Genomic DNA, 54,679 nt, shown 5'->3' on the forward strand with positions numbered 1-54,679 from the left:
GCCCCCGGCGGGGAGGACTCTACTTTTGGAACCCTTTCTGCGGAGCGCATTCCCGTGAGACAGCCAGCCAGCCCGACCCTACCCCTCGCCCTCTGCCTCCTGCTCTGCGCGAGCCCGGCGGGGGCCGATGACGTCACCGACCCGATCGACTCGGCCCGGAGCGCGTACAGCCAGGGGGAGTTGCGTCAGGCGGTGCAGGGTCTCCAGGACGCCATCGTGCGCATCCAGGAGAAACTCCAGGGGAACTACGGCGCGCTGATGCCCGAGCCGCTGGCGGGCTGGAGGGCCGAGGCAGCCGAGTCCCAGACCCTCGGCATGGCGATGCTGGGGGGCGGCACCCAGGTGTCGCGCCGCTACCTCAAGGAGGACACGGGGGAGTCGGTGAACGTGCAGATCATGGCTGACTCTCCGTTCCTGCCCATGATGGCGATGGTGCTCTCGAACCCCATGATGATTCAGTCCGACCCGAGCACCAAGCTGTACCGCCAGGGGGCGTACCGCGGGACCATCAAGCACGAGGCCGGCAGCGACCAGTGGGAGATCAGTCTGCTGGTCGCGAATCGGATCCTCGTGCAGGTCGAAGGCCAGGGCCTGAAGGGCCCAGAGCCGGTCGAGAGCTACCTGAAGGCGATCGACCTGCAGGCCGTGGAGAAGGCCTTCGCCTCGTAACCCGAGCGGACCCGGAACCACGGCACACCGAGCCGCACACCGACGGGGAGCCACGAAACGCCATGGAACACCTGCGCGTCCCATCGAAGGTCCGGATCATGACCGCCGTTCTTCACGCCGTTTTCGCCGTCCTGTTCCTCGGGCTGGCGCCGCAGGCGCTCGAAGCGGAGGAGCTCCCGAGCTTCCGCCGCGGCCTGTGGGAGTTCCAGCGCACCATGGACATGGGCGGCGGCGAGAAGACCCTCTCCTCCCGCCGCTGCACCGAGCCGGGGGAGGACATGCGGCGGCAGAACGGGACGTTCGCGAAGGCCGGCTGCAAGGTTTCGCCGGTCGATCGCAGGGGCAGCGTCTATAGCTTCGTCGCCGACTGCAGGGGGGCCGGTATGGGCAACGTGGTCTCCCAGAGCGTGATTACGGTGGAGAGCGACACCGCCTACACGGTCGAGGTCGAGGCCTCGGGGGACGTGGGCCCTGGCGGCGGGAAGCGCAAGGAGACGCTCAAGGCGCGGCGCGTCGGCGATTGCCCCTGACGGTGAGCCGGGGGACCTGCGCCGTCGCGAATCTCCCGGGATTGCGTCGAAGTCTTCCCACGGACCGCCCGTTCCTGCGGGCGTAGCGTTCGTTTCAGGGGCTGCCACCGACCGCGGGGACTGCGACTCCGGCGGTGAGTGACCGGTCACGCACGAGCTGACGGCTCAGGTACGAACTGACGGCTCAGGCACGAGCTGAGCGCTCGCGGCGAGCCCCCCTCACCGACGGATGGGGTGCCCATGGACGGGACGAGGCGCCGAAGGCGGGACGCCGGCGCGGCCTTGCTGCTGGTCGTGGCGGCGTGCGTCGTGATAGCCACGGCGATGCTGGCCGGAAGGCTCTCGGCCGGCGGGATCCGCCAGCTCCTGGACCGCCGGACGGCGGCCGCACTCGCCGAGGCCCGGGCGGCCCTCATCGGCTACGCGGCCTCCGACCCGAACCGTCCCGGCGAACTGCCCTGTCCGGACTTCGACGGCGACGGCCGGGTCACGGTGGCCCAGGACTACCGGGGCACGCGCTGCCGCACCCTCACGGGCTGGCTGCCCGCCTACACCCTGCGCCTGGAGGACCTTCGCGACGGTGCGGGCGAGCGGCTCTGGTACGCGGTGACCGAAGAGTACCGTGCCGGCGCCTCGGCGGCCCTCAGCAGTGAGACGCCGGGGCGGCTCACGCTCGATGGGCGCGACGACGTGGTCGCGGTCCTCTTCGCGCCCGGGGAGGCACTCGAGGGGCAGGCGAGGGGGAGCGGAGCGACCGCCGACCTCGCCATCGGCGACCACCTGGAGGGCGGGAGCGCGGCACCAGGGGCCCGGGACTTCGTGACGGGCGGGGCGGGGGACGTCCTTGCCGGCGGGGTGGCGACGAACGACCGGGCGCTCGCCATCACCCGGGCCGACCTCATGGCCGTGGTGGAGCAGCGGGTCCTCTCCGAGGTGGTCCTGGCGCTCGGGGAGTACGCCCGCTGGACGGACCGCGGAGACGGGGGCGCCTTCCCCTGGCCGCTCGTCCTCGGCACGGACCCGGGGACGGAGGGGGTCCCCGGGCGCCTGTCGCGCCAGGGGCGGCTTCCCTTCCACGCCCCCGGGGCCTGGTTCGCGACCGACTTCGTGGTCGACGCCTGGGAGATCTCCGGCGGGACGGTGCGCCTGGGGCGGGGCGGGGCCGGCACCCTCGACACCGGGGTGCTCGAGCGCGGTGGCGGGCAGCGCGTAACCTCCGACGCCGACGCCGACGCCGACGCCGACGCCGACGCCGACGCCGGGGCCGGGGCCGATGCCGGGCGCTGCGCCTGGTCGAACCTGCAGACCGTGGCCTGCCATGGCGAGGCCGTCGAGACCTGCGCCGGGCCGGGGGCGGCCTGCGTCCTGCCGCCCGGCGTCGCACGCCGGGTGTGGCAGTTCGACCTCGTCTTCACCGGAGCGGCCACAGTCCGCCCGCCGACGGCGGCTGGCCACGCCACCCGCGACGTGTCGGTCGTCTCCGGCGTGGTCGCGGCCGGGGAGGGACCCCTCGTGCGGGTGACCGACTACGACGCCGCGGGCGGAGAGTTGGGCTCGGGGGAGTTGTGGGCGGACACGGGAGGCTGCGTCGGGACCGTCCGGGTCTCCGGCATCCGGCTCTACCCGGCCCTGCCGGAGTGGTACGCGAAGAACGGCTGGGACCGCCAGGTCTTCCTGGCGCTGGCCGCCGGAGCCGCCCCGCGTGCGGCGCCCGGAGCAGCGGCCGAAGCAGCGCCCGGAGCGGGACCGGCGCCCGGAGAGGCACCGGCGCCGCGTGCCGCGGCCGGACGCCGGTGCCGGGCTGGCGTCGACTGCCTCACCCTGCGGGACCGGGCCGGGCAGCCGCTCCGGGACGACGTGCCCGCGCTCCTGCTGGCTGCCGGCCCACCTCTTCCTGGCCAGGAGCGCGACCCCGGGGCCAGCGGTGCGGCTGGCTGCACCCCGGGCGGCCTCTGCGCCTACCTGGAGGAGGACAACGCCAACGGGGACGACGCCTTCACCGTGGCGGCGCCGGGACCCCGTTTCAACGACCGGACCCGGCCCCTGGAAGGCGCGCCGTGACGCAGGGCCAGCACCTCCGGGAAGAAGGCTTCTCACTCATCGAGATGGCCGTCGTCGTGGTGATCATGAGCCTCCTCCTCGGGGGGCTCCTGGGACCGCTTGCGGCCCAGCAGGACGCCCAGAAGACTGCGGAGACCCGGCGTCTGCTCGAGGAGGTGCGGGAGGGCCTGCTCGGGTTCGCGGCGGTGCAAGGACGTCTGCCGTGCCCGGACCGCCTGGCGGACGGCGACGGTCTGGAGGACCCGCGGGAGGACGGCGCCGACCCGCCCGAGGACGGTTGCGGGGGAGGGGAGTACGGGGGGTGGGTGCCCTGGGTGACCCTCGGCGTCAGCCCGCGCGACGCCTGGGGCCGGCGGCTGCGCTACCGGGTGACGCGCGAGCTCACCCGCCGCGTGGGCGACCCGTCGGCGGCCGCCTGTGTGGCGGCCCCCCCTGGGGGAGCCGGCTCCGCTACCGCCTCCGCTTCCTCTTCTGTTGCGGCCTCTCACAACCCCTGTACGCTGGAGCTGGGCGACCCCGGTGACATCACGGTCCAGGGGCGGGACCTCGCGACCCGCGCCGAGCGCCTGGTGGCCCGGGAGCTGGCCGCCGTGGTCCTGTCGCTGGGACCCAATGGCCTCGGAGGGGTCGACGTTGCCGGCGCGCCTCTGCCCCCGCCCGCCGCAGGCGCGGAGGACGAGCTCCGCAACCTGGACCTCGACGCCACCTTCGTCGCCCGGGACCGCTCACCCACCGCCTCGGGATGCCGGGACAGCACTGCCGCGGCACCGCCCTGCGAGTTCGACGACCTGCTGCTCTGGGTGTCGCCCCACATCCTCTACAACCGCCTGGTGAGCGCCGGGCGGTTGCCTTGACCTTGCTCCTCGTCTGAAGGCCACTTGCCGAAGTCCCGTTTTGGGACTACCCTTCGGTCCATGCGAGTGATTGCCGTGTCTGCCCTTCGGGCCTTCTGGGAGCGTTATCCCGATGCCGAGCAGCCGCTGAGGGCTTGGTATGAGGAAGCCACGATTGCGACCTGGACCCAGCCCGCGGACATCAAGGCGCAGTACCGCAGCGCCGGCGTGCTGAAGAACCGTCGCGTGGTCTTCAACATCAAAGGCAATCACTACCGGCTGGTTGTGGCTGTTGCGTACAAATTGCAGATCGTCTACGTGAAGTTTATCGGCACTCACAAGGAGTACGACGCAGTGGACGCAGAAACCGTTGAAATGGCCTGACCGGCCACGGAGGAAAACATGGACATTCGCCCTATCCACACCGAGGCAGACTACAAGGCCACTCTCAAAGAGATTTCGGCGTTAATGGATTCCGACCCTGATCTGGGTACGCCGGAGGGTGATCGTCTGGACATCCTGGCCACGCTGGTGCAGGCCTACGAGGCCAAGCATGCCCCTGTGACTGCGCCTGACCCGGTGGAAGCCATCAAATTCCGGATGGACCAAAGCGGTCTGTCCATCAAGGATCTTGAGCCTATCATTGGCAAAAGCAACCGCGTCTACGAAGTCCTGAACCGCAAGCGTCCGCTGACGCTGGCTATGATCCGCAGACTGCATCAGAGCCTGGGCATCCCGGCCGATGTGCTGATTGCGGAGACTGTTACCGGGTAATCAGCCTGTCGCTCACCCCCCGCTCAGCTCGAAACACACCGCGCCCGGCTCGTTGCGGCTGAGCGTGAGGCGATAGCCGAGGCCCTCGGCCTGGCGGGCGGCCTGGAAGAGGCCGATGCCGAGGCCGGTCTTCGAGTCGACCGGCTCCCGGAAGAGCGAAGCGGCGATGGCCGGGGGCACGGGCGTGCCGGTGTCGCACACGGTGAGGCGCAGCTTCTCGCCGTCGTCCACGAGTGTCACCTGCACCCCGATGCGGGGCTGGGCCTGGCGCTTGACCCGGGCGTTCTCGATCAGGTTCTCGGTGACGCTGTCGAGGAAGTCGACCGACAGGTCCCGGTCGACCGCGACGTTCCCCGTGAAGCCAATACCGTCGGCGGCGTGCCGGTCGGCCAGCTCGCGCCACCAGGCCCGCAGGCTGCCGAGCTCGACCCCGCTCGAGGTGTCCCCCGGGGACTTGAGCTTGTCGAGGGCCAGCTGCAGGCGATGGGTCAGGTGCGGCAACTGCCGGCGCACCAGGGCGTGCGCCTCCTCGGCGCGCCGCGGGTCGGTCTCCTGGAGCACCGTGCCCATCGTGTAGAGCGACTGCAGGAGGTTCTTGATGTCGTGGGTGACGCGGGCGCCGGTCTCGTGGATCGCCTGCAGGTGGGCCTGGCGGGCGAGCGTGCGCTGGGCGCGCTTGGCGGCGTAGAAGAAACCGATGACCTGGCTGAGGAGCTTCGCGTGCAGGAGGAGTGCGGTGCCCGGGGAGCGCCGGGTGTAGAGCGTCACGCTCAGCTCCTCGCCCGGGATGGGGTTGGCGTAGCGCGTCTCGCGCCCCGCACGGCCCTCCCCGGCCGGGCTCGTCCACGCGCAGCCCTCGACCCAGGGGAGGTTCGCGAGCTGGCTCATCGCCGCCTCGAGGAAGGGCTCGGGCTCCGTGTGCTGGCGGGCGGCGCGCGCGAGGCCGGCGAGCCACTGCTCGAAGGGCGACCCCACGTTCAGCAGGTAGCGGGTCCAGAGCTGCCCGAGGCCGCTGAACCCCGGACCCGGGGTCAAAAGCCAGCTCATGGCGAAGAGGAAGGCAGCGATGCCGACGAGGGTCTGCAGCACCGCGACGGGGTACGACTCGCCCGTCCGGTACATGACCAGGAGCGCGCCGAGGGCGAGCACCGCGGTCAACGTGGCGGCGGTCAGGGCGTGGAAGAGGTCGACCGGCTGCTCGGCGGGGCGCTTCGGGACCGGGATCATCAGGAGCAGCACGGGCGTGAGCAGGAGCCCCACGTAGAACAGGCGCTCCACGTCCCCGGGCAGGGGCACCGAGAAGGCCTGGCTCGTCGTGCCGATGACGAGCTCGCCCACCAGCACGAAGAGCGTCACGCCGTAGGCGAGCCGCTCGCGCCGGTCGACGAAGACCCGCCCGCCGATGAGCCCGATCAGCACCAGGAGCCACAGGAAGACGAGCCAGCCGCTCATCCAGGCGACGAACGCGAAGGCGAAGACGATGAAGGCTGCCGCGGTCTTCGGGTCGAGCCGCTCGTCGCTCCTCCAGATCGGCTGCCAGAGCAGGAACAGCCCCAGGTGCGCCAGCATCAGGGAGCGAGAGACCGCGCTGCCGAAGCCGCCCCAGATGGCCCCGTGCAGCGGCGGCAGCATGGCGGCGAGGAGCCAGTGCTCGTCGAGCCGTGCGAGTCGTACGAAGGTCATTTCGATCAATGGCCTCGGGACAGTGACACCAGAAGTCAGCGACTTCGGGGGGCGGTGCTATAGTAGCCCGAGCACCACCAGAAGCGCCCCTCGCACGCGAGGCAAGCCCCCCGTGACCGCCGCCCGACAGGTCCGCGCCATCGCCGGCCTGACCCTCCTGGAAGCCCTGCGCGGCCGCCTGCTCTGGCTCGTGGTCCTGATCCTGCTGGCCGGCCTCGGGCTGGCCGAGCTCCTCGGCTCCCTCGCCATCACCGAGACGCGCCAGACCCAGGCCGCGCTCCTGGGGGCGGTGCTGCGACTTGCGGCGGTGCTGGTGACGAGCCTCTTCGTCATCACGAGCGTGGTGCGCGAGCAGAACGACAAGGTGCTCGAGCTCTACCTCTCGCTGCCCCTCCCGCGGGCGGCGTACCACCTCGGCAAGCTCGCGGGCTTCGCCGCCTGCGCGGGGGTGGCGGCGGCGCTCCTCGGCGCGCTGCTCCTGCTCTACGCCCCCCCGCAGCAGGTGCTGCTGTGGACCCTCTCGCTCTTCGCCGAGCTGCTCGTCGTGGTCGCGGCGAGCCTGCTCGCGTTGTACACGTTCAGCCAGGTGACGGTGGCGCTCTCGGTGGTGCTCGCCTTCTATTTCCTCGCGCGCGGCATCGGCGCGATCCAGCTGATGAGCCAGGGGCCGCTGGTGGACCCGGGGGCGCTCTCGAGCCGCGTCATCGGCGGGCTGGTGGACGGCATCGCCTTCCTGCTGCCGGACCTCTACCGGTTCACGCCGAGCGAGTGGCTCGCCTACGGCACGGGAAGCGTGGAGGCCCTGGTCCCCGTGCTGGCCCAGACCGCGGTCTACGTGACGCTCCTCACGGGGGCGGCGCTCTTCGATCTCTACCGGAAGAATTTCTGACCTTGGCGGCCGAACGCCCCCTGCGCGACGTGCCGCTCCTGGCGCTCCTCCTGCTCCTCGCGGGTCTCGCGGCGCAGGTGGCCTGGCACGCCGGGCGCCCCGGCCCGACGGCGCGGGCGGAGGCCCTCCCGGATCCGCCCGCCGGGGCGGTGCTGCGGGTCGCGAGCCTCGGCGAGCCGGTGGCGCTCGCCCGCGCCCTGATGCTCTGGCTGCAGGCCTTCGACAACCAGCCGGGGCTCAGCATCCCCTTCCGCGAGCTGGACTACGGGCGCGTGCGCGCCTGGCTCGGCCGGGTCCTGGACCTCGACCCTCGCGGCCAGTACCCGCTGCTCGCGGCGAGCCGGCTCTACGGCGAGGTGCCGGTGCCCGAGAAGCAGCGGCTGATGCTCGACTTCGTCCACGAGCAGTTTCTCGCCGACCCCGACCGGCGCTGGCCCTGGCTCGCGCACGCGGCCATCGTCGCGCGGCACCGGATGCAGGACCTGCCGCTCGCCCTGAAGTACGCCCGCGCCATCACCGAGCGGGCGACCGGCCCCTCGGTACCCCCCTGGGCGCGGGACATGACGGTGCTGGTGCTGGAGGAGATGGGAGAGCTCGAGGCGGCGCGGGTCCTGGTCGGCGGGCTCCTCGAGTCCGGCCGCCTGCAGGACCCCCACGAGGCCCGCTTCCTCGACGGAAAGCTGAGGGAGCTCGAGGCGAAGAGTGTCGAGAAATCGTCAGATCCGACGAGGAAGTGACAACCCCGTCACGGTTTTTTCATGGGCCGACGCGACCGGCTCCGCCCGCCCCGCCTCACACCGCCGGTCGCGTCGGGACCGAGGCGAACCCGTCCGGGGCGTCCGGGTCGAGCTCCCCTGACCACCCGGTCGGCCGCGGGCCCTGGGTGAAGACCCGCAGGTTGTTCAGGTACAGCCCGTAGAGCCGGTCCTCGGGGTGCTCGGCCCAGAGCCGCCCGAACCGCGTCACCGCCTCGTCCCAGCGCCGCGCGTAGAAGCTCGCGAGCGCCCGCTCGTGGTCGGCGAGCCAGCGGGTGACCTCGGGGGTCAGGGATTCCTGCTCCCCGACCGGCTGGTACAGGCGAAAGCCGTCCGTTTTGCCGCGCACCCGCAGGGTCCCCACCTCGCGATAGACGAGGTCGGGCGCACCGGCGCGGGTCGACTCGGTCACCAGGACGTCGGCGTGCGTCTCCCGGGTCAGGGCCTGCACCCGGGCGGCGACGTTCACCGGGTCGCCGACCACGGTGTAGGCGACGCGGTAGCGCGAGCCCATGTTGCCGACGCTCATGGTGCCGGAGTTGATCCCGATCCCCATCTCCACCGCGGGCGCGCCGCGGCGCGTGAGGTCCGCCCGCAGGCAGGCGAGCGCCTGCTGCATCTCCACCGCCGCCAGCACGGCGTGCTGCGCGTGGCTCGGGTCGCGCAGGGGCGCGCCCCAGAAGGCCATCAGCGCGTCGCCGATGTACTTGTCGATGGTCCCGCCGTGGCGGTGCACGACCTCGGTGAGCGGCGTGAAGACGTCGTTCAGGAGCTGGACCAGCTGGCGCGGCTCGAGCCGCTCGGCGATGGCGGTGAAGTCGCGGATGTCCGCGAAGAGCACCGTCATCTCCCGGGCCTCGCCGTCCATGGAGAAGCCCTCCGGGTCTTCGGCCAGGGCCTGCGCCACCTGGGCCGGCACGTACTGGCCGAAGCGGGCGGCGAGCTGCCGGCGGTCGCGGGTCTCGAAGACGTAGCTCGCCAGCACCGTCAGGGCGAAGATCACCAGGGCCGCGAGCAGCGCGTGCTCCATGGGCACCAGGGCCCCGGACTGGGGGCGCGTGAAGCCGAGGTACACGGCCGGTGCCACGGCGGCGAGGGTGAGGAGGGAGGCCTGCAGGGGCCGGAGTGCGGGCAGGCCCAGGGCGAGGATGAGCCCGCTGACCGCGAGGCTCACGAGCTCCGGGCTCCCGAGCGCCTCGGCGAGGGGGACCTGGTAGGCTGCGCGGGCGAGGAAGAGCGTGAGCGCCAGCAGCCCTGCGACCGCCTGCAGGGCGTAGCGGGTGCCGTCGATCTTGCGGCCGGTGCTGCGGCGCTGGCTGGCCATGGGGTCAGTTCACAGGGCTCTGCCCGGGGAGTCTAGCAGCAAGACCCGGGCCCGCCCCTTTCCACGACCCACGAACTACGACCCAGAACCCACGATCCAGAACCCACGGCGCGTGATGGCACGGATATCGCATCTTGAATCGCCACCGATTCACCGAAAACCGGTCGGTACGGACAACAACCCGGCGGGAGGAAACGCCATGACGCGCAGACAGCACGGCTTCACCCTGGTCGAGATCGCCATCGTCCTGGTGATCATCGGCCTGCTCCTCGGCGGCATCCTGAAGGGCCAGGAGCTCATCAACTCCGCCCGCGTGCGGAACATCGCCGACACCAACTCGGGGATCCAGGCGGCCTACTTCGGGTTCATCGACCGGTATCGGGCGGTGCCGGGGGATATGACTCAAGCTGCGGCTGAAGCGGCGATCGGACAGGATATGAACTCGGGGGGTAACAACAACGGCCGTTTAGACGCGGTGGGCGGAAGTGACTTGGTCGAGGCCGCTGCGCTCTGGGAGCACCTGTGGAAGGCTGGCTTCATTCAGGGCAGCTACGATGGTACGGCGACCGCCCTTACGGACTATCCGGGGGTGGCACCGAAGAATCCGTTCAACGGATCTATTATTTTGTACCGGACGTCAGATTATCGAGACAACAAGCCCGCCACGCCATCCGTTCGGTTGAACTTGATGTTGGGCCAGAACATCCCTGCGAGCATCGCGCGCGAGCTCGATGTGAAGGTCGACGACGCACGGCCGCTGACCGGGGTCCTGAGGCTCGCCCCAAAGACTGCTGCGACTTTCACGACTCTCGCTTCGGCTGACGACGACTGCATCGATTTCACGGCAGGTGCAAACCCAGGTGATCCGCCAAGTGCTTACGGGAATGAGTACGATATCAAGAAGGACCATCAGGACTGCCCAGTGGTGTTCTTGTACTAGCGTGGGAACAAACGCAAAAAAGGGGTCGAACTGAATATTCGACCCCTTCTCCTCCCGGTAATCCGGACAAGTAGCGCCGGACGCTCGCCCCGATTTCGCCCATGGCAGTCGGTCCATGACCGACGAGGTCCAAGACCTCATCCTCGAACCGCTCCGCGCTCTTCAAAACCGGGTCGGAAGCCTGCGGCATCGCGATGCGCAGCGAGCTCAGCGACGTCAGGAATCGGATCGGACGTCTCGAGTCAGCCATGATCGAAGTCCGACGCGACGAGGCCGGAACGGCGGAGATCGATCCTCCCCCGCATCCGTCAACCCCGAACCGACATCTCCCTACGGGAGGATGAGAAGGCTCGCCTCTTCGTCAGTGTCGAATGCCAGCAGATGCGCTCGATGCCGGAGTAGCATCGATAGGATCAGCGTCAGTTCCGGCATTTCCCACATGCAGCTTCACGCTACCGAAGAGGCCGCCAGCCGTCGCTCACGAGCGGCCGCGAAGGCCAGGGCAGCACGAATGTGCTCGGGGCGGAGGTCGGGGAAGTCTGCGAGGATCTCTGCCTCGGACATGCCACCCGCCAGGTATTCGAGGATGTCGTAGACGGTGATTCGCGTGCCACGAATGCACGGCTTACCCGAGCGAACCCCCGGCGAGATGGAAATGTAATCTTCCCAGACCACGCTCATACCCTAGTCGCGGTGCCGTCACGATGCAGGGCGGCCAATCTTCCCCCTGTCGGCCGCTTGCTGGCCCTGGAAACAGGTCTGATGGTAGACGCTGTCGTCGCTGTCGTTGCGGGGGAAGGCGAGGTCGCTCTCCGCCTGCTCGAGCCAGCGCGCCGCTGCAGCCTTCGGGTCGCGAAGTCTGTTGATGTCCCGCTTTCAGGCACCGCCCGGAAACGGCACGCTCATGCCCAAGACCCGCGCGGCCTTGTTGAGCCGGATGTCGAAAGACAGGAAGGCGACCGGCATCTGCGCGATCCGCATGGTTTCGTGGGCAGCGGCCAACTGCACGCTGTCGTAGGCGCGCAGCGCAAACGCGTCGGCGTATTCGCCGGCTTGCTCCACCACCGCTTGGGTGACCTCCAGAACCAGGAAGCTCGGCCAGTCCCGGGCCAGCGCCTGTTTCGCCATCTCGATGGCGGGGCGGTCGACTGGAGTCTCGCGGGCCCGGCGCGAGAACGCGGCGTGGGCCTCGGCCCACGCAAAGCGGCAGACGGCGACCGCCTCAGCGCCTGCCGCCAGCTCTGCCACGGCGTCGCTGTCCGGCTCGACGACGTAGAGCTTGACCAGGGCCGAGGTGTCGCAGTACCCGATCACCCCCGGTCCTCGATCACGATGGTGGAAACCGCGGGGCCGCTCGCTGCAAGCTCGATCCGGGCGCCGGCCGGTTTGCCGCCGCCCCACACGGCTGCCCCGGCCGCGACCAAGCTCGGGATCCCCCTCTCCGCCGCCGCTTGTACCCCGCTAACGCGCGCGACCACCTTGCGGTAGGCCGTGACCTCAATGACCTGCCCCGCGCGAGCCTGGGCGAGGTACCGCTACAAATGAGCTTTGAACTCGCGAATTGGAACGTGCATTGGTGACCCATACTGCGCTCGTGACCGCCATATTGTAGTCTCAAACGGCGGCTGACGGAGAAAAGGGGTCGAAAACCGCATCCTCGAACCGCTCGGCGCTCTCCAAACCCAGGTCGCAAGCCTGCGGCATCGCGATGCGCAGCGAGCTCAGCGACGTGTCGCCTACCTGGCGTCTCGGGGCAGGACGTCGCGGGTGATCCGATCCCCGGCGGCGAGCTCCGCGGTCCGAAGGTCGTACGCAGCCTGCAGATTGAGCCAGGACTGGGCGTCGGTGCCGAAGTGGCGTGCAAGCCGCAGGGCGGTGTCGCCGGTGATGCCGCGGCGCCCCCGCACGCTGTCGTTGACCCTCACATGATCAATGGGGCCAGAGATCATTGATCCGACTTCGCGGGCCCCATGCACGGCGGAGCCCCTCGGTCAGCCATGTCGCGTCCCGCTATCGACAAGCCGCAAGGCTTCCGCTGGCGGCACGATCGGAATCTCCCGGTATCGGTGCAGAGAGAGCAAGTCCTCATCTCCGGAAACGATCATGTCACTCTGGCCGAACACAGCCAGGGCGAGCACCGCATCGTCATCGGGGTCGCGCGACACTGGCCCCGGAAGGGGAGGCGTGTCGATTATCTCGGCCAGTTCTTGAAGGCTGGTCAGTACCTGCTGCGGGGAGATCCCCGATCGCGAGAGGATGAGGTCAAACTTCGGTCGCTGAAGTACATCAATGAGCTCGGTCAAGAGCGCCGAGCTGCACAAAAGAGTCAGCTGTCCATCGCGCACGCGCTCCAGAATCGTGTGGGGTGGCCCGCGCCATAACAAACCGGACAGCAAGACATTGGTGTCAAGGACGATCCGCACGGCGATCACGCTCCCGGCGCGACGCCTTGACCTCGGCGTTGATCTCCCCGATGGACATCGGTGCGATCCCCGCTGCCGCCACCCGCTCTGCTATCAATAGCAAGGAGTCCGCTGCCCGCCTGCCGCGGATCGCCTCATTGAGTAGCCGCTCGAGCGCTTCGGGTGTGAGCAGCCCAGCCTTGCGCGCAGCGTCTACGACCGCGTCGGGTAACTCCATCTGGATCTTCGTCACAACGGTGTCTCCGGTAAGGTAACGCGGTGAATCGGCCATGTATCGATGGTGTCCGATCTCATCGAGTAACCCCCCATGGTGACGACAATGTCATCTCCTTAACCTGCGGTCATACCCTAGTCGGAGCGCCGGCTCGGCGCAAGAACGGCGTGCCCTTGACGCGGCGGTGAGCCGGTGGCTCAGTCTCGCTCCGGTGGCCGCCGGGGGCTGAGCGAACCCCCGTTCTCCAGGGCGCGCGCGTGTGCCTTCCGCGCGGACGGGTGAACCGGTCTCTCGCTCGGTATAGGATTTGCCCTCATGGCCACTCCTACCTCTACCTCTACCCCCACGGCCACGGCAAGCCGCACCCCCGTCCGGGCTTCCGCGCCCGTTCCCGCCCCTGCCCCCGTTCCTGCCCTCGCCATCGAGTCGGTGGCCAAGTCCTTCGGACGGCAGCCGGTGCTGGAGCGCGTGACGCTCACGGTGAGCGCGGGGGAGTTCGTGGGGCTCGTGGGCCTGAACGGGGCGGGCAAGACGACCCTCATCAAGGGGCTCCTCGACTTCGCGGCGCTGGACGCGGGGACCATCTCGATCTTCGGCGTCGACCACCGGCGCACGCGGGCCCGCGAGCGCCTCGCGTTCCTGCCCGAGCGCTTCAACCCCCCCTACTTCCTCACCGGTCGGGACTTCCTCGCCCACATGGCGAAGCTCCACGGGCGGGGCCACGAGGAGGAAGAGGTGCTCGAGACCGTCGAGGGGCTCGACCTCGACCCCGCCGCGCTTGCGAGGCCGGTGCGCTCCTACTCCAAGGGCATGGCCCAGAAGCTCGGTCTCGCGGCGACGCTGCTGAGCGGGCGTGACCTCTACGTGCTGGACGAGCCCATGAGCGGTCTCGACCCGCGGGCCCGGGCGCTCTTCAAGCGCCGGCTGCTCGGCCTGCGCGAGCAGGGGCGGACCGTCTTCTTCAGCACCCATCTGCTCACCGACGTGGACGACCTCTGCGACCGCCTCGCGGTGCTGCACGAGGGCCGCGTGCGGTTCCTCGGCACGCCCCAGGAGTGCTGCCGGCGCTACGAGGCCTTTTCCCTGGAGCAGGCCTTCCTGCAGTGCATCGAAAAGGGGTCCATCGAAAAGGGGTCGAACTGAATGTTCAGGGCGAAAATTCAGTTCGACCCCTTTTCCCGCCCCTTTTCCCGCCCCGGATATTCAGTTCGACCCCTTTTCTAAAGTTTGCCCCCCCGGGCCCGCTAGATGAGCAACATCTGGAGGGCTTGGGCGATGCGGGTTGCGACGGGGCTGGGGGCAGAGAGCGAGCCGGCGGCAGAGGGTGGCGGGGTGCCGGGTCTCGGCTCCGACGCGCTCGCGCGGCTGCTCGAGGCGCTTCCCATCGGCGTGGGGCTACAGGACCCGGAGGGGCGCTTCTTCTGGGTCAACCCGGTCCTCGTGCGCCAGCTCGGCATGCCGGCCGAGCAGATCCTCGGGCACACCCTGGACACGCTGCCGCTCGAGCGCCTGATGCGCGACGACGGCCTGCACCTGTACCACGTCCCGCGGGTCGTGCAGGGGCGGTCCGAATGGCTGGTGGTGACGGGAGTCTGGCTGCCGGAGAACGGCAGCGGCGGGCTGCGCGTCTCGCTCTTCGAGGACGTCACCCAGACCGAGCGTTTCCGGCGCCAGGTGGACCGCCTGCAGCAGGCGCTGCACGGGCAGGTCTCCACCGACGAGCTGACCGGGCTCCTGAACCGGCGAGGCCTGATGAGCCAGCTCGAGGCCCAGGTCTCCCGCAGCCGGCGCTACCACAACGTGCTGTCGGTGCTCGTGATGCGCCTGCACTGCCTCGACGGCCGCGCAGAGGCCCCGAGCGAAGAGACGGTGACCACGGTGGCGCGCCTGCTGCGCGACCAGACCCGCTGGCCGGACATCATCGGCCGGTGGGACGAGCGGGACTTCGTGCTGGTGTTGCCGGAGACCTCAGCGGAGTCCGCGCAGCGGCTCACCGACAAGCTCCGCCACCACATCGCCGAGCTGCCCCCGGTGGACGGGGCCGAGGACAGGACCTGGGCCGTGGACTTCGGGATCTCCGAGTGGGAGAAGGGCGACAGCGCCCAGACCCTGGTGGACAAGGCGGCCGCTACGGCGGCTGGGCGTCAGTCTTCCAGGATCTCGTAGTCGTGAGACATCTCCGCGGTCTTCCCCAGCATCATCGAGGCCGAGCAGTACTTGTGCGCGGAGAGATCGACCGCGCGCTTGACGTGGGCCTCCGCGAGCCCCTTGCCGCGGATGCGGTAGTGGACGCGGATGCGGGTGAAGACTTTCGGGTGATCCGTGGCGCGCTCGGCGTCGACGAGGACCTCGCAGTCGGTTACCGGCTGGCGGGCCTTCTTTAGGATGAGGAGGACGTCGAACGCCGTGCAGCCGCCCATCCCCACCAGCAGCATCTCCATCGGGCGCATGCCGCGGTTGTTGCCGCCGTTGTCCACCGCGGCGTCCATCACTACGGCGTGGCCGCTGTCGGCCTCGCCCACGAAGGTGATGTCCTCGACCCACTTCACCCGCGCCTTCATCGGAAGCCTCCCATGAGCACTCCTGAATCCAGGTTACCACGGTTCGACAAGGGGACGCGCTTTGCCTATCCTTCGGGAGCGAGACCGTTACAGCGAGGCTTGCCCCCGGTGAGCTCCAAGCTCAATCTCCCGGCGTCGTTGCGGATGCGGCTGACGCCGGAATTCGAGAAATTCCTGGATCAGAGTCATCGCCGCATCTACCCGCCGAAGAGCGTCATCATCAACGCCGGTGACGTCTCGAACGACCTTTTCTATATCGTCCGCGGGTCGGTGAGCGTCCTCATCGAGGACGACAATGGCCGCGAGATGGTGCTCGCCTATCTGAACGAGGGCGATTTCTTCGGCGAGATCGGGCTCTTCGACGAGGAGCGCCGCAGGAGTGCGTGGGTGCGGGCGCGCACCCGCTGCGAGGTCGCGCAGATCAGCTACGAGAAGCTGCAGGAGCTCTTCAAGGGCTCCTGCGAGGTGCTCTTCCGGATCGCCTCGCAGCTCGCGCTGCGCCTGCGCAACACGAGCCGCAAGGTGGGCGACCTGGCCTTCCTCGACGTGTCGGGGCGCGTGGCCCGCGTGCTGCTCGAACTGTGCAAGCAGCCCGACGCCATGACCCACCCGGACGGCATGCAGATCCGCGTCACCCGCCAGGAGCTCGGCCGGATCGCCGGCTGCTCGCGGGAGATGGTCGGCCGCGTCCTGAAGGACCTCGAGGAGCGCAACCTCATCTGGGCCAAGGGCAAGACGCTCGTGGTCTACGGCACCCGGTAGGGCGAGCCGAAAAGCTTCTGGAGCTTCTCGCCGGGCTCCGGGGCGCGCATGAAGGCCTCGCCCACGAGGAAGGCGTGCACGCCGCCGACGCGCAGGTGGGCGACGTCCTCGCGGGTGTGCACACCGCTCTCCGTCACCAGCAGCCGGTCGGCCGGGACGAGCGCCCTCAGGCGCAGCGTCGTCTCGAGGTCCGTGCGGAAGGTGCGCAGGTCCCGGTTGTTGACGCCGATGAGGGGGGCGTCGACGGCGAGCGCCCGGTCCAGCTCCTCCTCGTCGTGCACCTCCACCAGCACGTCCATGTCCAGGTGCGCGGCGAGCCCGGCGAGCTCGCGCAGCTGCGCGTCGCCGAGCGCCGCGACGATGAGGAGCACGCAGTCGGCCCCGATGGCGCGGGCCTCGTACACCTGGTATTCGTCGACGACGAAGTCCTTGCGCAGGACCGGGAGGCCGCAGGCGGCCCGGGCCGCGACGAGGTGTTCGTCGGCGCCCTGGAAGAACTCGCGGTCGGTCAGCACCGAGAGGCACGCGGCGCCGCCCGCCTCGTAGCTGCGGGCGATCGCGGCCGGGTCGAAGTGCGCCCGGATCACGCCCGCGCTCGGCGAGGCCTTCTTGACCTCGGCGATGACGCCCGCGCGTCCGGCGCCGATGGCCTCGCGCAGCGCATGGGCGAAGGGGCGGACCGGCGCAGCCTGCTCGACGCGCCGGCCGAGCTCGCGCAGGGGGACCCGCTCGGCCCGCTCGGCGACCTCGCCGGCCTTGTGGGCGAGGATGCGGCGCAGGACGTCGGTGTGCTCAGCCACGGGTCTCAGCCAAGGGTGTCTGCCTCGGGCTTCAGCCGCGGGCCGCGGCCGGCTGCCACCGGCGCGTGAACGCGGCGAGCTCGTCGACCTTCGCGCGGGCGGCGCCGCTCGCGATGGTGGCGCGGGCGAGCTCGATGCCCTCCGCGATGGAGGCGGCGCGATTGGCCGTGTAGAGCGCGGTGCCGGCGTTGAGGACCACGATCTCGCGCGCCGGGCCTTCGCGGTTCTCGAGCGCATCCAGCACCATGGCGCGGGACTCCGCGGGGCTCGCGACCTTGAGCTGGCGGTTCGAGACCATGCGCAGCCCGAAGTCCTCGGGGTGGATCTCGTACTCGCGGATCTCTCCGTCCTTCAGCTCGCCGACCATCGTCGCGGCGCCGAGCGAGACCTCGTCCATCCCGTCCCGCCCCCACACCACCAGCACGTGATCGGCGCCGAGGCGCTGCATCACGCGCACCTGGATCCCGACCAGGTCCGGGTGGAACACGCCCATCAGGGTGTTCGGGGCCCCGGCGGGGTTGGTGAGGGGGCCGAGGATGTTGAAGATGGTGCGCACGCCCATCTCCCGGCGCACCGCGGCCACGTTCTTCATCGCGCTGTGGTGCAGCGGCGCGAACATGAAGCCGATGCCGAGCTCCTCGATGCAGGTGGCCACCTGCTCGGGGGTCAGCTGGATGTTGACGCCGAGGGCCTCGAGGGCGTCGGCGCTGCCGGAGGTGGAGGAGACGCTGCGGTTGCCGTGCTTGGCGACGCGGGCCCCGGCCGCGGCGACGACGAACATCGAGGCGGTGGAGATGTTGAACGTGTGCGAGCTGTCGCCGCCGGTGCCGACGATGTCCACGAGGTCGGAGTGCGGCGGTACCGGGACCCGCGTCACCAGGTCGCGCATCACCCGCGCGGCGGCGCTGATCTCGTCGATGGTCTCCTTCTTGACCCGCAGGCCGGTCAGGATGGCCGCGGTCATGACCGGCGAGAGCTCGCCGTTCATGATCTGGCGCATCAGCGAGAGCATCTCGTCATAGAAGATCTCGCGGTGGTCGATGGTGCGCTGCAGTGCCTCCTGGGGGGTGATCGCCATCGGGGCCTCCTCTCAGCGATGCGGCTCGAGAAAATTGCGCAGGATGTCGTGGCCGTGCTCGGTCAGGATCGATTCGGGGTGGAACTGCACGCCCTCGATCGGGAGCTCGCGGTGGCGCACGCCCATGATCTCGTCCACCGCGCCGGCGGTCTTCTCGGTCCAGGCGGTCACCTCGAGCACGGCGGGCGCGCTCGACTTCTGGATCACGAGGGAGTGGTAGCGCGTGGCGCGGAACGGGCTCTCGATGCCGCGAAAGACGCCGGCGCCGGTGTGGTGGATGGGCGAGGTCTTGCCGTGCATCAGCTCGCCGGCGTGCACGATGCGCCCGCCGAACACCTGCCCGATGCACTGGTGCCCGAGGCAGACTCCGAGCAGCGGCACGTGCGGGCCGAAGCGGCGGATCACGTCCATGGACACGCCGGCCTCGTTCGGGGTCGCGGGGCCGGGTGAGATCACGATGTGGTGCGGCGCCATCGCCTCGATCTCGGCGAGGGTCACCTCGTCGTTGCGCCGGACCACGACCTCCGCGCCGAGCTCACCCAGGTACTGGACCAGGTTGTAGGTGAAGGAGTCGTAGTTGTCGATCATCAGGAGCATGGGGTTCCCTCACTCCAGGCCGGCCTCCGCGGTGGCGACGGCGCGGAAGATCGCGCGGCCCTTGTTCAGGGTCTCTTCCCACTCCTGGGCGGGGACGGAGTCCGCGACGACGCCGGCACCCACCTGGATGTGCAACTGGCGGTTCTGGATGACGGCGGTGCGGATCGCGATGGCGGTGTCCATGTCGCCGCGCCAGCTCACGTAGCCGACCGCGCCCGCGTACACCCCGCGCTTGACGGGCTCCAGCTCGTCGATGATCTCCATGGACCGCACCTTGGGGGCGCCGCTCACCGTCCCGGCGGGGAAGGTGGCGCGCAGCACGTCGAGCGCGGTGAGCCCGGGCCTGAGGCGTCCCACCACGTTGGAGACGATGTGCATCACGTGGGAGTAGCGCTCGATGACCATGCGGTCGGTCACCTGGACGCTGCCCACGCGGGCGACGCGGCCCACGTCGTTGCGCCCGAGGTCGATCAGCATCAGGTGCTCGGCGAGCTCCTTGGGATCGGCGAGGAGCTCGCGCTCGAGCCGCCGGTCCTCTTCGTCCGTCGCCCCGCGCGGGCGGGTCCCCGCGATGGGCCGCACGGTGACGGTGTCGCCCTCGAGGCGCACCAGGATCTCGGGCGAGGACCCGACGATGTGGAACTCGCCCAGGTTGAGGAAGAACATGTAGGGCGAGGGGTTCAGCGAGCGCAGCGCCCGGTAGAGGTCGAGCGGGTCGGCCCGGTAGGGCACCGACAGGCGCTGGGAGAGCACTACCTGCATGCAGTCGCCGTCGACGATGTAGCGCTCGATGCGCTCCACCGCCGCCTCGAAGCCCGCGCGGGTGAAGCCGGAGACGAAGTCCGTCTCGGCGACCCGGCCGCTCGGGGCCGCGGGGGCGTAGGGGGTGGTGCGGGTGCGCAGCCCGTCCACCAGCTCGTCGAGGCGCCCCTGGGCCCGCTCCCAGGCGTCCGGGCGGGTCGCGTCGGCGTGCACGACCAGGAAGAGCTTGCCCTTCAGGTTGTCGAAGACCAGGACCTTCTCGGACTCCATGAGCAGGATGTCCGGCAGGCCGAGGGGGTCGGGACGGGTGCTCTCACCGAGGCGTGGCTCGATGTAGCGCACCGTGTCGTAGCCGAAGTAGCCCACCAGCCCACCGGTGAAGCGGGGCAGCTCCGGGAGGTCCGGGGCGCGGTAGCGGTTGCGGTAGGCGGCGATCCACGCGAGCGGGTCGGGGGTCTCGACCGACTCCAGCACCTGCCGGTCGCGCTCGAGCCGGACGTGGTGGCCGTGGACCCGGATCCGGGTGCGGCTCGGCAGCCCGATGATCGAGTAGCGGCCCCACTTCTCGCCGCCCTGCACCGACTCGAGCAGGTAGGAGTAGGGGGCTCCGGCGAGCTTCAGGTAGGTGCTGAGGGGGGTGTCGAGGTCGGCCAGCACCTCGCGGTACACCGGGACCCGGTTGTAGCCCTCGCGGCCAAGGGCGGCGAAGCGTTCGGGGGTCATCATGCCGCCGGCGCCTCGTCAGTCCAGCAGGTCGCGAAGCTCGTACAGGGAATCGATCACCGCGTCGGGCTCGGAGTCCCGGATGTCGAGCCCGTGGTTGTACCCGTAGCTGACGCACACGACGGCGAAGCCGGCCGCGCGCGCGGCCTTCACGTCGACCGAGGAGTCCCCGACCATGAGCGAGGCCTGCGGCGCGACGGCGAAGTACTGGGCGACGTAGAGCAGCGGCATCGGGTCGGGCTTCTGCTCGGGCAGCGTGTCGCCGCTCACCACGAGCGCGAAGTACGGGGCGATGCCGAGCTTCTCCAGCAGGGGCTCGGTGAACTGGGCCGGCTTGTTGGTGACGCAGCCGAGCTTGTAGCCCCGCTCCCGGAGCAGGTCCAGGGTCTCGCGCACACTCGGGTACAGCTGGCTGCGCTGGGTGGTGTTCTCCAGGTAGGCGGCGAGAAAGAGCGGCATGGCCCGCTCGAAGAGCTCCACCTCCGGCTCGCCCTCGAGGCTCCCGGTGAGGGCGCGCTTGACCAGGCGCTCCACGCCATTGCCCACCCAGGCGCGCACGCGGCTCTCGCCGCACGGGGGCAGACCGAGCTGCTCCATCATGCGGTCCACGGAGAACGCCAGGTCGGGAACGCTGTCGACCAGGGTGCCGTCGACGTCGATCAGCACCATGGCGGGGCGCCGGGGGATCCCGCGCAGGGCGGGTGCCGCGGTCGCGGAAGGGGCGACGGGGCCGTCTTCGCTCATGGGGTTCTCGCTGCTCCTCGTGGGGGCTCAGGTCCGGGCGCGGGCGAGCTCCGCCCGCATGGCCCCGACCGTGGCCCGGTAGTCCGGTGTGCCGAAGATGGCCGAGCCCGCGACGAAGGTGTCCGCGCCCGCCTCGGCGATCCGGCGGATGTTGTCGACCTTCACCCCGCCGTCGACCTCGAGGCGGATGGCGCGCCCGCTCTGCTCGATCATCCTGCGGGCCTCGCCGAGCTTCGCGAGCGTGGAATCGATGAACTTCTGGCCGCCGAAGCCGGGGTTCACGGACATCAGGAGGATCATGTCCACCTTGTCCATCACGTACTTCAGGTGATCCAGCGGGGTCGCGGGGTTGAAGACCAGCCCCGACTTGCAGCCCGACTCCCGCACCAGGGCGAGGGAGCGGTCGATGTGCTCGGTCGCCTCCGGGTGGAAGGTGATGTAGGTCGCGCCGGCCGCAGCGAAGTCCGGGATGATGCGGTCGACCGGCTTCACCATCAGGTGCACGTCGATGGGGGCGCTGACCCCGTGCTTGCGCAGGGCCGCGCACACGAGCGGCCCGATGGTCAGGTTCGGCACGTAGTGGTTGTCCATCACGTCGAAGTGGACGACGTCGGCACCCGCCGCCAGCACGCGGTCCACTTCCTCCCCGAGCCTCGCGAAGTCCGCCGACAGGATGGAAGGCGCGATCCAGAAGTCCGTCATGCTCACCGTCCCCTGCAGGCAGGAATCGGCCCGTTCACGCACGCCGAAGGCTCAAGGGTACCGGAACGGGTGGGCTTTTTCAGCCCCGCGGGGCGGGGGGCTCGCGCGGTGGGGGCTGGCGCGGCGGTGGCGTGGCCCGCGGGGCGACGCGCGTCAGCCGGGCGGGCTCTCCACCGGGATCGCGTGCTCGGACGGCTTGCCCACGTCGGCGCCCATCAGTTGGTGGATCTTGCGCACGTAGTGCCGGGTGATGCGCGGGGCGTACTTCTCGACCCCGACCCAGCGGCTCACGTCGCGGCCCGCGCTCTTCGCCTTGTCGTAGACCTGCCGGATGCGCCCCGGGCCGGCGTTGTAGCTCGCGAAGGTGAAGCGCAGCGCCTCCCCGTGGCCCACGCGGCCGTCCCAGTAGTCGTAGTTCTCGCGGTTGTAGGAGATGCCCGCGGCGATGTTCCAGCGGGCGTCGTGGATCGCGCCGAAGGAGGGGTTCTCGCGCTTGATCGAGGCGTACGTCCGCGGCAGGAGCTGCATGATCCCCGAGCCGCTCTTGCTGACCGCGTTCGGCTTCAGGCCCGACTCGACGACCCCCTGGGCCTTGAACCAGCGCCAGTCGAAGCCCGGCCCGAAGTAGCGCTTCGTCCACTTGCGGAACTCATCGTCGTAGCGGTCGGTCCACTCGTCCACGCGTGTCTGCGGCTCTAACGCGGACGCCGCCAGCACCAGCGCCGGTATCACCACCAGCGCGAGTGCCCATGGCACCCGCCGCAGCCACGGTCGCACCGTCCAGGCCTCAGTTCAGGCCCATGCCGATGACGAGCCCGAGGCCCGTCCCGATGCCGATCATTACCCCCATGAGCCAGAGGCCCACTGCCTGGTTGCCCTTGGCGAGCTCGTCTCCGATGTCGAAGGTCACGAGGTGATTGAAGATCTTACATCCGAGCCACATGAAGAACAGGGTCAGCAGCCCCCCCATCAGGGCATAGAGGAAATTCAGGAAGATGGGGTCGATCGTCGTGCTCATGTCGGTGCGGGTCCCGGGGAGAGTTAGCCCAGTTAAGGTTAGGTGTTCGCGGGGCTCAGCTCAAGGCGCCAGCGCGCCGATTGCCGACGGCTGCCAGATTTCCCGCAACATCCATCCGTTGCGGTGGGCGCGTCGCGCGGGTGGCGCAGGCCGGGCCGGGCCCGCGCGTTGGCGCCGGGGGCCGTTTGACCCATAATTCCGTTTATCGGAACGGGGCTCCGACTTATCGCCCCGCGAGCGGCGGTGTGGCATGGGCGACCGCAGACTTCAGGTGTTCCACACGGTGGCGCGGCTCCTCAGCTTCACCAAGGCGGCCGAGGCCCTGCACATGACCCAGCCTGCCGTGACCTTCCAGGTCCGGCAGCTCGAGGGGCATTTCGACACCCGCCTGTTCGACCGCACCCACAACCGCATCGGCCTGACCGAGGCGGGGCGGCGGGTGTACGAGTACGCGGAACGGATCTCCCGCCTCTACGAGGAGATGGACGGGGCGGTGCGGGAGCTCACCGGTGACGCTGGCGGGACCCTTCTCATCGGCGCGAGCAACACCATCGCCGAATACATGCTCCCGGCCCTGCTGGGCGACTTCAAGGCAAGCCACCCCGAGGTGGGCATCCGGCTCCGGGTCTCGAACACCGAGGCGGTGGTCGCGATGGTCGAGGGCAACGAGGTCGACCTCGGCGTCGTGGAGGCCCCGGTCCCGAACCGCGGCCTCGTGGTGGAGCTCTGCCGCGTCGACGAGCTGGTCGCGGTGACCGCGCCCGGGCACCCCCTCGCCGGCAAGGAGCGGGTCGCGGTGGCCGAGCTGCTGGAATACCCCTACATCGCCCGGGAGGAGGGCTCGGGCACGCGCGAGGTGGTGCAGGAGTACCTCGAGGCCGCGGGGGTGGCGTCCAGCGGGGTCGACACGGTCATGGAGCTCGGGAGCCCCGAGGCCGTGAAAGGCGCCGTGGAGGCGGGGATGGGGGTCGCGGTCCTCTCGCGCACGACCATCCAGAAGGAGCTGCGCCTGGGGACGCTGGTAGCCATCCCCCTTGACCCGCCGCTCGAGCGGCCGTTCTCGTTCGTGCACCAGAAGCAGAAGTTCCGCCTCCGGGCGATGGTGGAGCTGCTCAATTTCGCCAGCGCCTACTGCAGCACGCACCAGCGGGCGGGCTGAGGCCGGCGGGCCGGCCTGCCTCCGCTTGACCTTTATCAAGGCTGGCCCCGCGCGGGGGTGACTAGAGTCGCGTGCCGAAGCCGCCCCCCGGGCGCAGACCCCCAGGACACGCATGATCGTCGAGCCGGTCGAGGTGCAGGACTTCCTGCTCGCGGTGATTGCGGGCGCCCTCATCGTGCTGGCGGGCGCGGTCTACGCGCTTGTCTTCGCCATCTCGCGGATCCAGGGCCGCCCGGGCCTGATGCCGTTCGCCTACGCCGCCTACGCGACGCTCGTGGTGGCGGTGGTGTTCCTCGCGCGGGCAGCGCACTTCAGCGGGTTCTGGACGTTCATCGCCGTGCTGATGGTGGTGGGGTATCTGCTGGCTCCGCACGGGGTCTGGCGGCTGTGCGTGGGCACGCACCCCGAGGAAGTTCCCTGAGCGAAACAGGAGGAGGGCTACGTATGGCGGCAGCACCCTGGTGGGCGAGCGAAAACGCCTGGAAGAAGATCGCGATCTGGGTGACGGGGCTGAGCCTCGTCGTCCTGATCTTCCTCACCTTCGACTCGATGCAGCAGATCGCGGCCGGCGGCAAGAGAGTGCCCGGCTATGACGTCATCAACCAGCGCATCGATTACCGCTTCGACGACGTGCGCAAGTACCAGGTGCCGGTCATCGGCGCGCAGGCCCCGCTCTTCGGCAAGAAGGTCTCGGCCGAGGAGGCCGAGGCGCTGGTGACCCACGGCAAGAAGACGTTCCAGGGCCGCAATTGCATCAACTGCCACACGATCCTCGGCAACGGCGCCTACTACGCGCCCGACCTGACCAAGGCGTGGCTCGACCCGGCCTGGGGCGTCGAGGCGGCGCGCGAGTCGTTGATGATCGAGTTCCTGAAGAACCCGGACCAGAACGCCCGCACCTTCGGCACCGGCCGCAAGATGGCCCACCTGAAGGTGACCGACGAGGAGGCGAAGGCGCTCGTGGCGTACCTGAAATGGGTCTCGTCCATCGACACCAACGGCTTCCCGTACAACTTCAAGACGATCCAGCAGGGGGGTTGAACATGGCCGCGGCAGCAATCGGCGTGCTCGACACGAGCAGTCTGAACGGCGGGCAGAAGCTCGCCGTGAAGTACTACATGGTCGCCATCGTGCTGTTCGTGGCGCAGGTACTGTTCGGCATCCTGGCCGGACTCCAGTTCCTGTACCCGGACTTCCTCTATGGCGTGCTCGACTTCAACGTCAACCGCATGGTCCACATCAACGCGATGGTGGTGTGGATGCTGATGGGCTTCATCGGGTCGGTGTACTGGCTGCTCGAGGACGAGACGGGCAGCCCCGTGGTGGGCCTGAAGATCGGGGAGATCATCTTCTACGTGCTGACCGGGGCGGTCGCCGTCGTCGTGCTGGTGTACCTGTTCGTGCAGATTGGCCCCGGCAACGACATGACCCGCTGGTTCATCAACGAGGGCCGCGAGTACATCGAGGCCCCGCGCTGGGCCGACATCGGCATCGTCGTCGCGGTGCTCACGTTCTTCTTCAACGTGGTCGCCACGGTGATGAAGGGGCGTGCGACGGGCATCACCGGCGTGCTGATCGCGGACCTGCTGGCGTTGTTCGGCCTGTACCTCGCGGGCATGTTCTACACCACCAACGTGTCGATCGATCAGTACTGGTGGTGGTGGGTGATTCACCTCTGGGTGGAGGCCACCTGGGAGGTGCTGGTCGGCGTGATCATGGCCTGGGCGCTGATGACGGTGCTCGGCACGCGCCGCGTGGTGGTGCAGACCTGGCTCTACATCGAGGTCGCCCTGATGTTCGGCTCGGGGATCCTCGGGCTCGGGCACCACTACTTCTGGATCGGGACACCCGACTACTGGTTCTGGATCGGCGGCTTCTTCTCCGCGCTCGAGCCGATCCCCCTGGTGGCGATGGTGGTGCACGCGGTGTACGACTCCGGTGCGCACAAGATGCGCAACTCCAACCACCCGACGCTGGCGTGGGTCATCGCCCACGCCTTCGGCAACTTCTTCGGCGCCGGGGTCTGGGGCTTCATGCACACGCTGCCCCAGGTCAACCTCTACACCCACGGCACCCAGTGGACGACCTCCCACGGGCACCTGGCCTTCTTCGGCGCCTACGCCACCATCAACATCGCGATGTTCTACGTGGCGGCCCAGAAGCTGCGGGGCAACGTCTGGATGGGGGCGGGCATCGCGGGGGCCTGGCGCTGGAAGTGGGCGCTCTTCCTGCTGAATGCCGGCATGCTCACGATGACGGTGGCGTTGCTTGCCTCCGGTTACGAGCAGTCGTTCATCGAGCGCGCGATCGAGGGCGCGACCTGGTCGGGCTACTTCGCTGGCCAGTCCCACCCGTGGTTCGTGCAAGGCATGCAGTGGCGCATGTGGGGTGGCTGGGTGATGCTGCTCGGCCTCGCGCTGCTGCTCTGGGACCTCTTCACCATCGGTGCCGGCGAGAAGCGCAAGGCGTACTCGCCGAGCGAGGACGAGGCCGCGAGGACCGTGGCCTGACCCGAGACGGCCGGGGGGGCGCCTCGCGCCTCCCCGGGCCGGTTTCCCGGGCCGCCCCGGCGGCATCCAGGAAACCGGCAACCTTCAGGAATTTCCTCGGCCGGAAGCGCCAGGCCCTCCTGCCCTCTCACGGGACGGACCGAGCGCTTCCGGGGCGAGGATCCCGCCTCAGATCTGCAGGCGCTGACGCAGCCCCGGGCGGTCGAGCAGGACGATCTCCTGGCCCCGCACCTCGATCAGCCCCTCCTCGCGCAGGTTCGCCAGGATGCGCGACAGGGTCTCCGGTTTGATGGACAGCCGGCCTGCCAGCACGTGCTTGGGGAGGTCCAACTGCACCGTCTCCTGGGCGCGGGTGTCCTGGAGCAGATAGCTCACGACGCGGAAGGTGGCGTTGTGCAGGCAGAGCCCCTCGACCTCGCTCACCAGCTCGTGCAGGTGCGCACTCATGTTGGCCATCAGGCGCGAGCAGGTGTCGAAGGAGTGGCCCAGCGTCTCCCGGAAGGTCCCGCTGTCGATGGCGACGACCCCGGCGTCCCCGATCGCCTCGGCGCACACCGGGTAGGCGTTGCCGCGCATGAACATCACTGCCTCGGCGAAGCTCCGCCCGGGGCCCACGATGTCCACCACCTTCTCCTGGCCGGCGGGGGAGAGCCGGTAGAGCTTGATCCGGCCGAAGCGCACGATGAAGAAGCGGCTGGCCTTCTCGCCCTGCCGGAAGAGGACGTCTCCCCGTTTGAGCGGCTGGACCTCGGCCGTGGCCGCGACCTGTGCCAGGTCCTCCGGGGAAAGGGCGGAGAGCAGGTAGTGCCTCCCGAGCTCGAACGCCGTGGCCTGGGGCCCCTTCATGTCTCCCCCCACTCCCTCACCGCTCCGGCTCCGGGCGCCGGCTCGCGCAGAGTCTGGCATCCCGGGCCGCGGATCGCCACGCAGCCTGCCCCGGGCCATTGCGGCAGGCCAGGGGGTGGGCTTACCCTGCGCGCCGGTCCGGTAGTGCCCGGAGGCCCACCATGATCCCGCTCACGCTCACCGACCTGCCGAGTCCCCGCGAGGTGCTCTCCTCCGCGGTGGAGCGTCTCGGGCGCGCCACTGCCCCCGTGCACGGCCTGTTCGCCGTGCCGACGCTGAACCGCCTGCTGGAGCAGCCCCTGCGGGAGGGACGCCTCGATTTCCTGGAGGGCCGCGTGGTGGCCCTGCGGGTGCGGGACCTCGGGGTGGACCTGCGGGTCAGCCTGGCCGGGGGGCGGCTGGTGGAGTGTGCCTGTGGCGGCGAGCCCGGGCTCGTCCTCACCGGTGACGCCTACGACTTCCTCCTCCTCGCCGCCCGGCGGGAGGACCCGGACACCCTGTTCTTCCAGCGGCGCCTGGCGATGACCGGCGACGCGGCCCTCGGGCTGCGGGTGAAGAACCTTCTCGACGAGCTCGAGGGCGGGGCCTTGCCCCCGGCCCTTCAGGCGCTGGTGGGGCGGGCCTTCGAGCTCTGGGAGCGCAGGCCGGGCTCGCCGCGCCAGTAGCCGTCGGCGAGACCGAGGGGGGCGAGGGGAAGGAGCCGGGCGACGCCGGCCTCGGGGGTCTCCTCCCCGGCCAGCACCGCGGCGAAGGCCGCGACCGCCGCCTCGGTGTGGCGATGGACCGGGGCGATCCGCAGCGACTCCACGCCGAGCCGCTCCAGCTCCGGCACCTGGCCGAGCAACTGGTAGATCTGCGCGGACTGCACCTGAACCCCGTTCAGGACGAGGAACGGGCTGTCGTCCTGGGTCCGCAGGGCGAGCCCGTCGGGGTGCTCCAGGCACTTCAGCTGGCAGTCGTCCTTGGGCAGCCCGTGGGCGCGGGCGGTGAAGCAGCGGGCGGACTGGGCGAGGGGGAGCCGTCCGAAGGCGAAGACCTCGGTCTCGACCCCCGCCGGGCGGCTCGCCTGGAAATCGGCGAGGGTCGCCCCGGAGAGCTCGAAGGGCATCACCCAGCGCCGCAGCCCGAGCCCGGCGAGGAACGCGAGCGTCTGCCCGTTGTAGACGTTCATCCCGGGGCCTGCGACGAAGGGCTGGCCCCGGAGGGCGTAGAGCGCCGCCGCATCGTTCGCCTCCACCAGGAACTCGCCGTTGGCGCAGATCCGCTCGATGGCGCGCCAGTCGGCGTCGGCCTCGAGGATGGTGGCGGTCGAGAGCACGACCTCCTTGCCCGCGGAGGCGAGCCGGCGGGCCAGCTCCAGCCACTCGGCGAAGCGCAGGTGCCGGCGCTTCGGGCAGACGACCTCGCCGAGGTAGACCGTGTGGACAGGCCAGCGGGCCGCCGCCTCGTAGAACTCGAGCAGCGCCTCGCTCGGCCAGTAGTAGGGGACGGGACCGAGGGCGAGTCTCATCGCCATTGCCGGTCGTAGGCCCCGAGGGTGGTCTGGGTCCCCTCCGAGAGGGCGCGCAGCGCCGTCACCCAATCGGGCCGGGGACGGTAGGTCTGCGGCGAGCGCTTGCAGGCGTCCATCGCCTCGCGCCACACCCGGGTGACCCGGGCGACGTAGGCGGGGCTGCGCTGGCGACCCTCGATCTTGATCGCCGTGACCCCGATCTCCTGCAGGCGCGGCAGCAGGTCGAGGGTGTTCAGGCTGGTGGGCTCCTCGAGCGCGTAGTAGGGCGCCCCCCCGGAGTGGTAGCGGCCCTTGCAGATCACCGGGTAGCCGGCGTGCTCGCCGGCGCCGTAGCGGTCCACCAGCACGCCGCCGAGGCGCACCTCGAGGCCCGCGGGAGACTCGTCCCAGCGCACGAATTCCGCCGGCGAGCAGGCCCCGCAGGTGTTCGGGGACTGTCCGGTGCTGTACGACGACAGCATGCAGCGGCCCTCCGCCATGATGCAGAGGCTGCCGAAGCCGAAGACCTCGACCTGGGTGGGGCTCTTCTCCGCCACGGTCTGTACCTGCTCCACCGAGAGCACCCGGGGCAGCACCGCGCGGCGCACGCCGAAGTGCTCGTGGTAGAAGGCGAGCGCCGCGTGGCTGGTCGCCGAGGCCTGCACCGAGAGGTGCAGGGTCAGGTCGGGCCAGCGGCGCGACGCGTAGGCGAGGAGCCCCATGTCGGCGAGGATGAGGGCGTCGACGCCGAGCTCGGCCCCGCGGTCCACCGCCCCCTGCCAGCGCGCCCAGCCCGCGGGCTGGGGATAGGTGTTGATGGCGAGGAACACCCGCACCCCCCGCGAGTGGGCGTAGCGGATCCCCTCGTGGGCGTTGTCGGGGGTGAAGTTCAGGCCGGGGAAGTGGCGGGCGTTGGTGTCGTCCCGGAAGCCGAAGTAGACGGCGTCGGCGCCGTTGTCCACGGCGGCCTTCAGCGACGGGAGGTTGCCCGCGGGGCAGACGAGCTCCATCGGCCGGTCCGCCCTCACAGCACCGCGGAGGCGTGGTCGGCGAGGCGCGAGCGCTCGCCCCGCAGCAGTGTCACGTGCCCGCTGTGGGCCCAGTCCTTGAAGCGGTCCACGACGTAGGTGAGCCCCGAGGTGGTCTCGGTGAGGTAGGGGGTGTCGATCTGACCCACGTTGCCGAGGCACACGAGCTTGGTCCCGGGGCCGGCCCGCGTCACCAGGGTCTTCATCTGCTTGGAGGTCAGGTTCTGGGCCTCGTCGAGGATGAAGTAGCGGTTCAGGAAGGTCCGCCCGCGCATGAAGTTGAGGGAGCGGACCTTGACCCGCTGGGAGAGCAGGTCGGAGGTCGCCGCGCGGCCCCACTCGCCCCCCGCGGAGGTCTCGGTCAGGACCTCCAGGTTGTCCATGAGGGCCCCCATCCAGGGCGTCATCTTCTCCTCTTCGGTCCCCGGCAGGAACCCGATGTCCTCGCCGACGGGCACGGTCACGCGGGTCATGATGACCTCGCGGTAGCGCTTGTGGTCGAGGGTCTGGGAGAGCCCTGCGGCGAGGGCGAGAAGGGTCTTGCCGGTGCCCGCCGTCCCGAGCAGGGTGACGAAGTCGACCTCCGGGTCCATCAGCAGGTTGAGCGCGAAGCTCTGCTCGCGGTTGCGCGCCGTGATGCCCCACACCGCGTGGTGCGGGGACCGGTAGTCGGTCGCGAGCTCCAGGGTCGCGCCCTCGCCCTCGCGGCTGCGCACGAGCGCCTCAAAGTCCCGCGGCGAGCCCTGGTAGACGAACTGGTTCGGGTACCAGTCGCGGGTGATCGGGCCGGTGATCCGGTAGAAGGTGCGGATGCCCTCCTTCCAGGAGTCGACCGGCTTCGTGAACAGGTCCCAGAAATCGCCCGGCAGCTCCGCCGTGCCCCGGTAGAGCAGGTTGACGTCGTCGAGCACCTTGTCGCTGTAGTAGTCCTCGGCGGGGATGCCGAGCACGTGCGCCTTGATCCGCAGGTTGATGTCCTTGGACACCAGGATGACGGCGGCGTCCTGGCGCTCGGCCTGCAGGGCCCGCGCGGTGGCCAGGATGGAATTGTCGAGGCGGCTGCCCGGCAGGCTCTCGGGCAGGCCGTCCGGGTAGGTGCGGGTCTGGAAGAACAGGCGGCCGCGGGCGGGGGACGCGGCGCCCGCGTTCTCCGGCGCGGGCAGCTCGATGCCGTGCTCGATCCCGTGCCGGTCGGCGCCGTCCACGAGCTCGTCGAGGAAGCGGCTCGCCTGGCGGACGTTGCGCGCGACCTCCGAGACGCCCTTCTTGGCCCCGTCGAGCTCTTCGAGCACGACCATGGGCAGGTAGACGTCGTGCTCCTGGAAGCGAAAGATGGCCGCCGGGTCGTGCATCAGGACGTTCGTGTCGAGCACGAACACGCGCCGGCCCGAGGCGTGCTTGCGCCCCATCGCGCTACTTCACCGGCGCGAGCATCGCGTCGAGGTTGAGCGCGTCGCAGAAGTCCATGAACTCCCCGCGCAGGGCCGCGATGGAGTGGTCGCCGGGGACGGCGACCGTCATGTGCAGGGAGAACATCGGGGCCCCGGTGTGGGGCGCCTGGTAGACCGTGGTGTAGAGCTCTTCGACGTTGATGCTGCGCTCGGAGAAAAAGTTGGCGATGTCGTGGACGATCCCGGGGTGGTCCATCGCCACGACCTCGACCGCGTAGGGGACGACGTTGCCCACCCCCGTGCGGGATTCGGTGCGCCGGCTCGTGAGGGTGAGGCCGAGCTTCTCCTGGAGCTTGGGGAGCAGGTCCTCGATCTTCGCGATCGCGTTCCAGGTGCCCGAGAGCAGCATGATCAGGGCGAACTCGTTGCCGAGCACGGTCATGCGGCTGTCGGAGATGTTGCAGCCGGCGTCGAGCACCGACTGGGACAGCGCCTTGACCAGGCCCGGGTGGTCGTGTCCGAGCGCAGCCACCACGAGGTGGTTCTCGTTGGGTTTTCCGCGGCGGGTGATGGTCATCGGCTGGGGAATTCCGTCGGGCCGGTAATTGCCGGCGCACCAGGTTCGAGGGCGGTGATCGAAGGTGTGGAAGAGGGCGCTGAGAGTATACCGAAACCCCCCGGGCGACCAAGGGGAGAGCGCCGCGACCCGGGGTCTTCGGGGCGGATTTCTCCTTGTCTTGCCCCGAGCGGACCAAGTAGCATGATTGCCATGGCAACGCGAACTCCGGCCCCCTTCCGGGGCAGTATCGTGGCCCTCGTCACGCCGATGCGTGCCGACGGGGCAATCGATGACGAGAGCCTGGCGCGGCTCGTCGAGTTCCACGTGGAGAACGGCACCGACGGCATCGTGGTCGTCGGCACGACCGGCGAGTCCGCGACGCTCGACACCCCGGAGCACTGCGGGCTCATCCGCCGGGTGGTCGAGCTGGCGGCGGGCCGGGTCCCCGTGATCGCGGGCACCGGCGCGAACTCCACGACGGAGGCCATCGAGCTCACCCAGTGCGGCAAGGAGGCGGGGGCGGACGCCTGCCTGCTGGTGACCCCCTACTACAACAAGCCGACCCAGGAAGGGCTGTACCGGCACTTCCGGACCGTCGCCGAGGCCGTCGACATCCCCCAGATCCTCTACAACGTCCCGGGGCGCACCGCCTGCGACATGCTGCCGGTCACGGTCGCCCGGCTGGCGAGCGTGCCGGGCATCGTGGGGATCAAGGAGGCGACCGGCAAGGTGGAGCGGGTCACGGAGATCCTCGACCGTACCGGCGGCGCGATCTCGGTCTACAGCGGCGACGACGGCACGGCGCGCGAGGCGATCCTCGCCGGCGCCCGGGGCGACATCTCGGTGACGGCCAACGTGGCGCCGCGGCTGATGCACGAGATGTGCATGCTCGCCCTCGCGGGGGACCGCGAGGGGGCGCTCGAAGTGGACGAGCGGCTGATGCCGCTGCACAAGGCGCTGTTCGTGGAATCCAACCCGATCCCGGTCAAGTGGGCCCTGTACGAGATGGGCCTCATCCCCGAAGGGATTCGCCTCCCCCTCACCCCGCTCTCGGAGGGGCTCCGCCCCGTCATCCGCGAAGCCCTCACGAAGGCGGGCCTGCTGTGAGTGCACGAATCATGACGCGAAGCGCCGTCTTTCCCCGTCTCTCCATCGCGCTGGCCGCGCTGGCCCTCGCCACGCTGCCCGGGTGCGGCACCCAGGGAGGCGCCGGCGACATCGTCAAGGACCGGCAGCTCGAGTACAAGTCCGCGCAGAGCATGCCGCCCCTCGAGATCCCGCCGGACCTCAGCCGCTCGAGCATCGACGACCGGCTGGCGGTGCCGGACGCGGCCCCGCCCGGGGGTACGGCGCGCTACTCGGAGTACGCCGGCGAGCGCAGCGGCGCCGAGCGCATCGCGAAGGCGGGCGTCCTGCCCGACGTACCCGGGTTCCGGGTCATGCGCGACGGGGACAAGCGCTGGCTGGTGGCCGACGGCGAGCCGACCCGGTACTGGGAGCGGGTGCGGGCCTTCTGGCTCGAGAACGGCTTCACCCTGAAGATCGACAACCCGACGGCCGCCGTGATGGAGACGGACTGGGCGGAGAACCGCGCCAACATTGCCGACAGCTGGCTGCGCAAGCTCCTCGGCAAGGTGGGCGACTGGGCCCACTCCACTGCGACCCGCGACCTCTTCCGCACGCGCCTCGAGCGCGGCACGGGCGGCACCACGGAGATCTACGTCAGCCACCGGGGGGTGGAGGAGGTCGTGCGCAGCGGCGTCTCCGAGACCACCGTGTGGCAGCCCCGTCCTTCGGACCCGGAGCTCGAGGCCGAGATCCTGAGCCGGATGATGGTGTTCCTCGGGGTGAAGAAGGACCAGGCCGAGAAGGCCGTCGCCGCGAGCCAGACCCGCCCGTCCCAGGCCCGACTGGAGCGCGACGCGGGCGGCCCGCTGCTCGTGGTCGACAACTCCTTCGAGCAGGCCTGGCGGCGCACGGGCCTTGCCCTCGACCGCATCGGCTTCACCGTCGAGGACCGGGACCGCTCCCGCGGCCTGTACTACGTGCGCTACATGGACCCGGCGGAGGGCACGAAGAAGGAGCCCGGCTTCTTCTCCAAGCTCTTCGGTGCCGACGCGAAGGACGCGAAGGTCCAGTACGTCGTCTCCCTGAAGGGCGAGGGCTCGGCCACCCGTGTCGTCGTCGCCGACCCGAGCGGCGCCCGGGACGGCTCGAAGGCCGCAGAGAAGATCCTCACCCTGCTCCAGGACCAGTTGAAATAGCCCAGGACCAGTTGAAATAGCCGGAAGGGAGCGCTGACGTCACCCGGGGGGCGTCCCCCGGGGTGCCCCCGCGCGGGGCCTCGCAGGGGATCAGCCCTTGCGCCGGACGTGGCGGACCATGCGCTGGCGGTGGCGGACCTGGCGGGGAGTGAGCTCGTTGCGTCGCCCCGCAAAGGGGTTGGCGCCCGTGCGCAGCTCGATCCGCACCGGGGTGCCCTCCAGATCCAGGGCCTCCCGGAACCGACGCGTGAGATAGCGCCGGTAGCTCTCCGGGAGCTCGTCCGCCTGGTTGCCGTGGATGACGACCACCGGGGGCCGCTGGCCGCCCTGGTGCGCGTAGCGCAACTTGATCCGGCGCCCGCGCACGAGGGGCGGGGCGTGGGCCGCTACCGCGTCCTGCAGCAGGCGGGTCAGCACGGGCGTGGGCATCTTGCGGCTCCCGGCCTGGGCGGCTCGGTCCACGACCGCGAACAGCTCGCCGACCCCGCTGCCGTGCAGCGCCGAGATGAAGTGCGGGCGCGCGAAGTCCACGAAGGCCAGGCGGCGGTCCAGCTCGGCCTTGACGCGTGCCCGCTCGTCCGGGGCGAGCCCGTCCCACTTGTTGACGCCGAGGACCAGGGCGCGGCCCGCCTCGAGCACGTGGCCGAGGAGGTGCAGGTCCTGCTCGGCGATGCCCTCCCGGGCGTCGAGCAGGAGCACCACCACGTCGGCTGCCTCGATCGCCTGCAGCGTCTTGACCACGCTGAACTTCTCGATCCGCTCGGCGATCCGCGCCCGGCGCCGCACCCCCGCCGTGTCGATGAGGACGTAGGGGCGGCCGTCGCGCCGGAAGGGCACCTCGACGCTGTCCCGGGTGGTGCCCGGGGCATCGAAGGTGAGCTGGCGCTCCTCCCCGACCATCCGGTTGACGAGGGTCGATTTCCCCACGTTCGGGCGGCCCACCACCGCGACCCGGACGCCCTCGGCCTCGGGCCCGGCCTCCGCGGGCCCCGGGGGGAGGGCGGCCTCGACCGCCTCCACCAGCGCTGCGCTGCCGTGTCCGTGGGCGGCGGAGACCGGGATCGGGGTGCCGAGGCCGAGCGCGTGGAACTCCGCGACCGCGCTCTGGGGCTCGAGGCCCTCGGTCTTGTTCACCACCAGGAGGACGGGGCGGCCGTAGCGGCGCAGGCGCTCCGCGGTGTGCTCGTCGCCGGGGGTGCGGCCGGCCCGCCCGTCCACCATCAGCAGGACCAGGTCGGCCTCTTCGACGGCCTGCAGGGCCTGGCGCGTCACCAGGGGGTCGAGACCATCCTCGCTCTCGGTGAGTCCGCCGGTGTCGACCACGATCCAGGGTCGGGCGCCCACGCGGGCGCGGCCGTACTGACGGTCCCGCGTGAGGCCCGGCTCGTCGGCGACGAGGGCCTGGCGCGAGCGGGTCAGGTGATTGAACAGCGTCGACTTGCCCACGTTCGGCCGGCCGACGATGGCGACGACAGGGACCTGGCCTTCAGGCATGACGTGCCCTCGTTGGCGGGGGAGCGGCGATTCGGAGCGGGCCCGGGAGCGGGCCCATCAGTCTCCGGCCCGCAGCGCCTCCACGGTCCCGCTGCGCCCGTAGGCGTAGAGCACGCCGCCCGAGGCCTCCGGGGCCGAGTGGAAACCCGAGCTGTCGACCCGATAGCGGGCGACGAGCTCGCCGTCCTCGCGCCGCAGCCAGTGCAGATAGCCTTCCAGGTCGCCCACCACCACGTAGCGCGCGACCAGCACGGGCGCGGTCAGCCGGCGCCCCTTCATGCGCTCGTCCTTCCACACCACCTGGCCGTTGAAGCGGTCGAGCGCCCAGAGCACGCTGTCCTCGTCGGACACGAAGACGAGGCGGCTGTCCACCGCGAGCCCTGCGCTCGAGGAGAGGTCCTTCTGCCAGTAGGGCTTACCGCTGCCGGGCTCGAGCGCGGCCACCTGGCCCCGGTAGGCGACGGCGTAGACCGCGTCCTCGGCGAGGGCCGGGGCGGAGTCGATGTCCACCATCCGCTCCAGGTCCGAGCGCCCGCGGGGCGAGGCGATGCGCGTCTCCCAGACCTGGCGCCCGTCGCGGGCGGCCACGGCGACGAGGCGGCCACCGTCGAAGCCGTCGATGACGAGGTCACCGGCCACCACGGGGTCGCCGGTGCCGCGCAGGGAGAGCAGGGGAACGCCCTTGTCGAAGACCCACAGACGGCGCCCGCTCTGCACGTCCAGCCCGAAGAGGCGCCCGTCCACGGTGCGCACCGCCACGATCCCGCTCCCGACCGCGGGTGGGGAGAGGACCTCGCTGCTGACGCGGGTCTGCCAGCGCACCGACCCGGACTCCACGTCGAGGGCCAGCACCTGCCCGTCCGCCGTGCCCACGACCACCGTGCCGCCCCCCAGGGTGGGGCCGGCGGAGACCGGCGTGCGCGTGTCGGTCTCCCAGATCTCCTTGCCCGTCTCCGCGTCGAGCAGGGTCACGCGGCCCTTGGGGTCGGCGACCGCGACCCGTCCCCCGCGCACCGCGGCGCGCAGGTCCAGTACCTGCCCCTTGCTGCTCGCACCGGCGTCGTGGGACCACAGGGCGTGCACCGTGACCCGGGGCGTGAAGTCCACGAGCGGCGCGGGCCCCCCGGCCTCGTCGCCGCCGAACCACCCGAGGCTCGAACAGCCGCCGAGCAGGGTGGCGAGGGCGAGCAAGCCGAGGCGGCGGGTCACGACTGGCCCTCCCCGCTGGCCTCGGGCTGTCCGAGGTCGTCGAGCTTCATGCGCACCAGGGGCTGGGTGGGTGCGCCTTCGCCGAGGCCCTGCAGGGCCTCGAGGTACGCCCGGCGCGCGCCCGCCGTGTCGCCGCGGGTGGCGAGCACGTCGCCCCGGAGCTCCGCGAAGGCCGCCCGGAACGCGGCCGGTGCGTCGGCCGACGCGGCGGCGAGCGCCTCGTCGAGCTTGCCCTGGGCGAGCAGGACCCGCGCCTTCTGGAGCCTCGCGGCGGGCACGAGCTCGCCCAGGAAGGAGCCGTCGATGACGCGGTCCAGATGGCGGGCCGCGGCGTCCAGGTCACCCTGCCCGGCGGTCAGCCGGGCGAGGAGCAGGGAGGTGAGGCCGGCGTAGAGGCTGCGGGGGTGGTGCTCGACGAGCTGCTCCCCGAGCAGGACGGCGCTCTGGCGGTCACCCGCGGTGGCCTCGGCGAGCACGTTCTCGTAGCGCAGCGAGGCGGTGGCCGCCTCACGGTGCTCGTAGTCCTGCCAGGCGCGCCAGCCGAGCACGGCCGCGAGCCCCAGGCCGACCCCGAGCACGATGGATTTCCCGTTCTCCTTCCACCACTTGCGCAGGGCCTCTACCTGCTCCCGGTCGCTGTCGTAGATGTCGACCACGTTCGTCTCGCTCCTGTCCGGTCCCTTGCTGCCGCGGCGCCGTCGGGTGCGCCCCGGCCGTCCGTGCGGCGCGGGTCCGTACCCCGGCGGGTCGGCCTACCCCTGCGCCAGCCCCAAAACCCCCGCCAGGTAACCCCCCAACGCCGCAAGGGGCACCTGCTCCTGGGGCGCGTCCTGGCGCAGCCGCTTGACCGCCACCTCGCCGCGCGCCCGCTCCTCGTCGCCGAGGATCAGCGCGAGCTCCGCCCCGCTGCGGTCGGCCCGCTTGACCTGGGTCTTCAGGCTCCCGCCGCCGCAATTCACGACGAGACGCAGCCCCCTGAGCGCCTCGCGCAGGTCCTCCGCGAGCCGCAGCGCCTCGGTCGCCGCCCCCGCGGCCGCCACCACCAGGTAGGCGTGCGGGAGGTGGTGACGGGGCTGCGCGCCCGCCTCGAGCAGGGCGATGATGCGCTCGAGCCCGATGGCGAAGCCCGCGGCCGGGGTGCGCCGCCCGCCGAGCTGCTCCACCAGGCCGTCGTACCGGCCGCCCGCGCAGACGGTCCCCTGGGCGCCCAGGCGGTCGGTGGTCCACTCGTACACTGTCTTCTCGTAGTAGTCGAGACCCCGCACCAGACGGGGGTTGATCCGGTACGCGACGCCGGCTTGCTCGAGCATCTCGAGCAAGCCCTCGAAGTGGACCCGGGAGGCCTCGTCCAGGTACTCGGAGAGCTGCGGCGCCGCCTCGATGAGGGGCTGCATCTCCGGGGTCTTGCTGTCCAGCACCCGCAGCGGGTTGCCCTCGAGCCGGCGCCGGCCGTCCTCGTCGAGCTGGTCGAAGTGCGCCCTCAGGTAGTCCACCAGCACGGCCCGGTACGCGGCGCGGGCGGCCGGGGTGCCGAGGGAGTTCACCTCGAGCGTGAGACCCTCGATGCCGAGCCGGCGCCAGATGCGCGCGCCGATCAGGATCTGCTCCGCGTCCACGTCGGGGCCCTCGAGCCCGAAGGCCTCGACCCCGAACTGGTGGAACTGGCGGTAGCGGCCCTTCTGGGGGCGCTCGTGGCGGAACATCGGCCCCTGGTACCAGAGCCGCTGCTCGCTGCGCACCAGCCCGCTCTCGACCACGGCCCGTACGCAGCCTGCCGTCCCCTCCGGGCGCAGGGTGAGGCTGTCCCCGTTGCGGTCGGTGAAGGTGTACATCTCCTTCTCGACGATGTCGGTGACCTCGCCGATGGACCGCGCGAAGAGCTCGGTGCGCTCCACGATGGGGAGCCGGACCTCCTGGTAGCCGTACGCCGCGAGGACCTCGCGTGCGGTGTCTTCCAGGAGCCGCCAGTAGGGGGTGGCGTCCGGCAGGACGTCGTTCATCCCGCGGATGGACTGGATCAGGCGCTGCACGGGGTGGGCGACCTCGATACCGGGCAGGGGACCCGCGCTGGCTCAGCCGCCCACGGTGAAGCGGGCGATGTCGCGGGAGGTGTGGGGCGCATGGTCGAAGAGCGCGCCATTGTACTCGACCTGTGCATCCCGGGCGTATCCGAGGATCACCCGAAACGGCGGCGTCCCGCTCAGCGAGAGCACCTGGCCGCCCTTGGCCTGGTTGAAGAAGAGCCGCTTGCCGCCGCGCTCGTAGACCTCGACCCAGGAGTCGTGCTTGAAGCGCAGCACCAGGCGGTTCGGGCCACCTTCCGGGACGGCCGGAGGGGTGGACGCTGGCTCTGCGGCGGCGCTCGCCGCGGTGGTCCCGGGCGCTACGGGCCCGGGCGGCGCTGCGGGCGCGGCCGTGCCCGTGCCGGCCGGCGGGGTGGAGGCCGTGGCGGCGGCGGTGGCACCGGCCCTCACCGGCAGGGCGGGCGTGGGGGTGCCGGGGGCTGCGGTCGTGCCGGGGGCCAAGACCGGGCCCGCCGCGAGCGCAGGGGCGCCTGCCACGGCAGGGGTCGGGGCTACGGCCACCGCCGGGCTCGCCGCAGGTGTGGGCGGGGGCGCGGCCGCCCGCCCGGTCAACGCAGGGGCGGCCAGGACCGGGGGCGGGGTGGCGCCGGCCTGGTCGAGCGGCACCGGCTCCGGCGTGCGCTCGTAGCGCCACCACAGCACGCCGAGGGTGACCAGGGCGGCCACGATGACGTAGGTCATGAGCCGCACGGGCAGGTCGGAGCTACGGACCTCCTGGCGTCGGGACAGGTCGGCCACCAGCCCCGGAGGGGTGTGGCCCTCGCGGTCGTAAGCCTCCACGATGGGCTCGGGAGGCAGGCCGAGCAACCGGGAGTAGCTCCGCAGATAGCCCCGCACGAAGGTCGGCTCCGGCAGGGCACGGTAGTCGTCGCGCTCGAGGGCGTCCACGACGCGGCGGTCGAGCCGCAGGCGCACCGCCACGTCGTCCTGGCTGAGTCTCGCTGCCGTGCGCGCCTCGCGCAGACGGCGCCCCGGGCTCGCGGAGCCGTCCTCGGCCACGCCGGGGATGTCGAAGGGATGGACTGTCACTTGGTGCGTCCCAGGGAGACCTCACGGGCCTCGGCAGAGTCGGGGAAACGGGACCTCAGGAGCCCTGCGTAGTTCGCGGCGGCCCGGGTGTCGCCGAGCGCACGCTCGACGCGCACACCGAGGGCGAGGCTCTGGGCGCCCGGCTCGGTGGTGTCGTGATAGCGCTGCAGGAGGCCGCGCGCGGCGTCGGCCCGTCCCTGAGCCAGGCTCAGCTCCGCCAGGGCGAGCAGGGCGGGCGGGTAGGAAGGCCTCGCCGACAGGGCTTGGCGCAGGTACTCCTCCGCCCGGTCCGGTGCCCCGTGCCGGCTCAGGCAGAGCCCGGCGTTGGTGTAGGCGATCTCGGGTGTCTCGTAGCCGCGGTTGTCCGCCGCGTGCCGGAACTGCTCCTCGGCCTCGGGCACCCGGTCGAGCCGGCAGAGGAAGTTGCCGAAGTTGGTCGCGATGGACGCGTTCTCGGGGGCGAGCCGCAGGGCGTCCCGGAAGTGCGACTCGGCCGCCTCGTTCTCCCCGAGGCGGTCGTAGAGCACGGCAACGGCCAGGTGGGCGTCGGGCGAGCTGGGATCGGTCTTGACCGCCCGGCGCAGCTTGTCGAGGGCGATGTCGGTCTTGCCCTCCTGCAGATAGCCGATGCCGAGCTGCAGGTTGATCTGGGCGAGACGCGCGGCCCGTGTCTCCGGGTCCAGGGTCTGGCCTCCGGCGCAGCCCCCGAGCGCCGCCGCGGCGGCGAGCGCGAGAAGGATCCCTCTGGTCATTGGCCGCCACCCTCTGCGTAGACCGGATACGGGCAGGATAGCCGGGCCCGCCGCGGGCGCGCCAGCACCCGGCCCACCAGTTGCCCGCAGGCCGCGTCGATGTCCTCGCCGCGGGTCTTGCGGGTGATGGTCATCAGCCCCGCCTCGAGCAGCACCTCCCGGAAGCGGTCGACCACGGCGACCGGAGAGCGCGCATAGCCCGACTCCGGGAACGGGTTGAAGGGGATCAGGTTGACCTTGGCGGACCGGTCGCGCAGCAGCGCGGCGAGCTCACGGGCGTGCTCGAGCGAGTCGTTGACCCCCGCCAGCATGACGTATTCGAAGGTCACCACCGACTTCGGGGCATCCGCGACGTAGCGCCAGCAGGCCTCGAGGAGCTTGCCGATGGGGTACTTGCGGTTGATGGGGACCAGCTGGTCGCGCAGGGCGTCGTTCGGGGCGTGCAGGGACACCGCCAGGCTGACCGGGCACTCGACCCGCAGGCGCTCGATCGCCGGCACCACCCCCGCCGTGCTGACGGTCACCCGCCGCCGGCCGAGGCCGAAGGCGAGGTCGTCGAGCAGGAGCTGGAGGGCGGGCACGACCTGGTCGAGGTTGAGCAGCGGCTCGCCCATCCCCATCAGGACGACGTTGGTGAGCGGGCGCCCGGCGCCCCCCGCCGCCAGCTCGCGCCGGGCCTGCCAGACCTGGCCGACGATCTCGGCGGTGGTGAGGTCGCGGTTGAAGCCCCGGTAGCCGGTGGAGCAGAAGCTGCAGCCGAGGGCGCAGCCCACCTGGGAGGAGATGCAGAGGGTCCCGCGCTCCTCGTCGGGGATGTAGACGGTCTCGACGCAGTTGCCGTCGTCGAGACCCATCAGCCACTTCCAGGTCCCGTCCGCGGACTGCTGGCGGCCGGCCACCGGCGGCGGCTCCACCCGGGCGGTCTCCTGGAGCCGGGCGCGCAACGCCCGGCTCAGGTCGGTCATCGCCTCGAAATCGAGCTCGCCCCGGTGATAGACCCACTTCAGGACCTGGGTCGCGCGGAAGGGCTGTTCGCCGAGCCCGGCGAAGAACTCCCGCAGCGCCGCGGGGCTCAGGCCGAACAGGTTCACGCGGGACTCGGACACGGCCTCAGCGGGTCCGCTTGCAGACCTCTTCCGGGCGGAAGAAGTGCGCGATCTCGGTGGCGGCGGTCTCCGGCGCGTCCGACCCGTGCACCGCGTTCTCCTCCACGCTGGTCGCGTAGTCCGCCCGGATGGTGCCGGGCGCGGCCTTCGCGGGGTTGGTGGCGCCCATCACCTCGCGGTTGCGGGCGATGGCGTTCTCGCCCTCGAGCACCTGGACCATCACCGGCCCGGAGGTCATGAAGGCGACCAGGTCGGCGTAGAAGGGCCTCTCCCGGTGGACGGCGTAGAAGCCCTCGGCCTGCTCCCGGGTGAGGTGCAGCATCCGCGCCGCGACGACCCTCAGGCCCGCCTTCTCGAAGCGGGAATAGATCTCGCCGATCACGTTCTTCGCGACCGCATCGGGCTTCACGATGGACAGCGTGCGCTCAATCGCCATAGGTCTCGTTTCCTTGAAGGAGGACAGGGGCGGGGCCCCGCGCGGCCCGGCCCTTCAGCGTGGCCCGCCCGCGGGGCGGGCGGGCGCGGCTCGGCCCGGGCGGCGTCAGTACCGCCCGTGCTGCTTGGTGATGTAATTCGCCATCTCGACGTACTGGGCGTTCATCCGGCGCAGGATCTGGTGCACCGCCTGGACGATGGCCTGCATCAGCCGGTACACGATCCAGGGCTGGTCCTGCAGCAGGGCCTCGACTCGTTCCCGGTCGAAGCTGATGACCCCCGCCTCGCCCACCGCCCGCAGGCTCGCGCTGTGGGGGCGGCCCGTGACGAAGCCCATCTCGCCTGCCAGGTCGCCCGGGCGGAGAAGCGCGAGCGTGGTCCACTCGCCGCACCCGCAGTCCCGGGTCACCGCGATCATCCCTTCGGTGACGAGGTGGAAGGCGCGGTCGGTGTGGCCTTCGGCAATCAGGACCTCGTCCGCTGCCAGCCGGCGCGCCTCGCCGATCCCAGCCAGGGTCCGGCACTGCTCGTCGTCCAGCTGGGCCGCCAGGGAGGACCCCCGCAGCGTGTCGTAGACGGTCGACGGCTCCATCGCCCGCGCCTCGCCAGTCACCCGATCGAGCCAGTAAGTTTGGCGGGGAACGGCGGGGACTGCAACGACATCAGGACGGCATGTCGAAGGTGACCGCGGTCCGGCTCCGGCTCATCTCGTGGGGCCCGCAGGTGACGACCGCACCCCGGTCCTGGCGCCGCGCGACCTCCTTCACTGCGTCCCGGGCCACCAGGGTGGCGAGGCTCACGCCGTCCAGGAAGCGGTGGATGTGCTCGCTCAGCTCGCACCAGAGCTCGTGGGTGAGGCAGCGCTGGTCGGCCTGGCAGTTGCCGCGGCCGCCGCAGCGGGTGGCGTCCACCGACTCATCCACCGCCTCGATGACCTCGGCCACCGCGATCTCCTCGGCCGGGCGCCCCAACCGGTATCCGCCACCGGGGCCCCGCGTGCTCTCCACCAGACCCTTGCGTCGCAGTCGGGAGAAGAGCTGCTCCAGGTAGGAGAGCGAGATCGCCTGACGGCGGGAGATGTCGGCCAGGGTCACCGGCCCCTCTCCCCGGTGGAAGGCCAAGTCCAGCATGGCAGTGACGGCGTAGCGCCCTTTGGTGGTGAGCCTCATGTGGGGAACCCCGCGCGGATGCCTTCCGGCTCGATAGACCTGTCAGTCGTTGACCTGCGATAGGGCTACCATGGCATCACTGACATCCGCAGTCAACTATTGGCCGCGGGTTCTCCCTTGGGCTCCTCCTCCGCGTCCAGGGGGGCGCTGGCGGGCTCCACGCGGCAGGCCCCGAGCGCGGGCAGGTCCACGTCCGGCACCTCGGCCCCGAGACGGCGCAGGGTCTCGCACATGAGCTCGAGCTTGCGGTCGGTGGCGTGCAGGTGGTCCAGCATGCAATTGATGGCGTTGGCCACCGGGTCCGGCATGCTCTGGGTCACGCCGTAGGCGTCGAAGCCCATGCGCTGGGCCATCTGCTGGCGGTGGCCCGGCGGGGCCTCGCGCGCCTGCACCACGCGGCCCGGGATGCCCACCACGGTGGCGCCGGGCGGGACGTCCTTGACCACCACTGCGTTCGAGCCGATGCGCGCGCCGTCGCCCACCGTGATCGGCCCGAGCACCTTGGCGCCCGCCCCCACCACCACGTTGTTGCCGAGGGTGGGGTGGCGCTTGCCCTGCTGCCAGGTGGTGCCGCCCAGCGTCACGCCGTGGTAGAGCGTGCAGTCGTCGCCCACCTCGGCGGTCTCGCCGATCACCACCCCCATGCCGTGGTCGATGAAGCACCGGCGCCCGATGCGCGCCGCAGGGTGGATCTCGATGCCGGTCAGCACCCGCGCGATGGTGGAGAGCCAGCGCGCGAGCCAGCGCAGGTCGACGTTCCAGAGGAAATGGTTACCCCGGTGCAGCAGAACGGCGAGCACGCCCGGGTAGGTGGTCAGGACCTCGAACGAGTTGCGCGCCGCGGGGTCGCGGGCGAAGACGCTCTGCAGGTCGTCGAGGAATCGCTCGAACATGCGCACGAAGTATACGCGGCCTGCCTCGGCGAGGCGGGGCGGGGGTGCGGTGCCCTCGAAGGCGGGTGCGGGCATGGGGTAGAGTCTGCACATGGGAAACGAGTCCGCAAGCGACCTTCCTGGAAGCGCCATTCCTGCAGGCGCCATTCCTGCAGGCGCCATCCGGCGCCGCCCGTCCCTCGCGGCCCGCGTGGGCGAGGTGGTCATCGGCGGGGGCGCCCCCGTCGTGGTCCAGTCCATGACCAACACCGAGACCGCCGACGTGCCGGCGACCGTGGCCCAGGTGGCGGCGCTCGCCCGGGCCGGCTCGGAGCTGGTGCGGGTCACCGTGGACACCGCCGAGGCGGCTGCCGCGGTGCCCCGGATCCGCGAGGCCCTCGCGCGCCAGGGCGTGGCGGTCCCGCTCATCGGCGACTTCCACTTCAACGGCCACAAGCTGCTCACCGATCACCCGGCCTGCGCCGAGGCCCTGGCCAAGTACCGCATCAACCCCGGCAACGTGGGCCGCGGCGCCAAGCGTGACCTGCAGTTCGCGACGCTCGTCGAGCTGGCCTGCCGGCACGAGCGTCCGGTGCGGATCGGCGTCAACTGGGGCAGCCTCGACCCCGAGCTGGTGGCCCGGATGATGGACGAGAACGCGTCCCTTCCCGAGCCGGGGGGGGCGGCCGAGGTGATGCGCGCGGCGATGGTGCGCTCCGCGCTGGAGAGCGCGGCGCAGGCCGTGGAGCTCGGCCTGCCGCCCGAGCGCATCGTGCTCTCCTGCAAGATGAGCGCGGTCCAGGACCTGGTGGCGGTCTACCGGGACCTCGCCCGGCGCTGCGCGTACCCCCTGCACCTGGGCCTCACCGAGGCGGGCATGGGCGTGAAGGGGATCGTGGCCTCGACGGCGGCGCTCGCCGTGCTCCTGCAGGAGGGGATCGGCGACACCATCCGGGTCTCGCTGACGCCGGAGCCCGGGGGGGACCGGGCCGCCGAGGTGCGGGTCGCCCAGGAGGTGCTGCAGTCCATGGGCCTGCGCGCCTTCGCCCCGACCGTGGTCTCCTGCCCCGGGTGCGGGCGCACCGCGAGCACCTACTTCCAGGAGCTTGCCCGGGACATCGAGGCCTACCTGCGCCGCCAGCTGCCCGAGTGGCGCCGGGAGCTCCCCGGGGTGGAGCACCTGACCGTGGCCGTGATGGGCTGCGTGGTGAACGGGCCGGGTGAGAGCAAGCACGCCGACATCGGGATCAGCCTGCCCGGGACCGGGGAGCACCCGGTAGCCCCCGTGTACGTGGACGGGGAGCGGGCGGTGACGCTGCGCGGGGACCGGATCGCCGAGGAGTTCCAGGCGCTGGTCGAGGGCTACGTGCGCGAGCGCTACGGGCGGGGTGCCTCCCACGGCTGAGGGGACGGCGCCCGGTGGGCTCCAGGCGCGCCGCCTCGGGCGGGTGGGCTACGCGAGCGCCTGGGAGTCCATGCGCCGCTTCACCGGGGAGCGCGGACCGGCGACCCCCGACGAGGTCTGGCTGCTGGAGCACCCGCCGGTCTACACCCTCGGCCGGGCCGGGCGGGAAGAGCACGTGCGCGACCCGGGGGCAATCCCGGTGGTGCGCTCGGATCGCGGTGGGCAGGTGACCTATCACGGGCCGGGGCAGCTCGTGGCCTACGTGCTGGTGGACCTCGGCCGGCGGCGGCTCGGGGTGCGGCGCTTCGTGGAGCTCCTGGAAGAGGCGGTCCTGGGCACCCTGGCCGCGGGCGGCGTGGCCGGGGACCGGCGGGCGGGCGCCCCCGGCGTCTACGTCGAGGGGCGCAAGGTCGCCTCGCTCGGCCTGCGGGTGCGTCAGGGGCGGACCTACCACGGCCTCGCCCTGAACGTGGACCTGGACCTGGAGCCCTTCGCACGCATCGACCCCTGCGGGTACCGGGGGCTCGCCGTCACGCGCCTGCGGGACCTGGGCGTCCCCTGGGGGGTGGAGGAGGCCGGAGAGCGGCTCCTCGCGGCGCTCGGCCGGAGGCTGGGCGAGGAAAGCGGCGCCGCGTGCGCTACCATCCCCACCCCGGACGCGGGGTAGGAGCCTGGCCCGATGTCTCTCGGACCCTTGATGATCGACCTGGCGGGCACCGAGCTCAGCGCCGAGGAGCGTGAGCTGCTGCGCGACCCTCGGGTGGGCGGCGTGATCCTCTTCAGCCGCAACTTCGTGGACCCGGCGCAGCTCGCCGCGCTCGTCGCCGAGGTGCACGGGGTGCGCAGCCCCCCGCTCCTGGTGGCGGTCGACCACGAGGGCGGGCGGGTGCAGCGCTTCCGGGGCGGTTTCACGGCGCTGCCGGCCGCCGCGCGCTACGGCGAGGCCTACGACCACGCCCCCGCGAGGGCGCTGCAGGTCGCGGAGACCGGGGGCTGGCTGATGGCGGCCGAGCTCCGGGCGGTCGGGGTGGACCTCAGCTTCGCCCCCGTGCTGGACCTCAACCGCGGCGTGAGCCACGTCATCGGCGATCGCGCCTTCCACGCCCGCCCGGAGGCCGCCGCCGAGCTGGCCCGTGCCTTCATGCGGGGGATGCAGCGGGCCGGGATGGCCGCGGTGGGCAAGCACTTCCCCGGCCACGGCAGCGTCGCGGCGGACTCCCACGTGGCGCTGCCCGTGGACCCGCGCCCCCTCGCGGACATCCGGGCGGAGGACCTCCTCGTCTTCGAGCGCCTCGTCCACTACGGGCTGCCGGCCATCATGCCGGCCCACGTGGTGTTCCCCGCGGTGGACGATCGCCCCGCGGGGTTCTCCCGGACCTGGCTGCAGGAGATCCTGCGGGGGCAGCTCGGGTTCCAGGGGGCCATCGTGAGCGACGACCTGAGCATGGCCGGGGCGACCTTCGTGGCGAGCCGGGGGGCCCGGGCCCGGGCGGCCCTGGACGCGGGGTGCGACCTCCTGCTGCTCTGCAACGACCCCGGGGGGGTCGGCGAGGTGCTGAACGCGCTCGCCGGTTACCGCAACCCGGTGTCCCAGGCGCGCCTCGCCCGCCTGCACGGCCGCGGCCACGCGCTGCGGGGGGACCTCGAGGCGAGCGCCGGTTGGCGCGACGCCGCGACCCTCATCGCCCGCCTGGAGCGCGAGCCGGAGCTGGCGCTCGGGGACGACGGCCTGGCTTAGGAGACTTCCGGCCGTCGTTACAATCGCCCCGGAGAAAGGCTAATCTTCGCCCTGCGCGCGCAATTCCAAGGGGCAACGGCTACCTCCGTGACTGCCGCACCTTCCCACTCGCGCGCCGACGCCACCTCGCTGTTGCAGTGGGTGTGGCGCTCGTACTTTCGCACCGCGCTGATCCCGCTGCTGGTGGTCGAGGTGGCGTTCATCACCATCTATCTGGTGGCCAACCATCTCGCTACCCAGGAGAACATCGGTGCGGTCCGCGCCATCGCCAGCGACGAGCTGCGTCGCATCACCCAGCGCGAGGCGGTGGTGATTCAGCAGCAGTTGCGGGCCATCTCCCAGGTGACGGACCTGTTGCGCCGGCAGACCGCCACCATTCTGGCGACGCCCGCCTGGCTGGCGAGCGGGCCTACCATCCCTCCTACGTCCAGAAGATCGAGCGGCTGCGCGGGATGGAATGGCCGGGTCGCGCCGCGCTCATGGAACTGTACGCGCAGGCGTGGGACCACAAGTTCCATCCCGACTACGCCCGTTTTGCCCGCGAGGACACCGCCGCCTGGCAGGGCCGGGTGGTCGGGGCCTGGCTCGACACGCTCCGCTGGCTCGAGGGCGTGCGCACCGGGACGCCCGTGGACCGGTGGGATGCCTACTGCTCGCCTGGCCTTTCCAAGGGCCAGGGTGGGGGCGCTGGGGGTTGGTTGCGCAACCTGGCGATCACCGTGCGCGACTTCGGGCCGGCCGAGCCCTGGCGCCGCCCGCGCTGGTCGCTGCGCTACCCGCGGGAGCGCCTGATCTCGGCGCTGCCTCTGTTGCTGTCGCCGCCGCAGGCCAGGGCGACTCCGCCGCTCGCCGCGGCGCTGGCCCTTGCGGCCGGCACGCCGTGGCGCGACACGGCCGAGGCCTTCCTGCGCCTGTGGCGCCGGTACGCGTGAGGACGCCGCCGGCGGCGAGGCCGGCCCTGTCAGTGCAGCACGGAGGACAGCAACGAGCGGTAGCGCGACACCAGGGGGCCGGATCCGCCCAGGAGGTCGAACACCGTGACCATCGTCTTGCGCGCGGCGCCGCCGCGGAAGTGGCGGTCCTGCTGCAGGATGGAGTACAGCAGCTCGAGCGCCCCCTCGTAGTCGGAGGTCAGGATCCGGTGCGCGGCCAGGTGGTAGCGGGCCTCGAGATCGGAGGGCTGTGCGGCCACCTGGCGCTCGAGCGCGGCGCGGTCGGGCGCCTCCTGGACGAGGCGGGCGAGCGCGAGGCGGCTCTGCATCGCGGTCACGTCGGGGTCGAGCTGGCGGTTGGCGGGGAGCCCCCGCAGGACCTCCTCGGCCTCGGCGAACCGGCTGAGGTCCCCCAGGACCCCGGCGAGGTCCAGGGGCACGCGCGGGTTCTCGGGGTCCTGGGCGAGGGCCTCGCGCAGGAGCGCCACCGCCGTCTCGCCCTGTCCCTCGGCGTGCGCCGCGAGGGCCTGCTCGCGCTGGGTGTCGGACTCGCGGGCGACGTGGGCGGAGAGGAACTCGCGCACCGCCCCTGCGGGCAGGGCACCCATGAACTCATCCACCACCTGCCCGTCCCGGAAGAGCTTCACCGTCGGCAGGCTGCGCACCCCGTAGCGGGCCGCAAGCCCCTGTTCCACGTCGGTGTCGACCTTCGCCACGAGGAGCTTGCCCTGGTAGTCCTCGGCGAGCTTTTCCAGCACCGGCGCCAGCATCCGGCACGGCGCACACCAGGACGCCCAGAAGTCCACCAGCACCGGCACGCGGCGCGAGGTCTCGAGGACCCGTTCCTGGAAGGCCGCCTCGGTGACGTCGAACACGAAGGGAGATGGACTCATGGACACCGCCGCTCCTCGCGCGCGCCTCAGAGGGCGCAGCACTGCAAATCGAACTCCACGTCCTCGCTCACCTGGGTCGGGCGTGCCTCGGGGCCGCCGCTGGTGAGGAAACGTACCGTGAACCGATGGCGTCCCGCGCTGATCTCCGGGAACATGGGCGCGGTGGACGGGATGAAGACCCGGATCATCTGGTAGGGCACCGCCGGGTCGATGTTGCGCTGGAAGAACCCGGCCGCGGCCAGCTCCCGGCTGGGGCGGGCGCTCTGGCGGATGAGCCGCAGGCTGACCGTGATGGCCTCCCGTACCAGATCAAAGGCGCCGAGCCAGGCCTGGAGCTGGACCACCCGCTCCTCGGCCGGCCGCTCGAGCCAGTACTGGTAGGCCGGGATGTCGAAGCTGCAGGTCCCGGCGGGGATGGTGCTGCGCTGGCGCACGGCCGACAGCAGCTCGTTCTGGCGCAGCTCGGAGCCGGGGACGCTGTCCACCGCGCGCAGGGCGAGCAGGGGTTGCCGGACCTCGTCCAGCGCCCGGTCCAGCCGTTCCAGGTCCACCCCGCGGTTGCTGCGCAGGCCCTCGAGCTTCCCCACGTGGCGCTCAAGCTCCTTGATGAGCTCCGCCTTCAGGTCCGCGCGGGTGAGCAGGGCGAGGATGTCGAGCGTCGCCTCGAGGCTCGACCGGCTGTCCCAGGTGCTGGACCCCTCGAGCCGGTAGGACGCCCGATCGAAGAGGAACTCCAGGCGGAGCATCGCCCGGATCCGCTCGTTCAGCGGCTGCTCGTATGCCGTGTGGCGGGCTTTCTGCACCGACCGTTCCCCACGCTGCGCCGGGCCTCGCGTGCGGAGGCCCCGAACGAGCCGAGTGGCCCGAAATTCTCCCCTATCGTCCCTCCGGCCGCAAACTGGCCTGGGCCAGACGGCGGTAGCGGTGGTGCAGGGCCTCGACCTCGCGGCGCAGACGCGCCTCGGCGCCCGTGTTGCGCACCACGTCGTCGGCGGCGGCGAGGCGGACCGCCCGGGGGGCCTGGGTCCGTATGATCGCGCGGGCGGCCTCGGGCGTCACGCCGTCCCGGGCGCAGACCCGCTCCACCTGGAGCGGCTCGGGGGCGTCCACGACCAGCACCCGGTCCACCAGGTTGCGCTGGCCGCTCTCCACGAGCAGCGGGATGACGAGCAGGCAGTACTCCGCGTCCGCGTCCGCGGCCCGGGCGAGGGCCTCCATGCGGGCCCGGATGCGCGGGTGCAGGATGGCCTCCAGGCGCGTGCGGGCGGTGTCGTCGGCGAAGATGCGGGTGCGCAGGCGAGCCCGGTCGAGCCGGCCGTCCGGGCCGAGCACCCCCGGCCCGAAGGCGGCGGCGACCTCGGCGAGGGCCGGCGTGCCCGGCTCCACAACCTCGCGCGCCACAAGGTCCGCGTCGATCACGGGGACCCCGAGCGAGGCGAAGATCTCGGCGACCGTGCTCTTCCCCGACCCGATCCCTCCGGTCAGCCCGATGCGCAGGTGGCAGGCCAAGGCGAGGTTTCCCTCCTCAGGCCACCGCGCCGAGGTAGGCCTCCGCGAGGCGGCTGCCCCAGAGCAGCGCGGCCCAGCCCCCGAGCGCCAGGTAGGGGCCGAAGGGGATGGGGACGTTGCGGTCGTGGCCCCGGAACAGGATGAGCGCGACGCCCACCAGCGCCCCGCCGAGCGAGGCAAGCAGCACGATCACGGGCAGGGACTGCCAGCCGAGCCAGGCGCCCAGCATGCCGAGCAGCTTGAAGTCGCCGTACCCCATGCCCTCCTTGCCCGTGAGGAGCCGGAAGGCGTGGTAGACGGTCCAGAGGAGACCGTAGCCCGTGATGGCGCCGAGGACGCTCGCCTCGAGCGGCGCGAAGAGTCCGCCGAGGTTGAGCGCCACGCCGACCCAGAGCATCGGCACGGTGATGACGTCGGGGAGGATCTGCTCGTCCAGGTCGATGAAGGCGAGGGCGACGAGGGCCCAGGTGAGGACGAGGGCCGCCGCGGTCTGCGCGCTCGCCCCGAAGCGCCAGGCCACCGCGACGGAGAGGAGCGCCGTCAGCGCCTCGACCAGGGGGTAGCGCAGGGGGATGCGGGTCTTGCAGGCGCGGCAACGCCCGCGGAGCCAGAGGAAGCTCAGGATCGGCACGTTCTCCCAGGCAGAGATGGGGTGCCCGCAGTGGGGGCAGCGCGAGCGAGGGACGACCAGGTCGAAGCGCTCGGCCGCCGGCGCGGGGACGGCATCCTCTCCCGCGAGCGCGGCACACTCCGCCTGCCAGGAGCGTTTCAGCATCACCGGCAGGCGGTGGATGACCACGTTGAGGAAGCTCCCGACCACGAGGCCGAGGAGCCCGGTGACGGTGTAGAGCGCCGCCGGCTCGCCCGCCAGCCAGGAGAGGGCCTCGTTCAATCGGGTTCGCCTCTGCGCCTCTGCGCCTCTGCGGTGAATTCCCGGCCGCCGCCTCAGATCACCTCGCCCATCTTGAAGATGGGGAGGTACATGGCGACGACCAGCCCGCCGATGACGACGCCGAGGACCGCCATGATGATCGGCTCCATCAGGCTCGAGAGCGCGTCGACCAGATTGTCGACCTCCGCCTCGTAGAAGTCCGCGACCTTGGCGAGCATCTGGTCGAGCGAGCCCGACTCCTCGCCGATGGACACCATCTGCACGACCATGTTCGGGAAGAGTCCGCTCTCGCGCATCGTCGCCTGCAGCTGCGTGCCCGTGGCGATGTCGTCGCGCATCTTCAGGATCGCCCGCTCGTAGACGACGTTGCCCGAGGCGTGGGCGACGGACTCCATCGCCTCGACGAGCGGCACGCCGGCCGCGAACATCGTGCTCAGCGTGCGCGCGAATCGCGCGATGGTCCCCTTCATCTGGAGCTCGCCGAAAAGCGGCACCTTCAGGGACAGCCGGTCCAGCAGGTCGCGCAGGCCGCGCGAGCGCTTGCGGCCCTCGATGAATGCGAACACCCCGATGCCGACGGCCCCGAAGATGGCCCACCAGTACTCGACGAAGAAGTCCGAGATATGGATGACCATCTGGGTCATCGCCGGCAGGTCGCCGCCGAAGCTCGTGAACAGGGAGGCAAACTGCGGGATCACGAAGATCATCAGGATCGCCGTGATCACGAAGGCCACCACCATGATGGCGGCCGGGTAGAACATGGCCTTCTTGATGCGCGCCTTCAGCGCCTCCGTCTTCTCCTTGTACGTGGCGATCTTGTGCATCAACTCCTCGAGGATACCGGCGTGCTCGCCGGCCCGCACGAGGTTGACGTAGAGGTCGTCGAACTGCAGCGGGCGCTTCGCGAGCGCGTCGGCGAGGTTATTGCCGGACTCCACGTCGGACTTCACCCCGAGGATCAGCTCCTGCATCGAGGGGTTCTCGTGCCCCCGGCCCACGATCTCGAAGGACTGCACCAGCGGCACGCCCGCCGAGAGCATGGTCGCGAGCTGGCGGCTGAAGATGGCGATGTCCTTCGGGGTGATCTTCTTCTTGCCCGCGAGAGAGAGCAGCGAGCGGGGCTTGCGGCGGACCTTGATGGGGTTGACGCCCTGGCGACGCAGCAGCGCCTTCACGAGGGCGTCGCTGCTGCCGGACATCTCGCCCTTCACGCGTTTGCCCGCGCGGTCCGTCCCCTCCCACAGGAACATGTCCTGCTTCATTGCCGTTTGGGCCATGGCTCGCTACTCCAGGGTCACGCGATTGATTTCTTCGAGGCTGGTGATGCCGTTCCGCACCTTCAGGAGCCCGGACTGGCGGATGTCCCGGATGCCCTCGCGGCGCGCCTGATCCGCGAGCTCCATGGCGTTACGGTTCTCCATGATGAGCCGGCGCATGCCCTCCGAGACCGGCATCACCTGATAGATGCCCACGCGCCCCTTGTAGCCCTCGTTGCAGCGGTCGCAGCCGACCGCGCGGAAGACGGTCATCCCGCTCTCCACGTCCTCCGGCGAGAAGCCTTCGGCGAGGAGCCCGTCGCGGGGGATGTCCACCGGCGCCTTGCAGTGGGGACAGAGCCGCCGGGCGAGCCGCTGGCCGATGATCACGTTGACCGCCGTCGCCACCGCGAAGGGCTGCACGCCCATGTCCACCAGGCGCGTGAGGGTCTGGGGGGCGTCGTTGGTGTGCAGGGTGGAGAGTACCAGGTGGCCGGTCTGCGCGGCCTTGACCGCGATGGACCCGGTCTCGAAGTCGCGGATCTCGCCGACCAGGATGATGTCCGGGTCCTGGCGCAGGAAGGCCTTCAGGGCCTTGGCGAAGGTCATCCCGGTGCGCTCGTCCATCTGCACCTGGTTCACCCCGGGCAGGTTGATCTCGACCGGGTCCTCGACCGTGGAGATGTTGCGGTCGGCGGTGTTGAGGATCCCCACCCCGGTGTAGAGCGACACGGTCTTGCCGCTGCCGGTCGGGCCGGTGACCAGGAACATCCCGTAGGGCTTCATGATCTGCTCGAGGAAGATCTTCTTCTGGTCCTCCTCGTAGCCGAGCATGTCGATGCCGAGGAAGGCGCTCGACGGGTCCAGGATACGCATGACCACCTTCTCTCCCCACAGGGTGGGGCAGGTGCTCACGCGGAAGTCGATGGCCTTGTTGCGGGAGAGCTTCAGCTTGATGCGCCCGTCCTGGGGGACGCGCCGCTCGGAGACGTCCAGGCGCGCCATGACCTTGATGCGCGCCGCCATCTTCCCGGCCAGCGCGATCGGCGGCTTGCTCGTCTCGTGGAGCACGCCGTCCATGCGCAGGCGCACCCGGTAGTACTTCTCGTAGGGCTCGAAGTGGATGTCGGACGCACCCCGGCGGATGGCGTCCAGCATCGTCTTGTTGACGAACTTGACGACCGGGGCGTCGTCGACCTCGGCCGAGGAGACGTCCTCCTCGCGGTGGTCCTCGCCGACCTCCAGCCCCTCGAGGTCGCCGAAGTCCTCGCCGGCGGTGAGGTCCTGGAGGCTCGTGTCGTTCGCCTCCATCGCCCGCTCGATGGCCCGGGAGAGCTTGTCCTCCTCGACCAGGATCGGCTCCGTGGTGATCCCCACGTGGAACTTGATCTCGTCGAGGGCCTGGATGTTGGTGGGGTCGGAGACCGCGAGGTACAGGCGGTTCGCCCGCCGGAAGATGGGCAGCGCGTGGTGGCGGGTGATGAGCTTCTCGTCGACCAGGCGCATCACGTCGGGGTCGGGGTCGATGGCCTGGATGTCCACCAGCGGCACCCCGAACTCCTGGGAGGCCGAGTGGGCGATGTCCTGGGCGCTCGCGAGCTTGTGGGACACCACGTAGGCGACGAAGGGCATCTTCTGCCGTGCGGCCTCATCGGTGGCGGAGACCGCCTCGGGCTCGCCGATGAGCCCGTCCTGCACCAGCCTGCGGGCGAGTCCGCCGAGGTGAAGCCGGGACGTGAAAACGGCCATGTTCTGGGGTGCCTGCCGGTGAGTAAGCTCTGGCTAATGGTAGTTGAGCGGTCCGGCGCCGCCA

Annotated in this window: 61 protein-coding genes; 23 read left to right on the forward strand and 38 right to left on the reverse strand. The window is 70.9% G+C overall.

Annotated elements, in window-relative coordinates; translation table 11 throughout:
* The first annotated feature begins 54 nt into the window (after positions 1-54).
* From KA217_05060 to KA217_05085, 6 genes are all read left to right on the forward strand, one after another.
* Positions 55-669: a hypothetical protein gene (locus KA217_05060; protein MBP7711819.1), complete on the forward strand. Its 615-nt coding sequence runs from the start codon at positions 55-57 to the stop codon at positions 667-669.
* Between the two features lie 62 nt (positions 670-731).
* Positions 732-1,199, forward strand: coding sequence for a DUF3617 family protein (locus KA217_05065; GenBank protein MBP7711820.1), 468 nt, complete (start codon positions 732-734; stop codon positions 1,197-1,199).
* A gap of 240 nt (positions 1,200-1,439) precedes the next feature.
* Positions 1,440-3,260 (forward strand): hypothetical protein, encoded by a 1,821-nt coding sequence (locus KA217_05070; protein MBP7711821.1) that lies wholly within the window; start codon positions 1,440-1,442, stop codon positions 3,258-3,260.
* Positions 3,257-4,114, forward strand: a complete 858-nt coding sequence (locus KA217_05075; protein MBP7711822.1) for a prepilin-type N-terminal cleavage/methylation domain-containing protein — start codon at positions 3,257-3,259, stop codon at positions 4,112-4,114. The genes KA217_05070 and KA217_05075 overlap by 4 nt, the downstream gene beginning before the upstream one ends.
* A gap of 60 nt (positions 4,115-4,174) precedes the next feature.
* Positions 4,175-4,477: a type II toxin-antitoxin system HigB family toxin gene (locus tag KA217_05080; GenBank protein ID MBP7711823.1), complete on the forward strand. Its 303-nt coding sequence runs from the start codon at positions 4,175-4,177 to the stop codon at positions 4,475-4,477.
* A gap of 18 nt (positions 4,478-4,495) precedes the next feature.
* On the forward strand, positions 4,496-4,867 hold the full coding sequence (locus KA217_05085; protein ID MBP7711824.1) for a transcriptional regulator: 372 nt from the start codon (positions 4,496-4,498) through the stop codon (positions 4,865-4,867).
* A gap of 12 nt (positions 4,868-4,879) precedes the next feature.
* Here the strand turns inward: KA217_05085 and KA217_05090 are convergent, their stop codons facing one another.
* Positions 4,880-6,550 (reverse strand): HAMP domain-containing histidine kinase, encoded by a 1,671-nt coding sequence (locus KA217_05090; GenBank protein ID MBP7711825.1) that lies wholly within the window; start codon positions 6,548-6,550, stop codon positions 4,880-4,882.
* Between the two features lie 112 nt (positions 6,551-6,662).
* Between KA217_05090 and KA217_05095 the strand changes: the two genes are divergently transcribed.
* Together KA217_05095 and KA217_05100 are read left to right on the forward strand one after the other, a co-directional pair.
* On the forward strand, positions 6,663-7,439 hold the full coding sequence (locus KA217_05095; GenBank protein MBP7711826.1) for an ABC transporter permease: 777 nt from the start codon (positions 6,663-6,665) through the stop codon (positions 7,437-7,439).
* A gap of 2 nt (positions 7,440-7,441) precedes the next feature.
* The gene (locus KA217_05100; protein MBP7711827.1) at positions 7,442-8,176 is read left to right on the forward strand and encodes a hypothetical protein; all 735 of its coding nucleotides are present in this window, start codon (positions 7,442-7,444) and stop codon (positions 8,174-8,176) included.
* A gap of 55 nt (positions 8,177-8,231) precedes the next feature.
* Here KA217_05100 and KA217_05105 read toward each other — a convergent pair whose 3' ends face one another.
* A complete protein-coding gene (locus KA217_05105; GenBank protein ID MBP7711828.1) occupies positions 8,232-9,518 on the reverse strand; it encodes an adenylate/guanylate cyclase domain-containing protein in 1,287 nt (428 codons plus the stop codon).
* A gap of 199 nt (positions 9,519-9,717) precedes the next feature.
* Here KA217_05105 and KA217_05110 point away from each other — a divergent pair, with 199 nt between their 5' ends.
* Positions 9,718-10,458, forward strand: a complete 741-nt coding sequence (locus tag KA217_05110; protein MBP7711829.1) for a prepilin-type N-terminal cleavage/methylation domain-containing protein — start codon at positions 9,718-9,720, stop codon at positions 10,456-10,458.
* Positions 10,459-10,905: 447 nt separating this feature from the next.
* On the opposite strand, the gene KA217_05115 is transcribed toward KA217_05110, so the two are convergent.
* From KA217_05115 to KA217_05135, 5 genes are all read right to left on the reverse strand, one after another.
* Positions 10,906-11,133: a DUF433 domain-containing protein gene (locus tag KA217_05115; GenBank protein ID MBP7711830.1), complete on the reverse strand. Its 228-nt coding sequence runs from the start codon at positions 11,131-11,133 to the stop codon at positions 10,906-10,908.
* Between the two features lie 201 nt (positions 11,134-11,334).
* The gene (locus KA217_05120) at positions 11,335-11,772 is read right to left on the reverse strand and encodes a type II toxin-antitoxin system VapC family toxin (GenBank protein MBP7711831.1); all 438 of its coding nucleotides are present in this window, start codon (positions 11,770-11,772) and stop codon (positions 11,335-11,337) included.
* A gap of 422 nt (positions 11,773-12,194) precedes the next feature.
* Positions 12,195-12,407 (reverse strand): HigA family addiction module antidote protein, encoded by a 213-nt coding sequence (locus KA217_05125; GenBank protein MBP7711832.1) that lies wholly within the window; start codon positions 12,405-12,407, stop codon positions 12,195-12,197.
* A gap of 42 nt (positions 12,408-12,449) precedes the next feature.
* Positions 12,450-12,881 carry a putative toxin-antitoxin system toxin component, PIN family gene (locus KA217_05130; GenBank protein ID MBP7711833.1) on the reverse strand — a complete coding sequence of 144 codons (432 nt, stop codon included), beginning with the start codon at positions 12,879-12,881 and terminating at the stop codon, positions 12,450-12,452.
* Positions 12,865-13,113: a hypothetical protein gene (locus KA217_05135; GenBank protein ID MBP7711834.1), complete on the reverse strand. Its 249-nt coding sequence runs from the start codon at positions 13,111-13,113 to the stop codon at positions 12,865-12,867. The genes KA217_05130 and KA217_05135 overlap by 17 nt, the downstream gene beginning before the upstream one ends.
* 297 nt (positions 13,114-13,410) lie before the next feature.
* Here KA217_05135 and KA217_05140 point away from each other — a divergent pair, with 297 nt between their 5' ends.
* Both KA217_05140 and KA217_05145 read left to right on the forward strand, forming a co-directional pair.
* Positions 13,411-14,238 carry an ATP-binding cassette domain-containing protein gene (locus KA217_05140; protein ID MBP7711835.1) on the forward strand — a complete coding sequence of 276 codons (828 nt, stop codon included), beginning with the start codon at positions 13,411-13,413 and terminating at the stop codon, positions 14,236-14,238.
* 105 nt (positions 14,239-14,343) lie between these two features.
* Positions 14,344-15,261, forward strand: coding sequence for a sensor domain-containing diguanylate cyclase (locus KA217_05145; protein MBP7711836.1), 918 nt, complete (start codon positions 14,344-14,346; stop codon positions 15,259-15,261).
* Here KA217_05145 and KA217_05150 read toward each other — a convergent pair.
* Positions 15,240-15,656, reverse strand: coding sequence for an OsmC family protein (locus tag KA217_05150; protein MBP7711837.1), 417 nt, complete (start codon positions 15,654-15,656; stop codon positions 15,240-15,242). The two genes, KA217_05145 and KA217_05150, sit on opposite strands and share 22 nt — an antisense overlap.
* A 144-nt stretch (positions 15,657-15,800) precedes the next feature.
* On the opposite strand from KA217_05150, the gene crp reads away from it, so the two are divergent.
* Complete coding sequence (gene crp / locus KA217_05155; protein ID MBP7711838.1) at positions 15,801-16,418, forward strand: cAMP-activated global transcriptional regulator CRP; 618 nt, start codon at positions 15,801-15,803, stop codon at positions 16,416-16,418.
* Here the strand turns inward: crp and trpC are convergent.
* The 8 genes from trpC to KA217_05195 all read right to left on the reverse strand — a co-directional run bounded on the left by trpC (position 16,403) and on the right by KA217_05195 (position 22,842).
* Positions 16,403-17,218 carry an indole-3-glycerol phosphate synthase TrpC gene (gene trpC / locus KA217_05160; GenBank protein MBP7711839.1) on the reverse strand — a complete coding sequence of 272 codons (816 nt, stop codon included), beginning with the start codon at positions 17,216-17,218 and terminating at the stop codon, positions 16,403-16,405. The genes crp and trpC overlap by 16 nt on opposite strands.
* 31 nt (positions 17,219-17,249) lie before the next feature.
* Positions 17,250-18,296, reverse strand: a complete 1,047-nt coding sequence (gene trpD / locus KA217_05165) for an anthranilate phosphoribosyltransferase (GenBank protein MBP7711840.1) — start codon at positions 18,294-18,296, stop codon at positions 17,250-17,252.
* A gap of 12 nt (positions 18,297-18,308) precedes the next feature.
* Positions 18,309-18,893: an aminodeoxychorismate/anthranilate synthase component II gene (locus tag KA217_05170; GenBank protein ID MBP7711841.1), complete on the reverse strand. Its 585-nt coding sequence runs from the start codon at positions 18,891-18,893 to the stop codon at positions 18,309-18,311.
* Positions 18,894-18,902: 9 nt separating this feature from the next.
* Positions 18,903-20,378, reverse strand: a complete 1,476-nt coding sequence (locus KA217_05175) for an anthranilate synthase component I (protein ID MBP7711842.1) — start codon at positions 20,376-20,378, stop codon at positions 18,903-18,905.
* Positions 20,379-20,396: 18 nt separating this feature from the next.
* Entirely contained in the window at positions 20,397-21,065 is a 669-nt protein-coding gene (locus KA217_05180) for a phosphoglycolate phosphatase (GenBank protein MBP7711843.1), read from the reverse strand.
* Between the two features lie 84 nt (positions 21,066-21,149).
* Positions 21,150-21,824: a ribulose-phosphate 3-epimerase gene (gene rpe / locus KA217_05185; protein MBP7711844.1), complete on the reverse strand. Its 675-nt coding sequence runs from the start codon at positions 21,822-21,824 to the stop codon at positions 21,150-21,152.
* 153 nt (positions 21,825-21,977) lie between these two features.
* Positions 21,978-22,562: a transglycosylase SLT domain-containing protein gene (locus KA217_05190; protein MBP7711845.1), complete on the reverse strand. Its 585-nt coding sequence runs from the start codon at positions 22,560-22,562 to the stop codon at positions 21,978-21,980.
* A gap of 49 nt (positions 22,563-22,611) precedes the next feature.
* Positions 22,612-22,842, reverse strand: coding sequence for a DUF350 domain-containing protein (locus tag KA217_05195; protein ID MBP7711846.1), 231 nt, complete (start codon positions 22,840-22,842; stop codon positions 22,612-22,614).
* Positions 22,843-23,092: 250 nt separating this feature from the next.
* On the opposite strand from KA217_05195, the gene KA217_05200 reads away from it, so the two are divergent.
* From KA217_05200 to KA217_05215, 4 genes are all read left to right on the forward strand, one after another.
* Positions 23,093-24,001, forward strand: coding sequence for a LysR family transcriptional regulator (locus KA217_05200; protein MBP7711847.1), 909 nt, complete (start codon positions 23,093-23,095; stop codon positions 23,999-24,001).
* Between the two features lie 112 nt (positions 24,002-24,113).
* The gene (locus tag KA217_05205; GenBank protein ID MBP7711848.1) at positions 24,114-24,422 is read left to right on the forward strand and encodes a hypothetical protein; all 309 of its coding nucleotides are present in this window, start codon (positions 24,114-24,116) and stop codon (positions 24,420-24,422) included.
* A gap of 23 nt (positions 24,423-24,445) precedes the next feature.
* Complete coding sequence (locus KA217_05210) at positions 24,446-25,042, forward strand: cytochrome c (protein ID MBP7711849.1); 597 nt, start codon at positions 24,446-24,448, stop codon at positions 25,040-25,042.
* A gap of 2 nt (positions 25,043-25,044) precedes the next feature.
* A complete protein-coding gene (locus KA217_05215) occupies positions 25,045-26,511 on the forward strand; it encodes a cbb3-type cytochrome c oxidase subunit I (GenBank protein MBP7711850.1) in 1,467 nt (488 codons plus the stop codon).
* A gap of 168 nt (positions 26,512-26,679) precedes the next feature.
* On the opposite strand, the gene KA217_05220 is transcribed toward KA217_05215, so the two are convergent.
* Positions 26,680-27,357, reverse strand: a complete 678-nt coding sequence (locus KA217_05220) for a Crp/Fnr family transcriptional regulator (GenBank protein MBP7711851.1) — start codon at positions 27,355-27,357, stop codon at positions 26,680-26,682.
* 161 nt (positions 27,358-27,518) lie between these two features.
* Between KA217_05220 and KA217_05225 the strand changes: the two genes are divergently transcribed.
* A complete protein-coding gene (locus KA217_05225; protein MBP7711852.1) occupies positions 27,519-28,022 on the forward strand; it encodes an SCP2 sterol-binding domain-containing protein in 504 nt (167 codons plus the stop codon).
* On the opposite strand, the gene KA217_05230 is transcribed toward KA217_05225, so the two are convergent.
* From KA217_05230 to KA217_05245, 4 genes are read right to left on the reverse strand one after another with little or no spacing between them, the layout of a single operon-like run.
* Positions 27,959-28,867, reverse strand: a complete 909-nt coding sequence (locus KA217_05230; GenBank protein ID MBP7711853.1) for a U32 family peptidase — start codon at positions 28,865-28,867, stop codon at positions 27,959-27,961. The two genes, KA217_05225 and KA217_05230, sit on opposite strands and share 64 nt — an antisense overlap.
* Positions 28,864-29,859, reverse strand: coding sequence for a U32 family peptidase (locus KA217_05235; GenBank protein MBP7711854.1), 996 nt, complete (start codon positions 29,857-29,859; stop codon positions 28,864-28,866). The genes KA217_05230 and KA217_05235 overlap by 4 nt, the downstream gene beginning before the upstream one ends.
* A 14-nt stretch (positions 29,860-29,873) precedes the next feature.
* Entirely contained in the window at positions 29,874-31,286 is a 1,413-nt protein-coding gene (locus KA217_05240) for a PhoH family protein (GenBank protein ID MBP7711855.1), read from the reverse strand.
* 4 nt (positions 31,287-31,290) lie between these two features.
* Positions 31,291-31,845, reverse strand: a complete 555-nt coding sequence (locus KA217_05245) for a glycine cleavage system protein R (GenBank protein ID MBP7711856.1) — start codon at positions 31,843-31,845, stop codon at positions 31,291-31,293.
* 192 nt (positions 31,846-32,037) lie between these two features.
* On the opposite strand from KA217_05245, the gene KA217_05250 reads away from it, so the two are divergent.
* Together KA217_05250 and bamC are read left to right on the forward strand one after the other, a co-directional pair.
* Positions 32,038-32,934, forward strand: coding sequence for a 4-hydroxy-tetrahydrodipicolinate synthase (locus KA217_05250; protein MBP7711857.1), 897 nt, complete (start codon positions 32,038-32,040; stop codon positions 32,932-32,934).
* Between the two features lie 11 nt (positions 32,935-32,945).
* On the forward strand, positions 32,946-34,091 hold the full coding sequence (bamC, locus tag KA217_05255) for an outer membrane protein assembly factor BamC (GenBank protein MBP7711858.1): 1,146 nt from the start codon (positions 32,946-32,948) through the stop codon (positions 34,089-34,091).
* Positions 34,092-34,181: 90 nt separating this feature from the next.
* Here the strand turns inward: bamC and der are convergent, their stop codons facing one another.
* The 11 genes from der to cysE all read right to left on the reverse strand — a co-directional run bounded on the left by der (position 34,182) and on the right by cysE (position 44,262).
* The gene (gene der / locus KA217_05260) at positions 34,182-35,585 is read right to left on the reverse strand and encodes a ribosome biogenesis GTPase Der (GenBank protein ID MBP7711859.1); all 1,404 of its coding nucleotides are present in this window, start codon (positions 35,583-35,585) and stop codon (positions 34,182-34,184) included.
* Positions 35,586-35,642: 57 nt separating this feature from the next.
* Positions 35,643-36,794, reverse strand: coding sequence for an outer membrane protein assembly factor BamB (gene bamB / locus KA217_05265; GenBank protein MBP7711860.1), 1,152 nt, complete (start codon positions 36,792-36,794; stop codon positions 35,643-35,645).
* The gene (locus tag KA217_05270) at positions 36,791-37,450 is read right to left on the reverse strand and encodes a tetratricopeptide repeat protein (protein MBP7711861.1); all 660 of its coding nucleotides are present in this window, start codon (positions 37,448-37,450) and stop codon (positions 36,791-36,793) included. Before KA217_05270 ends, bamB begins: the two co-directional genes overlap by 4 nt.
* 96 nt (positions 37,451-37,546) lie before the next feature.
* Positions 37,547-38,824, reverse strand: a complete 1,278-nt coding sequence (hisS, locus tag KA217_05275) for a histidine--tRNA ligase (GenBank protein MBP7711862.1) — start codon at positions 38,822-38,824, stop codon at positions 37,547-37,549.
* 42 nt (positions 38,825-38,866) lie between these two features.
* Positions 38,867-39,907 carry a helix-turn-helix domain-containing protein gene (locus KA217_05280; GenBank protein MBP7711863.1) on the reverse strand — a complete coding sequence of 347 codons (1,041 nt, stop codon included), beginning with the start codon at positions 39,905-39,907 and terminating at the stop codon, positions 38,867-38,869.
* Complete coding sequence (pilW, locus tag KA217_05285) at positions 39,904-40,659, reverse strand: type IV pilus biogenesis/stability protein PilW (protein MBP7711864.1); 756 nt, start codon at positions 40,657-40,659, stop codon at positions 39,904-39,906. Before pilW ends, KA217_05280 begins: the two co-directional genes overlap by 4 nt.
* Positions 40,656-41,765 carry a 23S rRNA (adenine(2503)-C(2))-methyltransferase RlmN gene (rlmN, locus tag KA217_05290; protein ID MBP7711865.1) on the reverse strand — a complete coding sequence of 370 codons (1,110 nt, stop codon included), beginning with the start codon at positions 41,763-41,765 and terminating at the stop codon, positions 40,656-40,658. Before rlmN ends, pilW begins: the two co-directional genes overlap by 4 nt.
* Before the next feature lie 4 nt (positions 41,766-41,769).
* The gene (gene ndk / locus KA217_05295; protein MBP7711866.1) at positions 41,770-42,201 is read right to left on the reverse strand and encodes a nucleoside-diphosphate kinase; all 432 of its coding nucleotides are present in this window, start codon (positions 42,199-42,201) and stop codon (positions 41,770-41,772) included.
* Between the two features lie 105 nt (positions 42,202-42,306).
* Complete coding sequence (locus tag KA217_05300) at positions 42,307-42,792, reverse strand: cyclic nucleotide-binding domain-containing protein (GenBank protein MBP7711867.1); 486 nt, start codon at positions 42,790-42,792, stop codon at positions 42,307-42,309.
* A gap of 70 nt (positions 42,793-42,862) precedes the next feature.
* A complete protein-coding gene (iscR, locus tag KA217_05305) occupies positions 42,863-43,369 on the reverse strand; it encodes a Fe-S cluster assembly transcriptional regulator IscR (protein MBP7711868.1) in 507 nt (168 codons plus the stop codon).
* A gap of 92 nt (positions 43,370-43,461) precedes the next feature.
* Positions 43,462-44,262 carry a serine O-acetyltransferase gene (cysE, locus tag KA217_05310; GenBank protein ID MBP7711869.1) on the reverse strand — a complete coding sequence of 267 codons (801 nt, stop codon included), beginning with the start codon at positions 44,260-44,262 and terminating at the stop codon, positions 43,462-43,464.
* Positions 44,263-44,353: 91 nt separating this feature from the next.
* On the opposite strand from cysE, the gene ispG reads away from it, so the two are divergent.
* From ispG to KA217_05330, 4 genes are all read left to right on the forward strand, one after another.
* Complete coding sequence (ispG, locus tag KA217_05315; protein MBP7711870.1) at positions 44,354-45,646, forward strand: flavodoxin-dependent (E)-4-hydroxy-3-methylbut-2-enyl-diphosphate synthase; 1,293 nt, start codon at positions 44,354-44,356, stop codon at positions 45,644-45,646.
* Entirely contained in the window at positions 45,630-46,313 is a 684-nt protein-coding gene (gene lipB / locus KA217_05320) for a lipoyl(octanoyl) transferase LipB (protein MBP7711871.1), read from the forward strand. Before ispG ends, lipB begins: the two co-directional genes overlap by 17 nt.
* 12 nt (positions 46,314-46,325) lie before the next feature.
* Complete coding sequence (gene nagZ, locus KA217_05325) at positions 46,326-47,384, forward strand: beta-N-acetylhexosaminidase (GenBank protein ID MBP7711872.1); 1,059 nt, start codon at positions 46,326-46,328, stop codon at positions 47,382-47,384.
* A 452-nt stretch (positions 47,385-47,836) separates the two neighbouring features.
* On the forward strand, positions 47,837-48,316 hold the full coding sequence (locus KA217_05330; protein MBP7711873.1) for a hypothetical protein: 480 nt from the start codon (positions 47,837-47,839) through the stop codon (positions 48,314-48,316).
* Positions 48,317-48,345: 29 nt separating this feature from the next.
* Here KA217_05330 and trxA read toward each other — a convergent pair whose 3' ends face one another.
* From trxA to pilB, 6 genes are all read right to left on the reverse strand, one after another.
* The gene (gene trxA / locus KA217_05335; GenBank protein ID MBP7711874.1) at positions 48,346-49,209 is read right to left on the reverse strand and encodes a thioredoxin; all 864 of its coding nucleotides are present in this window, start codon (positions 49,207-49,209) and stop codon (positions 48,346-48,348) included.
* Positions 49,210-49,235: 26 nt separating this feature from the next.
* Entirely contained in the window at positions 49,236-50,012 is a 777-nt protein-coding gene (gene zapD, locus KA217_05340) for a cell division protein ZapD (protein MBP7711875.1), read from the reverse strand.
* 73 nt (positions 50,013-50,085) lie between these two features.
* A complete protein-coding gene (locus KA217_05345; GenBank protein ID MBP7711876.1) occupies positions 50,086-50,718 on the reverse strand; it encodes a dephospho-CoA kinase in 633 nt (210 codons plus the stop codon).
* Positions 50,719-50,734: 16 nt separating this feature from the next.
* On the reverse strand, positions 50,735-51,610 hold the full coding sequence (locus KA217_05350) for a prepilin peptidase (GenBank protein MBP7711877.1): 876 nt from the start codon (positions 51,608-51,610) through the stop codon (positions 50,735-50,737).
* Between the two features lie 53 nt (positions 51,611-51,663).
* Entirely contained in the window at positions 51,664-52,887 is a 1,224-nt protein-coding gene (locus KA217_05355; GenBank protein ID MBP7711878.1) for a type II secretion system F family protein, read from the reverse strand.
* A gap of 6 nt (positions 52,888-52,893) precedes the next feature.
* Positions 52,894-54,615 carry a type IV-A pilus assembly ATPase PilB gene (pilB, locus tag KA217_05360; protein ID MBP7711879.1) on the reverse strand — a complete coding sequence of 574 codons (1,722 nt, stop codon included), beginning with the start codon at positions 54,613-54,615 and terminating at the stop codon, positions 52,894-52,896.
* Between the last annotated feature and the right edge of the window lie 64 nt (positions 54,616-54,679).

The sequence above is a fragment of the Gammaproteobacteria bacterium genome, from assembly GCA_017999615.1.
GTDB lineage: Bacteria > Pseudomonadota > Gammaproteobacteria > JAABTG01 > JAABTG01 > JAGNLM01.

Bases quoted from the DNA above. Each gene is read 5' to 3' on its own strand.
- ndk (MBP7711866.1), bottom strand. From the start codon at position 42,201: ATGGCGATTGAGCGCACGCTGTCCATCGTGAAGCCCGATGCGGTCGCG.
- iscR (MBP7711868.1), bottom strand. From the start codon at position 43,369: ATGAGGCTCACCACCAAAGGGCGCTACGCCGTCACTGCCATGCTGGAC.
- KA217_05065 (MBP7711820.1), top strand. From the start codon at position 732: ATGGAACACCTGCGCGTCCCATCGAAGGTCCGGATCATGACCGCCGTT.
- KA217_05355 (MBP7711878.1), bottom strand. From the start codon at position 52,887: ATGGCCCAAACGGCAATGAAGCAGGACATGTTCCTGTGGGAGGGGACG.
- KA217_05145 (MBP7711836.1), top strand. From the start codon at position 14,344: ATGAGCAACATCTGGAGGGCTTGGGCGATGCGGGTTGCGACGGGGCTG.
- crp (MBP7711838.1), top strand. From the start codon at position 15,801: ATGCGGCTGACGCCGGAATTCGAGAAATTCCTGGATCAGAGTCATCGC.
- KA217_05205 (MBP7711848.1), top strand. From the start codon at position 24,114: ATGATCGTCGAGCCGGTCGAGGTGCAGGACTTCCTGCTCGCGGTGATT.
- KA217_05210 (MBP7711849.1), top strand. From the start codon at position 24,446: ATGGCGGCAGCACCCTGGTGGGCGAGCGAAAACGCCTGGAAGAAGATC.
- KA217_05225 (MBP7711852.1), top strand. From the start codon at position 27,519: ATGATCCCGCTCACGCTCACCGACCTGCCGAGTCCCCGCGAGGTGCTC.
- KA217_05170 (MBP7711841.1), bottom strand. From the start codon at position 18,893: ATGCTCCTGATGATCGACAACTACGACTCCTTCACCTACAACCTGGTC.
- nagZ (MBP7711872.1), top strand. From the start codon at position 46,326: ATGTCTCTCGGACCCTTGATGATCGACCTGGCGGGCACCGAGCTCAGC.
- KA217_05250 (MBP7711857.1), top strand. From the start codon at position 32,038: ATGGCAACGCGAACTCCGGCCCCCTTCCGGGGCAGTATCGTGGCCCTC.
- KA217_05070 (MBP7711821.1), top strand. From the start codon at position 1,440: ATGGACGGGACGAGGCGCCGAAGGCGGGACGCCGGCGCGGCCTTGCTG.
- KA217_05110 (MBP7711829.1), top strand. From the start codon at position 9,718: ATGACGCGCAGACAGCACGGCTTCACCCTGGTCGAGATCGCCATCGTC.
- KA217_05240 (MBP7711855.1), bottom strand. From the start codon at position 31,286: ATGGGGCGCAAGCACGCCTCGGGCCGGCGCGTGTTCGTGCTCGACACG.
- KA217_05200 (MBP7711847.1), top strand. From the start codon at position 23,093: ATGGGCGACCGCAGACTTCAGGTGTTCCACACGGTGGCGCGGCTCCTC.
- trpD (MBP7711840.1), bottom strand. From the start codon at position 18,296: ATGGCGATCACCCCCCAGGAGGCACTGCAGCGCACCATCGACCACCGC.
- trxA (MBP7711874.1), bottom strand. From the start codon at position 49,209: ATGAGTCCATCTCCCTTCGTGTTCGACGTCACCGAGGCGGCCTTCCAG.
- KA217_05175 (MBP7711842.1), bottom strand. From the start codon at position 20,378: ATGACCCCCGAACGCTTCGCCGCCCTTGGCCGCGAGGGCTACAACCGG.
- KA217_05105 (MBP7711828.1), bottom strand. From the start codon at position 9,518: ATGGCCAGCCAGCGCCGCAGCACCGGCCGCAAGATCGACGGCACCCGC.
- KA217_05235 (MBP7711854.1), bottom strand. From the start codon at position 29,859: ATGGAGCTCGTCTGCCCCGCGGGCAACCTCCCGTCGCTGAAGGCCGCC.
- KA217_05150 (MBP7711837.1), bottom strand. From the start codon at position 15,656: ATGAAGGCGCGGGTGAAGTGGGTCGAGGACATCACCTTCGTGGGCGAG.
- pilB (MBP7711879.1), bottom strand. From the start codon at position 54,615: ATGGCCGTTTTCACGTCCCGGCTTCACCTCGGCGGACTCGCCCGCAGG.
- der (MBP7711859.1), bottom strand. From the start codon at position 35,585: ATGCCTGAAGGCCAGGTCCCTGTCGTCGCCATCGTCGGCCGGCCGAAC.
- KA217_05140 (MBP7711835.1), top strand. From the start codon at position 13,411: ATGGCCACTCCTACCTCTACCTCTACCCCCACGGCCACGGCAAGCCGC.
- pilW (MBP7711864.1), bottom strand. From the start codon at position 40,659: ATGACCAGAGGGATCCTTCTCGCGCTCGCCGCCGCGGCGGCGCTCGGG.
- KA217_05195 (MBP7711846.1), bottom strand. From the start codon at position 22,842: ATGAGCACGACGATCGACCCCATCTTCCTGAATTTCCTCTATGCCCTG.
- KA217_05330 (MBP7711873.1), top strand. From the start codon at position 47,837: ATGGAATGGCCGGGTCGCGCCGCGCTCATGGAACTGTACGCGCAGGCG.
- KA217_05245 (MBP7711856.1), bottom strand. From the start codon at position 31,845: ATGACCATCACCCGCCGCGGAAAACCCAACGAGAACCACCTCGTGGTG.
- rpe (MBP7711844.1), bottom strand. From the start codon at position 21,824: ATGACGGACTTCTGGATCGCGCCTTCCATCCTGTCGGCGGACTTCGCG.
- KA217_05215 (MBP7711850.1), top strand. From the start codon at position 25,045: ATGGCCGCGGCAGCAATCGGCGTGCTCGACACGAGCAGTCTGAACGGC.
- KA217_05230 (MBP7711853.1), bottom strand. From the start codon at position 28,867: ATGAGACTCGCCCTCGGTCCCGTCCCCTACTACTGGCCGAGCGAGGCG.
- KA217_05220 (MBP7711851.1), bottom strand. From the start codon at position 27,357: ATGAAGGGGCCCCAGGCCACGGCGTTCGAGCTCGGGAGGCACTACCTG.
- KA217_05085 (MBP7711824.1), top strand. From the start codon at position 4,496: ATGGACATTCGCCCTATCCACACCGAGGCAGACTACAAGGCCACTCTC.
- KA217_05125 (MBP7711832.1), bottom strand. From the start codon at position 12,407: ATGATCTCTGGCCCCATTGATCATGTGAGGGTCAACGACAGCGTGCGG.
- KA217_05300 (MBP7711867.1), bottom strand. From the start codon at position 42,792: ATGGAGCCGTCGACCGTCTACGACACGCTGCGGGGGTCCTCCCTGGCG.
- KA217_05080 (MBP7711823.1), top strand. From the start codon at position 4,175: ATGCGAGTGATTGCCGTGTCTGCCCTTCGGGCCTTCTGGGAGCGTTAT.
- cysE (MBP7711869.1), bottom strand. From the start codon at position 44,262: ATGTTCGAGCGATTCCTCGACGACCTGCAGAGCGTCTTCGCCCGCGAC.
- ispG (MBP7711870.1), top strand. From the start codon at position 44,354: ATGGGAAACGAGTCCGCAAGCGACCTTCCTGGAAGCGCCATTCCTGCA.
- bamC (MBP7711858.1), top strand. From the start codon at position 32,946: ATGACGCGAAGCGCCGTCTTTCCCCGTCTCTCCATCGCGCTGGCCGCG.
- KA217_05090 (MBP7711825.1), bottom strand. From the start codon at position 6,550: ATGACCTTCGTACGACTCGCACGGCTCGACGAGCACTGGCTCCTCGCC.